Source organism: Streptomyces caniscabiei (assembly GCF_014930365.1).
GTDB classification, from domain to species: domain Bacteria; phylum Actinomycetota; class Actinomycetes; order Streptomycetales; family Streptomycetaceae; genus Streptomyces; species Streptomyces caniscabiei.
Genome location: NZ_JABXWI010000014.1, coordinates 169,259 through 226,929, shown reverse-complemented (window position 1 = coordinate 226,929; position 57,671 = coordinate 169,259). Strand labels below are relative to the sequence as shown.

Below are 57,671 nucleotides of genomic sequence, written 5' to 3'. Positions count from 1 at the left end.
CCCGCGCGAGCGCCGCCTCGTCCGCGAGCAGCGCGCCGTCGATGTCCGGCACGACCCCGGACAGGTCCCGCAGGACCCCGTCGGCGTCGAGCAGCGCGGGCCGCTCCGCGCCCGCCGTACCGACTCGCAGCAGCTTCATGGTCGTCTCTCCCTCGATCGTCCGCCGCGCCCGGCCGATGGGTGCAGCCATCGGAGGACTGGTCGATCGTCCAAGCCCAAGGTCCACTCCGCAAGACCCGGTTCACGGACTGGACCACCGCCCGCCACGCCCGCCGCGGCCCGAACCTCCGCAACCACCCCCAACATCCGCCGTCGCCACCCGAACATCCGCCGCCCGGGCCGACGGCCTACCGCGCGGCAGCCGCCGTGGACGTACCGGCGGCGGTGTCGGCGTCGGCAGCGGCGGCCGGCAGCGGATACAGCAGCGCCCGCTCCACCGCGCTCCACGTCGTGCTGGTCACCACGTACAGCGCGGCCGCCAGAGGCACCACCGCGACGCTGACCAGCGTGAAGAAGGACATGAACGGCATGAACTTGCTGACCGCCCCCATTCCCGCCGCCATCCCGGGCACCTGCTCGTCCGACACGGCCGGCATCCCCGCCGTACCCGCCGCGATCATCCGCTTCGTACGCCAGAAGTTGAACGTCGCGACCCCGGCGACGATCACGAACAACCCCACGTAGACCAGCCCCTGCGGCCCGAACATCCCGCCCTCGCCCAGCGCGTCGGCCCAGCGGTCGCCGAGCGGGGCCGCGAAGAGCCGGTGGGTGAGGAGGGCGTTGGCCTCGCCGCCGATCGTGGTGTTGGAGAACAGGTGATAGAGGAGGAAGAAGGCCGGCAGCTGGCAGAGGCTGGGCAGGCAGCCGGACAGCGGCGACACCTTCTCCTTGGTGTGCAGCTCCATCAACGCCTTCTGGAGCTTCTCGGGGTTCTTCGCGTGCTTCTTCCGCAGCTCCGCGATCTGCGGCTGCAACGCGACCCGCGCCCGCTGCCCGCGCGCCGCCGCCCGCGACAGGGGGTGCACAAGCAGTCGTACGAGCGCCGTGAACAGGACGATCGCGAAGGCCGTCGCGGAGGCGTGGAAGAGCGGCTGGAGCAGTTCGGCGAGATGCGCGACAAGGTCGGCGAAAACGGACATGGGTGTGAGCCCTCCAGGGGTCTCGTCGTGCCGGTGAGCGGTGGTCGGAGTGACCGAATCGGCGCGACGGCCCGCGTGCGGGGCACAGACCTCAGCCAGGACAGTGGGTCAGGTGAGGTGAAGTGGGTGGTGCGGGTGTGCCCTACGCGGTGGCCGTCAGGAGGGCACGTCCGGGCGCGCGGGGGCGCGTACGCCCGCGCGCGTCGGGATCACGTTGGGGCAGGAACGCCGTACGGCGCTCACGGTCCCGCATGGCCGTACGGACCCGCGTACGGGGTACGACGGGCGCGCAGCGCGAGGCGATCAGCGCGCAGGCGGCGAAGGCGGAGCCGGCCGCGGCGGTCGCGGCGAAGGCGACGGCCGCGGAGAGCGTGCCGGCGTCGAGGACGGCGACCTCGAAGAGGAGCAGCAACAGCATCGCGGCGGGGCGCAGGCCGGCCAGGCCACGGATCACGGCTCCCCCTCTCGACGGCGCTGGTGCGTGGCTCCGGACCGACCGTCGGACGACGGCGGCTGCGGAGCCGGTCGCACACATGCTCTCATCTGAGGCGCACCGAGCGCAGCTTCCCCCAGACCACGAGCCGGTACGTGGAGGTGTACGCGGGCGTGCAGGTGGTGAGCGTGAGGTAGTGGCCGCGCTCGCGATACCCGTACGACGGCCGCACCTCGCTGCGCGGGACGGGCCGCAGGACTCCGCCGTCGCCGGGCGCGGTCTGCGGGAGCGTGCTGTCGACGACGTACGTGTGGACGGCGTCGCGTGTCTCGACGCGGATCTCGTCCCCGGCCTTGAGCCGGTCGAGGTGGCGGAAGGGCTCGCCGTGGGTGGTGCGGTGCCCGGCGAGCGCGAGGTTCCCGGGCCGCCCCGGCTGGGCGGTCCCCGGGTAGTGGCCGACGTACCCCTTGTCGAGGACCTCGGCCCGCCCCACCCCTTCGGCGACGGGCGCCCGGAGGTGGATCCGAGGGATGACGAGCACGGCGTACGCCTGAGCGTGCGCCGGGCTCTCGGCGCCCCCGTGCGCCCATGTCCGCTCCAGCGCGGCCACCTCCCGAACCGCCCCTTCCTGGGCCTGCCGGTTGGTCCACCACAGCTGATGGGCGACGAAGAGGAGGAGGACGAGCCCGAGGGTGACGGCGCCCTCGGCGGCGATCCAGAGCGGACGGACGCGGCCCGACACCGACCGGGGGACTTTCATCTCCCCTTCTCACAACCATTGGAAGAAATCGGAGAAAGCGCTGTCACACCTCTCGACAACATCACCTTTCACCCCTGACTCTTCCGATGTCCCCACTCAGCAGTCCGGAAGGCGACGGATCCCCGTCCGTTTCCTTCCCTCCCCTCGGCACCCGCATCCCCCGGAGCTGACATGACCGCATCCCCCGACCCCACGAACGACCGACAGAGACCGACAGCGGAGTCCCCGACACCCGACAGGACCGCGGGGCACTCGCCCTCCTTCGGCCGCAGAGCGCTCCTGGCGGCGGCCGGCGGCGCGGTCGTGGGCACCGCCCTCGGCACCGGCACGGCGAGCGCGGACGCGACCATCGCCATCAACCCGGCCACCAAGTACGGCACCTGGGAGGGCTGGGGCACCTCGCTCGCCTGGTGGGCCAATGTCTTCGGCGCCCGGGACGACTTCGCCGACCTGTGGTTCACCACGAAGACGACGACGTACAACGGCACGGCCCTGCCCGGCCTGGGCATGAACATCGCCCGCTACAACCTCGGCGCGTGCAGTTCGAACTCCATCAACGGCGAGTCGATGGTGAAGTCCCCCAACATCCCCGCCTTCAAGCAGATCGAGGGCTTCTGGCAGGACTACACCAACGAGAACCCGACCTCCTCGGCCTGGAAGTGGACCGCGGACGCCAACCAGCGCGCGGCCCTGACGAAGGCGGTGTCCCGAGGCGCGATCACCGAGCTCTTCGCGAACTCCCCGATGTGGTGGATGTGCTCCAACCACAACCCCTCGGGCGCCTCCGGTGGCGGCAACAACCTCCAGACCTGGAACTACCGCCAGCACGCCTCGCACCTGGCGGCGACGGCCCTGTACGCGAAGAACAACTGGGGCGTGAACTTCGCGACGGTCGACCCCTTCAACGAGCCGGCCTCCACCTGGTGGACGGCGACCGGCACCCAGGAGGGCTGCCACATGGACCCGGCGGTCCAGGCGGCCGTACTGCCGTACATGCGCAGCGAGTTGGACGCGCGCGGCCTGACCTCGGTGCGCATCTCGGCCTCCGACGAGACGAACTACGACACGGCCCGCTCGACCTGGAACTCCTTCAACGCCTCCACGAAATCCCTGGTCAGCCAGGTGAACGTGCACGGCTACCAGGGCGCTGGCGGCCGCCGCGACCTCCTCTACACGGACGTGGTCACCACCGCAGGCAAGAAGCTCTGGAACTCGGAGACGGGTGACAGCGACGGCACGGGCTGGACCCTCGCCCGCAACCTCTGTTACGACTTCCGCTGGCTGCACCCCACGGCCTGGGTCTACTGGCAGGTCATGGACCCGACGGCGGGCTGGGGCATGATCAAGTACGACGCGAACACGCTCCAGCCGGGCGCGATCGAGACGAAGTACTACGTGATGGCGCAGTTCAGCCGCCACATCCGCCCGGGGATGACGATCCTGGACGCGGGCTCCAGCTACACGGCGGCGGCGTACGACGCGGCGGCGAAGCGCCTGGTGATCGTGGCGATCAACACCGCGACCACGGCCCAGACCTTCACCTTCAACCTCTCGGGCTTCACGACGGTGACCGGTGGCACGAACGGTCTGGTCCCCCGCTGGAACACCCACACCTCGGGCGGCACCGACCGCTACCGCGCCTACTCGGACACCCGCCTGAACGGCAAGTCGGTGGCGGTCCCGTTCGCGGCGGGGGCGGTGCAGACGCTGCAGATCGACGGCGTGACGATCTGACCGCGACGGAGGTGGGAGGGGGGTGGAGAGGCGAGCGCGCCCTCGGCCCGCCCCCTCCCACCTCCCCTCCCCCCTCCCACCTCCACCCGCGCCTCACCTCCGCCCCCCTCCGTCCCCCCATCGGCGCTACGGTGTCGTCCATGCGCCCCGACACGCCTGCCGAGAACGTCGACCACCACGCCGAAGCGGCACGCCTGGAGCGGACCGCCGACCTCTACCCGGAGGACGCCGAGCACCTGCTGCTGCAGGCCGCGGCCCACCGGGAACTGGCCGGCGACCGCCCCACCGCGACGACCCTCTACGACCGCCTCCTGTCGTCCTCCACGCCGCTCGACAACCCCCACCTGGTACGAGCCCTCAAGGCCTCCAACCTCTGGGAGTACGGCCACGAGGCCGAGGCCCGCGCGATCATCGACGGAGTCCGCGCGGCCGCCCCGCGCGACCCGGCCCCCTGGGTGATCGTGGCGGAGGCCCTGGAGGCCCACGACGAACTCGAAGCGGCCCAGGACACCTTCACGTCGGCCGTGACCCTCCTCCTGACGGACGTCCCGGAGCCCCCGTACGCCACGCGCCCCCTGCTCTTCGGCCGCCACCGGGTGCGCCGCATGCTGGGCGCGACGCACGACAACTGGGACGCCGTGGCGGACACCCTCCACTCGTCCTCGATCTCCCTGGACGAACTCCACGACCCCAAACGCGTCTGGTCCCTGGGCTCGGACAACCCGGCGGAACTCCAGGCCGAGATCTCCCGCCTGCGCGCGGAACTGGGCGCCTACCGCGAAGCCCTCTCCCGCCCGTTCCCGGTGGCGGTCCTGCACTGGCCGGCCGCCGAACTGTCGGAACTGGTGTCGGCCTACCCCGGCCTGACCGCCGAATACCCGTCCCACGAGGCCCACCTCGCGACCATAGAGTCCTCCCTACGTGAGCTGTCGGCCTCCGGCACCCCGAACCTGGGCATCGTGACGGGCACGGTCCCGTCCTACGAGGCGTTCGCGGCGTCGGAGGGCTCCTCCCCGGCCGACGCGACCCTGCTGCCCCAGTACGCGACGACGCTGGCGGCACGGGGGTTGGCGGTGGCTTGGCCGCCGCAGAGGGGAAGCGCATGCTGGTGCGGCTCGACCAAGCCGTACGAGACGTGCCACGGCGCATGACCGCGAACCCCCGCACGGCCGGAACCGGCCCCCACTCTCCGCAAGCCGCTGAGCCGACCCGGCGTGCTTGCGAGACGGGACCGCGCCCCGAACCCCGCCCCACGATCCGGCCGCCCTCCACCTGAACCCGGCCGGGCCCCCACCCTTCCGGGCCGCTCGCTCGCTTCTCCCCCGCGCTGGAGCGGCCCGGGTCAAGGGTGGCCCGAAGGGCCATCGCCGAAGGCGACGCGAAGCGCCCTTGAGGCGGGCCGCGGAGGCGCGACCCTCCAAAGAAGCGAGTGGCCCTAGGGCGCCCCAGGCGACGCCGGTGCCCACGGACGGTACGACCCAGGTCACCAGGACCCGATGCGGTCGGCCCCGCCCCTGTGATGGAATCGAACCGCAGCCGTGGTCCGACAGCTCGACAGATCGGGCTCTGCGGACTCGGAGTTCGACCGGTCCGAGCCAAGATCGTGAGGCGCAGCCGCCTTGAGCACCATGAAGCCGTTGTCGCCGGCCGTCTCGGCACGCATGAGCAGGCAGGCCAGCAAAGACACCGCCGCCGAGCTCGCGGTCCGTCGCCTGCTCCACGCCGGCGGGCTGCGCTACCGCGTCGAATACCCGGTGCCGGGCATGGCCCGGCGCCGGATCGACGTGGCCTTCACATCGGTCAGGCTGGCCGTCCTGATCGACGGCTGCTTCTGGCACGGCTGCCCCGAACACGCGACGCAGCCGAAGTCGAACGCAGAGTGGTGGCGGCAGAAGCTGGACCGGAACATGGCTCGTGACGCGGAGACCACCGAGCACCTGGTGGCTGCCGGGTGGGAGGTCCTGCGGTTCTGGGAGCATGAGGCTCCCGAAGCCGTGGCCGTGAGCATCGCGGGGGCGGTGCAGCGGCGACGTGCGACTGTCGGGGGGAAACGATCTTGGGGGAACGTTCAGTGAACGGTTTGACGTTCGTCGATGTGTGCTCGGGGGCGGGCGGCTTGGCACTGGGATTGGAACAGGCGGGATTCACACCTCGGCTCCTGCTGGACGTCGAGCGGTACGCCTGCGACACCCTCAAGTCCAACCGGCCTCAGTGGAACGTGCTGGAGGTCGATCTCCTCGAATTCGACCCCGTCGACCACCCGGAGGTGTACGACGTGGACCTGCTGACAGCCGGCCTCCCCAGGGTGAAGTCCAGCGCGACGGTGACGCGCCGATCCTCGGACACCGAGCTCCGCCTCATCGAGGCGACCGCGTATCTGCTCCACGCCGTCCAACCACGTGCGTTGATCATCGAGAACGTCCCCACCCTGGTCGACGAGGAGGCCTTCGCGCCGATACGTGACTTCCTCCACGAGGAGCTGGAGCACCTCGGCTACGAACTGACCTGGTTCATCGTGAACGCCTCCGACTTCGGAGTCCCCCAGGACCGCAGACAAGGCGTCCTGGTGGCCCTCAGACGGCAATGGGCGAGCGCTTTCCGTCCTCCTCAGCCCACCGTCCTGGAGCACATGTCGGTCGGCGAGGCTCTCGTGTCGTCGATGCGCTCCCGCGGCTGGCAAGGCGCCGACCTTTGGGCGGCCCAAGCGACGAGCGTGGCGCCGACCTTGGTGGGCGGGTCCAAGACACATGGAGGACCGGACTTCGGCCCCACCGGCACGAAGGCCAAGTGGGAGCGAATGGGGGTCTACACCAAGTCGTTCGGGAACGAGCCTCCCGGTCCCGGCTTCGAATGGGACCCGTCGCTCGGCGACGACGGACTGGTGCGGATCACTGTGGACCAGACCGCCCTCCTCCAAGGCTTTCCCGAGGACTGGCACTTCGCCGGTGGCAAGACAGCCCGTTACCGCCAGGTGGGCAATGCCGCACCACCGGCCGTGGGCGAGGCACTGGGACGAGCGGTGGCCGAGGCATTGCTGAAGGCACCACTCGCGAACGCCGGCTACACTTCCCACCCATGAGCCACATCGAAGAGGAACACTCCTCACCTGCACGTTTCCGCATTTTGGACCTGTTTGCGGGGCCTGGCGGGCTGGATGTGGCGGCAGATGTTCTGGGGCATCAGATCACCGGCATCGAATGGGACGCAGGAGCATGCGCCACGCGCAGCGCTGCGGGGATGGACACTTTCCAGGGTGATGTCCGGCAGTACCGCGCGGCCTTCTTCCCTCATGCTCAGGTCCTTACCGGTGGACCTCCTTGCCAGACCTTCACAGTCGCCGGACACGGGGCAGGCCGCAGGGCACTGGACCAAGTGGTGGGCTACATCGAGCAGTTGCACAAGGTCGTGCGTCGAGAGAACCCCGACTGGACCGAAATCTTCCGGACCTGGCGGAAGATCACGGAGAAACTCCGGCGGAAAGAGGTCGAGGCCAAGGAAGTCAGGGCGGCGAAGCGTGAGGTCGAGGAGCTCAGGACCACGAAGCGCAAGGCCCTGAGGACCAGACTGGAACAGCTCGGACACTCGACGAACGAGGTCAAGGGGCTTCTGAAGCAACTCAAGACCCCGCAGATCCTCGATTTTTCCGATGCCGAACTCAAGGGCCTGCTCAAGGAGTTCAGCGATCTGAGTGAAGAGCTCACGAAGCTCAGGCTCCGACTCGAGGAGCTGGGCGACGAGCGGACCGGCTTGGTCCTGCAACCTCTGTGGTGGGTGATCGAGCGGAGCAGGCGGCCCGGTCTGGTTCCCTATGAAGCCGTCGTCCTCGAGCAGGTGCCCGCGGTGATGCCGGTGTGGAAGGAGTACGCCAAGGTACTGGCGTCGCTCGGCTACAGGACGGGTAGACAGCTGATGCACACCGAGGAGTTCGGCGTGCCGCAGACTCGACGGCGCGCGGTGCTGATGGCCCGTTTCGATCCGACCGCTGCCCCGAACACGCTCGCCACCGATCTCCTCACCAAAGTGCCCACGACCCACGAGCGCTATCGGCCTGGCAGCCTCTCCGTCCAATCGCCGAAGACCGGCCACGCGGACACTCTCCCCCTGGGCGGCGAGGCCAAGGATCCTTGCGTCTCCATGGAGAAGGCGCTGGAGGCGGCCCGAGTCATCAAGAAGGATCTGCCGCCACGCCCCGCGTACACCGTCGTCTCGAATTACGGGACCGGTGGGGACCCCGAGGCGCGCGGTCGGCGTGACCACGACGCCCCTTCCGCCACGATCACCGGCAAGGTGTCCCGCAACCGCCTGGTTCACAAGGGCACGGACGACGATCTTGGCGAGTACGACCGTTTCACGCCCGGCGAAGCTGGGGTGCTCCAGACGTTTCCCGTCGAGTACCCCTGGCGAGGCAACGACGTGTCGCAGCAGATCGGCAACGCCGTGCCGCCCAGGCTCGCCCTGCACATCCTCCGGCACGTACTCGAACCCGAACTCAGCGACGACGAGATCAAGGCCAGGATGGAGCGGGCAGTCGAGAAGCTCCTGACCTGGAGCAGGCCCGCGGAACCGGTGGAGATCCGCCGGCACCGCGGTCTGAAGGGACACCCTCTCACCGACAGGTGACACGTCGTGGTCAGCCCTGGGGCGCCCGGCCTCTGACCGGGGCCGTCTCGAAGAGATCGGCGAAGTAGCTGGTGAGCCTGGTCACGGAGCTCTCCGGGGCGGGATCCTCGTCCGGTCCTGTCGGGAGTTCGTATCGCCCGACGGGCAACGCCGATCCCGCCTCCGCGATCCACTCCCGCAGATGTGAGGGGTCTCTGGGCTCGTCCGGTGCGAGGACGTCATAGATCAGTGTCGCTCCGGCCGCGTTGATCGCGGTGCTGAGGCCGTTGATCTCCCGCCCCCCGGTGATCTGTCCGTCCTGCAGAAGTCGGACCAGGGCCTGAGCCGTGGGGCGGTGGTCGATCAGCTCCATGCGGAGAACGGTGTGGATGAGGTCCTGGTTTCCGCAGGCTGTCTCGACCGGCTCATAGTCCGGCCCGTTACGGAACAGCTCAGCGGCCCACCAGAGGCGTGAGAAACACTGACGGTCCGCGGGGCCTCGGAAACGCTCCGCGGCGATGCGCCTTTCCGGCCTGCTCGCCGTCGGCTCCGACAGGTGACGCCAGGCGACATAGTCGGGGGCGACCGCCAGGGCGAGGTGGTTCCACAGTCGCTTGTCCGCCGCCTCCCGCCGCGTCAGGCGCAGCGTGGCGTGGAGCCGTGGCGCCAGCCACGCGTCGGCTCGGGTCCGGTCGTCCCGGAACTTGAACATGGCGTCTTCCACCAGACTTTGGATCGGCTCGACCGACCACCTGGCGTCGTCCTCGGAGAGTGGCTCGACGACCTTGGCGAGATCGATGCCGCCGTGCACCTGTTCGCCCCTCAGCAGCTCCTCGGTGAGGAACGGGTCGACGGCCGAGGTGGCGAGCAGCGCCAAGCGCTCCGGAACGTAGCTCGGTGCTGTGATCACGTCTCGCTCTCCCTGTTCATCTGTTCCAGACTGCGGATGGCGTAGGCCAGCGCCTTGGAGGCATCGGCACGGCGCACCGCCGCATAGTGGATGCGCGTCTGGAGCTCCACCCAGCCCGATTCGCCGGTGCGTCGTCGATGCACCTGCCGCAGGGCCTCCTCGACGTGCACGCCGGGGATCACGTCCGGGAGCATCTCCCGCAGCACCTCGCCCTGCCAGTCGGTCGGGAACACCGGACCGCCCCCGGGCTCCACCTCCAGATCACCGATGGCGCCGTGGAACACCGCGGTCCAGACATCGGTGGCCATCTGGGCGACCAGAAGGTCACGCACCTTGCTGTCCACTCCGGAACCGTTGCTGTCCAACAGCCCCATGACTCCCTCGACGTCCGTGTTCACGAACACGGTGGGGACTCTGGTCGAGGTGTCCACTATCCAGGGAGCGTCCGCGTACGCCTGCAACCACTCCCGGGCACTCTTCTTGAACGAGGCTTTCTGGACGTCCAGTAGAAGGCCGCGGACCGGCTCGTCGGAGACTGTGTCGACGATCCAGCTCCGGTCGGTCTCCGCGATCGACCGACCGCGCACCTCGTCCACCGTCCCGACGGCGTACACGGCGAGGGAGGCCCGACCCACGTGATCGTCGCGGAAGACCTCGAGAGAGCCCGACCAGTCACGACCGTCCTCCGCGTCCTGTGTGAGAAGCACCGAGGTACGGACATTGGTCTCGCCGTCCGTCAGAACGGCAAGGACCTTCAGGTCGGACCAGGCTGCGTCCGGCGCGCTCGCCCCGGGCGGCAGCGTCGCGGAGAGGCCGATCGTGGCGCTCACCCAGTCGGTGTGGCCGGCGATGCCGAGCGCGACCGTCTGCTGCTGGGTGGAGTACGCAGTGGTCTCCAATTGGTCGCGGGTGCCGTCGGCGAGCTTGAGGGACACCGAGGTCATTCTGAGGACGACCGGCCGGTTGAGCCGCTTGTACGGGTAGATCTTCACGCGCTCATACCCCCTTACCGGCCCGGAGTTCGAGAACGAGACGCGTGAGCGCGGTCCTGACCGGGTGGCTGGTCACGTCGGTTGATCCTCGGAACTTCGCGCGACGGGTGCCGGGCGCGAAACGCAGGATGCCGTCCTCCACCTCACAGCCCTCTACGGCCTCCAGCTCGGCCCAGTCCAGTTTCGGGCGTCCGCCCGAACGCACGTCGAGTTGGGCGATCGGCGCCATCGGAACGATCTCGTCACCACGCGGGATGCTCACCTCCGCGATGATCCTCCACTCCCCGTCGTCGCCGACCGTCGCCTCGAGCCCGTCCAGAACCGGGACCACCGGCCCGGACGGTGCCTTGGCCTTGGGCTTGGGCTTCACGGTCAACGCCTTGCGCAGAGCCTCCCCGCCTTCGCGGTTGCCGCGCTTCGGCCGCGCGACGATCTCTCTCACCGCACTGTTCACCTCGGTGGTCAGCGCGGTGATCCGCCTGTAAGCGGAGGGCGACCAGCGCAGGGTCAACTCCTCGGTCTGCCCCCAACGGTCGTGCTCGGGTGGTTCCGCCGCACGCAGGAACTCCTCGGCCTCCTTCGCGAAGGGCGCCGCTTCGCCGGCGGCCTCGCCCACGAGCAGCACGGCCTGGAACAGGTTCGTGCCGAGCGGAAGATTGGGCACCCCTGCCGTCTTGACGGTCATGCGGTTACCCCGTAGCGAATGCACCTGGTTCTTCGCTCCGCCTTCGCTCTCGGCGTCGTTGACCGACTCGGTGACCAGCAGCACCGCTTGGTGTATCCCGAGAGTGCCTCTGGCGCCTCCGGACAGAGGTAGCTTCAGCGGCACGTTTCGGGCCGCCACCTGGCCGGCCTCGACGAGCCTGTCCACGGTGGTGCCCTCGTAGTGCGCGCGCAGGGCACGGGTCCGTGCGGGTTGCTCGGCGGACGGATCGACCTGCTGCTCCGGGACAATCACTTCGCCGTTGCGAAGGGCTCGGACGGAGACTTCCAGGAGGGGGAGCCGGTTCCCCCCGGCGGTCATCGCGGCCCAGAAGTCGCGGCCCAGCGCCTCGACCAGGCGGCGGTGCATCCTGCGGATGTCGCGCGTGTCCTCTGCGCTCTCCTCGTCCCCGGCCTCGTCGTCGACCCGGTTCTCCTCCAGGCTGGCCACGTCGTGCGCGCCGACGATGAGGAAGGAGGTACCGGGTTCGTCGCTCTCCCGGGCGAGATGCAGTCGCGCGACGGTCTCCTGGTCCGCCCACCAGGAGCGGGCGACCCTCGCGCCGGGAGAGTCGGGATCGGGGCGCCCGAACCAGGCGGGGCCCGCGTACGACTCACCCTCCACCTTTCGCCAGGGCAGTTCGAGACGCCCGATGACCCGTCGTTCCGTACGCCCTTCATGGGGCTCGGACAGAGTGGAGTTGATGAGTACGAGACCCAGCGCGCTCGTGGCCCACAGGGTCGCCTTGCCCAGGCCGTACGAACCACCCGCACTGTGCCCCGACTTGAGACTCTCCAGTTGCCGCCTGACCACGGCGGCGAACTTGCCGTCCTCGTAGTCGTCCCCGGTGAGCCCCGACGCGTTGTAGTCGTCGACACGCAGCAGGACCAGGCGGCCCTTCTCGTACATGTCGCGCACTCCGGCGTCCACGACCCGGCCGACCTTCTGGTTTCCCGCCCCCTCCGAGACCGCGGAGTAGTGGGGGAAGAGGTCGTTCCAGAGGATCGCCTCACGGAAGGCGTCGAGCGTCTCGCCGGTCAACTCGTGCAGGGTGTAGCGGACCCTGACAGGTCGACCGTTCTCCGTGAGACGTTCGTCGAGGCTGTTCTGACAGGTCTCCCGGGCGAGCACCTGCACGTCGGCGTCGAACGCGAAGGCCGCGGCGTTGCCCAGCTCACGGCCGCCGTCGGGGTACCCGGGACGGTGGTACCAAGTGACCGGCAGACCGGCCTGGGTGTCGGTGGTACGGGTGTGCACGGTGCCGATGTCGGTGCCGAGCGCCTTGGCGATCTCCACCATGACGGTCGGGCGGGGGGTCGACCTCCCGGTGATCCACGCGGAGATGGCGGCCCGCGTGAGCTTGAGTTCCTGGGCCAGTTCGGCCTGCGTCTTCCCCGCGAGCTTGAGCTGACGGGCCAACCAGGGCCCGAACTCTTCGCCTGTGTCCAACCGTGCCACCTGCTCTTCCCCTCGGAGCCGCCTGCGACTCGCAGGCTGACCAGGAGGCTAATTTGACACAGCGAACACTGTCAACCAAAAGTTGATCGATCGAGGACGCGAGGACCACTGAGACCTGTTGGGCCAATTGCCCGACTTTGCCCCGACTTGGCCGGATCCCCTATGCGGAACATGCAATTCCCTTACACCGATGGGCACTTGGGTTGACCCACTGGATCGACTTCCGATAATATTAGGAGCGGCGAAGCTTTCGCCTCGCTCGAAAACTCACGCAATCGGGCGGCTCTGGATACCCATGCCCAAAACCGCCATCAAGGGCAACTCGCGCAGGTGTAGACCAATTCCACACAGGAACCCCTCGCTCCGAACTAACGGCTAGTCAGACGACTGATTCACCTGCTAGGTTGATTTTCAGGCAAAACGTTTAACTGAGCTACTCAAACCCGTATTCCACGAGGGGTCAATGTGCCTTTATGCGCCCCTGCGGCCGATTGCGACAGGGGGACCTGACATGAATGCACAGGACAACTATGACCTCGATTCGGGACGCGGCATGAATTCGCTTCTTCTGGATATGTACATGGGAATCATCACGCCCAAGGAAGTAGCCTATCTTCTGAAGGGGCATCCGCGCGAGGATGAATTCTGGGCCTACTGCCCCCAGCTGAGGTTCGACATCTGACCCCCTCTCACACCACACATCCGGTGGGACCATGGCCCCGCCCACAGGAGAGTCCTCACACTACCGCCTTCACCAGCCCAAACATGCTGCGGAGATGGCGATCGCACACCCGATGAGACCTCTCACCCGTGCATGGGCCGGCTTCGACTCGCGCAGTCGGCCCCTCACGCACACTCTCACTCGAATCCTTGACCTCAGGAGTGCAGGACCAGTGTCGCCTTCGTCCTCTCCGGTAATCGACACCGTTATCGAGCAATCTTCCCGTGTCCTCAAGACGTATGCCGTCGACCCCGGTCTCGTAGCCGAGCACGCCAACGGAGAGCGTCGAATCACTCAGGGCGGATACGGCGATCGCCAGCTTTTCGAACTCGTCCAGAACGCGGCCGACGAAATCGCCGACGAGCCCGGCGGAAGGGTTCACGTCGTGCTCACCGGTACCCACTTGTACTGCGCGAACGAAGGAAATCCGGTCACGCCCGAGGGCGCTGAGACAATTCTTCGAATGAGCATGTCGAAGAAGCGCGGCGGACAGATCGGAAGGTTCGGCGTGGGCGTGAAATCCGTCCTCGTCGTGACCGACACACCTGAATTCTTCAGCACCACCGGGAGTTTCGGGTTCGACCGCGCCTGGTCGTACGAACAGATCAGGGCCGTGCCCGGCGTGATCGCTCGATACGGTGCGGAATTCGACGCCCCCGTACTGCGGATGGCTCGCCCTCTCGACGTGCGGGCCGAGCGCGCCGCCGACCCCGTCCTGCACGAGCTGCTGACCTGGGCGACCACCGTCGTACGCCTGCCCCTGCTGCCGAAGGCGGACCGCCGGCTGGGGCTGGACATGCACGGTGGGAGTGGCAAGGAGCACGGCGAGCCCCGCGACGAGTTCCCGGTGGGCTTCCAGCTCTTCTCACCGCACGTCGCGAAGGTCGTTCTCGAGGACCGCCGTCACGTTCCTGCGGCCCGCCGGGTCCTGACCACGCGGCAGACCGGTGATCTGCACACCGTGACCGAGGAGAGGACAGGCAAGGCCGCCAGCATCCACTGGCGGGTGTTCACCACCACCCACACGCCCGGCCGAGCGGCCCAGGCGGACGCCGGTGAACTCCACGACCGGGTCTCGCTCGACCTCTCCTGGGGCGTCCCCGCCCTGCGGAAGAACCCGGAGACCGGCCTGTACGTCAACTCGCAGACACGTGGTCGCGGCAGGTTCTGGTCCTTCTTCCCGACCAAGTACGAGATGTCGTTGAGCGGCATCCTCAACGGCGCGTGGAAGACCAACGAGGACCGGCAGAACCTGCTCGACTCCTCGCCCTTCAACCAGGAGATGATCAGGGTGTCGGCGGCATTGGTCGTCGACTCGCTCCCCGCTCTGTCGCCCGCTGAGGACCCGGCCGCCTACCTCCCCTTGCTTCCGGGGCGAGTCAAGGAGGCGATCAGCTGGGCCGACGAGTTCCTGACCCGGGAGATCTGGGCCCGTGCCGCCACCCGTCCGTCGCTGCCCGACCAGGACGGTGTGCTGCGCACCCCCGCCGAGCTGCGCGTCCACCCCCGGTTCGACAAGAAGGACCTGAAGAGGTTGGCCGGGTGGCTGCGGATGTGGCACGAGTGCCCCGGTCGCCCCTCGAACTGGCTGCACCCGAGCGTCGAGGCCGACTCCACGCGTTCCGGAAAGGTCGAGCACATCCTCGACGCGGCCAGGCACGAGCGGGCGGATGTCCGCACATGGCTGGAAGCCCTGGTCGGGAGCGGTACCGCCGAGGCCTCGGCAGTGGCGATCCGGATCCTCGCGAACATGATCGAGGTCGGCTCGCCGTACGCGGAGGAGGCCCGCAAGGCGCACATCGTGCTCACCGAGGAGCACGGACTCGTCGCGCCCGTGCGCGGTCGGGTGTTCCGCCGTGCGGACCAGGGTGGGCTGCGTGAGTCCCTCGTGTACGTGGACGGCGCACTGGCCCAGGACCCGTCGCTGGCCCACGCACTCAACGTTCTCGGCATCCGCGAGGCGGACCTCGAAGGGCGCTTCGTCAGCGTCCTCGACCAGGGTTTCGACGGCTATCGGGACGCCGAATGGCTGCGGTTCTGGGAGCTGTTCCGCAAGGCCGGAATCCGACACCTGGCACACAGGGTGCTGGAGCGGGTGGCCGCGCCGGGCTCCACGCTCCGCGTGCGTACCGCCGACGGCAAGTTCCGGCCCATCGAGGACTGCATGCTTCCGGGAAAGGTGGTCGACGCGCGGCGGGACCCCACCGTGGCCGTCGACATGACGTTCCACTCCGACGATGTCGCCTTCTTCGCGCAGGTCGGCCTGCGGGAGCGGCCCAGCACGGGAGTGCGGCCGACAGGTGACGAAGCCTGGTTCGAGGAGTACCGACAGGCGGTCCACGCGGCCTATCTGCGTAAGCTGGACAGCCAGGCGCAGCGTCCCGCCTTGAGCCGGATGAAGCTCGAAGGAGCCGCCATCGGGGGCCCGCTCCATCTGTTCCGCGCGCTCTCCGACGAGTCCCGTGCCGCCTTCCTCAAGGCACTTCCCGACGATGCCGTCGTCGACAACTGGACGCTCCAGATCGGTGCACAGAGCAGCACCCGGCAGGCCGCAATCTCACCGATCCGCTGGATGTTGCGTAAGTACGGCACGGTCCACACCTCCCAGGGCATCAAGCCGCTGATCGAAGCGGTCGGTCCGCAGCTCGCCGCCTATCGCGACGTACTCCCGGTCGCCGACCTGTCTCCCGAGAAGGCCCGCAAACTGCGGCTTCCGGCGACTGTCGACGAGGTTCCGGCAGACCGCTGGAGCGCGCTCCTCGACGAGGTGTCCCGGAGCGAGGACGACGCCTTCGTGGGCGCCACCTACGTGATGCTGACCCGGTTCGGCGCGGACTTCCCCGAGGACGCCCTCACCCGCTGCCGGATCGGGGACGCCTGGGGAACCCGTCCCGACGACGAGATCACGCTCGCGGTCGGGCACACCGAGTACGGCGTGCTACGCGCCGAGCAGGTGCCCGCGTTGCTCGTGCCGACGGTCGAGGACGCAGAGCTGATGGTCGAGAAGTGGGGCATGAACCGCTACTCCGACATGATCAGCCGCGAGACCCGTGAAGTGGTGGAGGGCGACCCGGTGCCACTGGTCGAGCTGTACCCCGGCCTGCGTCGGCACCTCAACAGCTCCAACCGAAACAACCTGGTGCAGCGGTGCACCGAGCTGGAGGAGGTCACCCGCACCCCCAACGGTGCTCAGGCCGCTCCCCTGGACGCCGTCCGTCAGGACAGCACCGTCAAGGTACGCGTCCCGCTGGATCCCGAACCGATGCTCCGCCTGATCGATCGCGAACTCGGGCTGGGTCTGGGAGTGTCCGGCTGCCGGGCCGTGCTCGAACACCAGGACCGGATGGCTCGGGACAGCGCGATGCAGGCGGCCCGGAAGGCCGTGCGCGAAACCGAGGACGTGGTCACCAAGATCGAGCTCCTGATCGGGGCGGAAGCGCTCCGGATCGGGCTCCCCGAGGGGTTGATGGAGGCGGAGCTGCAGGCGACCGATGGCGTACAGCCCTCGGGGCGGCGGATCGCGCAGATGGCTTTCAACGCGCACGGCGACGGTGTCCTCCATCAGCACGCCCGCGACATCCAGGCACGGTTCCCCGACGCTCCCGTCGCGTACACCGGCTCCTCGTCCGCCGTCTCCTTCGTTTCGGACCTGCAGCTTCCTGGGTCCTTCGCGGGCTCTCGCACCCCGTCCCGACCGGCGTTCGAGATCATCGAAGGCCCTCGGGACTTCCCGAGTCTCCACGCGTACCAGGAGGATCTGGTTCGCAACATCACCACCATGCTCGACCGCCTCGCTCCTCAGCGCGGGATGCTGTCGCTGCCGACCGGCGCGGGCAAGACTCGGGTCACCGCCGAGGCCGTAATCCGCTGGGTCAAGCGCGTCGGCGACCTGAGCGGACCACTGCTGTGGATCGCGCAGAGCGACGAACTGTGCGAACAGGCCGTGCAGAGCTGGAAGTTCGTCTGGAGCAAGGTCGGTGCGGAGCGTCCGCTCACCATCAGCCGGCTCTGGGGCAGCAACGAGGTCGGGAACGTCGTCGATCACCCCCACCTGGTGGTCGCCATCGACGCCAAGCTGGAGCGCTGCTTGGGCACCGAACCGTACACATGGCTGCGTCAGGCCTCACTGGTGATCGTGGACGAGGCCCACACCGCCGTCTCCCCTCGGTACACCGCACTCCTGAGGCAGTTGGGGCTCACACAGTACGAGACCGCTCGGCACCTGCTCGGTCTGACGGCCACGCCCTTCCGCAACACCAACGAGGAGGAGACTCGCCGTCTGGTCGGGCGCTTCGGAAACCGTCGGCTCGACGAGGGTGTCTTCCCGTCCGGTGATCCGTACCGAGACCTCCAGGAGTGGGGGATGCTCGCGCAGGTGGAACACCACACCTTGGAAGGCGGCCGGATCGAACTGACCCGTGATGAGAAGGCTCAGGCCGAACGGATGGCAGTGCTGTCCCGTGCCGCCGAGCAGCGGCTCGCCGACGACCACGCGCGCAGCAGGCGCATCGTCGACTCAGTGGCCGATGTCGCCGACGACGGGCCGACGCTGCTCTTCGCCACCTCCGTCGACCATGCCAAGTACTTGTCGGCCATGCTCAACGACCGGGGCATCCGGTCCGCAGCCGTGGACGCGACAACAAGCGACCAGGACCGTCGCACACGCGTCGAGCAGTTCCGCGAGGGACGCATCCGGGTGCTCACCAACTACGGCGTGCTCGCCCAGGGATTCGACGCCCCGGCCACCCGTACCGTGGTGGTGGCCCGCCCCGTCTACAGCACCAACGTCTACCAGCAGATGATCGGTCGCGGCCTGCGTGGTCCGCTCAACGGCGGTAAGCCCACTTGTCGGATCCTCAACGTCAGCGACAACATCGCGAACTTCGACACCCGACTCGCCTTCACCCAGTTCGAGCACCTCTGGAGCAGAAAGTGATCGACGCCTACCTCGACAGCCCACCGCTCACCGACGAGCAGCGGGCCGTGGTCGAGCAGCCCTGGGACGCGCGTGTTCTGGTCACCGCGGGAGCGGGGGCGGGAAAGACACACACCTTGGTGCGCCGGCTCGACGCGCTGTGCGGTCACGAGGACCCCGACGAGGCGTTGGAGGCCGCCGAGATCCTGGTGCTCACCTTCTCCCGAGCCGCTGCCCGCGAGCTGCGAGCACGCATCGTCCGGCACGGGGAGCGGGCCCACAGGGTACGGGCCCAGACCTTCGACGCCTGGGCGTACGGGCTGCTCCTCCAGTCGCAGCCGGACGGCGAGTGGGGTGCGCTCGGCTTCGACGAGCGGATCGACGCGGCGACCCGCGCGATCGAGGACGGTGTGCTGGAGTCCGGCGATTCCGTCCCGCCCTCCCATGTCGTGATCGACGAGGTGCAGGACCTGGTGGGCCGCCGCCGAGAGCTGGTGGAGACGCTGCTCGACCGGTACCAGGACAGCTGCGGCTTCACCGTCGTCGGAGACGCCGCCCAGTCCGTCTACGGCTTCCAGATCGAGGACCCGGTCGAACGCGCGGACGAGACCGGGCGCTTCTTCGACTGGCTGCGCGGCTCCTACCTCGACGAACTCGTGGAACTACACCTCACCCGGAACTTCCGTGCCGTCACCCCCGAGGCACGGGTGGCGTTGCCGCAGGGACCCCGACTCCAACAGGTCACCACAGCGGACGAGGCAGCCACGCTCTACGAGGAACTCCGCGAGTTGCTTCTGGATCCGACGAACGACATGGGCGATCTAACCGATCCGTTCACCCTGGAGGGGCTGCGGACCTTTCCCGACACCTGTGCGATCCTCACCCGCGACAACCGAGAGGCCCTGGTGGTCTCCCGCCTGCTCCACGAGCACGGCGTCGAGCACATGCTGCGGCGCCCCCTGGAGGAGAGGCCGGTGCCGTACTGGGTCGCCGAGCTGTTGCGCCGCACCGAGGCGACCGGCCTCACCGAGGACCGGTTCCGCTCGCTGCTCGCTGAGATCCCCCTGCCGTACGAACCGAACGTGGCCGGCCTGTGGACCGTGCTGCGGCGGGTCGCGCGCTCTGCCGGGCGGGGTGTGCTCGATCTGGAGCGGCTGCGCCGCTCGGTCGCCGACGGCAGGTTCCCCGACGAGGCAGCCGACCCGGAGACCGCGCGCGTCGTCGTCTCCACCGTACACAGGGCCAAGGGACTCGAGTTCGACCGGGTGATCGTCCTGACCCCACCCACCGTCGGCGAGCTGCGCAAGCAGTACAAGGACGACTTGGATCTCCCGGCCGAGGCCCGAGCCCTGTACGTGGCCATGACTCGTGCCCGTGTGGATCTGTACCACGCGCAGTCCCCCGAGCTGCCGATCCTCAAGCGGGCGGGCGGGCGGAAGAACGGTCGCCGCTACGTCGGCGGATGGCGGCCGTACGAGAGATACGGCCTCGTGGTCGAGGCGGGGGACATCTGCCGGGACGTCCCACCCGGCCACGACTCCGACGCCGTGGCCACCCAGGCGTACCTCTTGAAGCGGGTCGCCCCCGGGCATGACGTGGTGCTGCGCAAGCGTCACGATCTGCCGATGGGTGACCACCAGAGCCCGCCGTACGCTCTGGTGCACGAGGGCAAGGAGATCGGTGAGGCGTCGGAGCGGTTCCGGGAGGACCTGTTCCAGGTGCAGAAGGTGAACAGGACGTGGGACCCCTGGTGGCCCGACGAGATCCACGGCGTCCGGGTCGACATCCTGGAGACGGTGACCGGCAGCGCCGCCGCCGGCGCGAACGCGGGTCTCGGTGACCGAGGGACGTGGATCGCCCCCCGAATCACCGGCATCGGGAGGTACCGACGGGCTGACGAGAACGAGGAGCAGCGCGCATGACGCAGGTGGCAGGCCGGCACTCCGAGCACTACCGGGTCCGGGACGAGGAATTGGTGAGGGGGCTCCGCCGCGAGCTGCTCGGGCCGGACACGGACGCCGCCCCGGAGGACCGGGACGAGGTCCTCGCCGAGGACGCGCCGATCGATCGCTACCTGACCGGCGTGCTCTACCCACGATCTGCCGATGCCACAGCGGAGCAGCGGATCCGTGAGGACGAGGCCGAGCACGACGGTCTGGACATCGCACCTCTGCGCACGCGTGACGACATCGAGGAGTCCGGTACCGCGCAGGAGGTGGGCGCGGCGAGCTCCCGCCGCCCCTCGTCGATGGGGCTGACCTTCGCGATCGACCCAGCCATAAGCGACTCGATCGTGGTCTCGGCGCGGGCAGCCGTCTACGAGCCCACCGACCCGCAGGGCAATCGGATCGCGGCCCGGCGTGCCGAGGCCCGCACCACGTCCGATCAACGGGAGCGGTGGCGACGCAGGCCGCTGGCACTTCCGGACACCCAGATCGACGTGACCACACCCGCCCCCGACAAGACGTTCGAGCTCGGTGAGGGGGCACGGCTGCGCGTCAACGTCCGGCGTCCCCACCCGACCACGGGCACGGTCACGATCACCGTCACGCTCGTCAATACGCACCAGGTCGGAGAACGTGAACTTCAGGACGCGTTCTCCCTGTTCCAGTGCGGTCTCACCGTCCGCTCCGTGGACGGCTCTACCGCGTTCGTCGAGCGCCCCGCGCCGACCTTCGCCCATGACGCGGAGGTCGCCACCAGCAGGCTGCTGCACCGCCACGCCCCGACCTTCGCCGTCGGCCACGGCTGTGCCGCCGAGTGGGACTGGACCCCGCCGCCGATCGGCATGACCGACACCCGCAGGGCCGCCGTCGCCGAGGTGCGGAGCGAGTTCGTTCCCGCCGTGGAGGTCCTGCTCACCGACTCCAATCCGGAGATCGACAGTTCGGCACTGTCCATGCTGGGGCTGGCGGAGAAGTCCGACAGCGAGGTGCTGACCGCTCTGGACGATCTCGCCGCGGGATACCGGCAATGGATCGACCGCAAGGCGGCGGAAGCGGAGGCCCTGGCCGGCGAACCCCACGAGCAGCCCGCTTTGGACCAGGTGGAGGCCTGTCGTGAGGCACTCGATCGGATCCGCGAGGGCATCGAGCTGCTGCGGACCGAGCCCGACCTGATGCGGGCGTTCCGGCTCGCCAATCACGCCATGGCCGACCAGCGCGCCCGCAGCGCGTGGGTGAAGAGCGGCCGCGCCGGAACCCTCGACCCGGCCGCCGGTAGGTGGCGCCCCTTCCAGATCGCGTTCGTCCTGCTCTGCCTGGCCGGCATCGACGACCCGGACCACCGCGACCGCGAGGTCTCCGATCTGCTGTGGTTCCCCACCGGTGGTGGCAAGACGGAGGCCTACCTCGGACTCATCGCCGTCACGTCGTTCCTGCGTCGTATCCGTAAGGGCACCGACGGCGGTGGTGTCACCGTTCTCATGCGTTACACGTTGCGGCTGCTCACCCTCCAGCAGTTCGAGCGCGCGTCGATCCTGCTCTGTGCCATGGAGAACATTCGGCGGCGCACGCCCGAGCTGGGACACGAGGAGTTCTCCATCGGCATGTGGGTGGGACGCTCGGCCACCCCCAACACACTGTCCGTGGCCGGGCAGAAGCTGGACGAGCTGCGTAGGAGCCTCGACAAGCGTCTGGCCACCGAGAATCCTGTCCAACTGCACGCCTGCCCCTGGTGCGGGACCCGTCTCGACGCCCGGAACTACGAGGTCGACGAGGACGCCCAGCGGATGCATGTCCGCTGTCCCGGCAGGGACTGTGAGTTCGCCGACGGCCTGCCCGTCCACCTGATCGACGAAGCGGTGTACGACGCGCGACCGACACTCGTGATCGCCACCGTCGACAAGTTCGCGTCGATGCCGTGGCGTCCGGCGACCTCGGCACTCTTCAACCTCGACGACCCGGATGACGGCACTCCACCCCCGGAGCTGATCATTCAGGACGAACTACACCTGATCTCCGGCCCGTTGGGCACCCTGACCGGCCTCTACGAGACTGCCGTGGACGCGCTCGCGAAACGACCCAAGGTGATCGCCTCCACGGCGACCATCCGTCGTGCCGCAGAGCAGAGCCGCCACCTCTTCGCACGCGGCGTCCGGCAGTTCCCGCCCGCCGGCCTGGACGCCCGCGACTCGTGGTTCGCCGTGGAGACCCCGCGCGAGGAGAAGGCGAGCAGACGCTACGTCGGCCTGCTCGCACCCGGCACGAGTCAGTCCACGCTCCTGATCCGCACGTACGCCACCCTGCTGCACCGGGCCAACCAGGCGAAGACCGAGGACGAGGTGCGCGACGCGTACTGGAGCCTCGTCGGCTATTTCAACAGCCTCCGGCTGCTCTCCGCAGCCGAACTCCAGGTCCACGACGACGTGGTGGCCTATCTGGAACTGCTCGCCGGACGCGAGGGGGTGGCGATCCGCTCGATCGCCAACTACTCGGAGCTGACCAGCCGTGTCGACGCCAGCGAGATCCCCACGCGTCTGAAAGGGATCGAGAAGAGGTTCCCCGACGACGACGCGGTGGACGTCCTCCTGGCCACCAACATGATCGCGGTGGGGGTCGACGTAGATCGTCTCGGTCTCATGGCCGTGATGGGCCAGCCGCAGACGACCGCCGAGTACATCCAGGCGACGAGCCGTGTCGGCCGCGCGCACCCCGGTCTGGTCGCGGTCATGCTCAACTCGACCCGGTCCCGTGACCGCTCCCACTACGAGAGTTTCCAGTACTTCCACTCGGCTCTCTACCGTGAGGTCGAATCCACCTCCGTGACACCGTTCTCCGCGCGCGCACGCGATCGGGGCCTGCACGCGGTGATCGTCGCTCTGGCGCGCATTCTGATTCCGGCCGCGCGCCCCAACGAAGGCGCAGGCAAGGTCGAGGCCTACGAGGACGTTCTCCGAGGTCGCATCAGGACGGTGCTCCTGGAGCGTGTGCAGGCGGTCTCGCCGGAGGAGGTCGAGGTCACGGCCCATGCCTTCGACGAGTTCGTGGACTGGTGGTGCGAGGAGGCCGACATCGACGGCGGCCTGCTCTTCGAACCCCGCAGAGGCAGTCGCGCACCCTCGCTTCTGAAGGCGTACGACGACGAGTCCGAGAACGCAGAGGCGTGGGCCACGCTGTGGAGCCTGCGCGACGTGGACGCCGAGTCCGCCCTGTTCATGGAGGGAAGCCGATGACCCCGCCCCCCGCCCGCCGTCGCCGGACCGGCGAGAAGGCCAGCATGCCCGCCCACAACCTCCCGCGACGCGGTACGGTTCGCCGCGCCCAGGCGATCACCACATATGGCATCGGTTCGCTCGTCGCCGTCGACGCCGAGTCCTTCGTCGTGTCCGGCTTGGACGACGCCGACCGGAGCTGGAGCCCCGACGAGTCCCCGCGGATCTACGAACGGCGCCTGGCGCGCCTGCTCGACGTCGACTACTTCCGGCTGCCACCCGCGTCCGACGACAGCAGCAAGGCCGGCCTCAGGGTCCGCCGCTTCCCCTTGATGCATTCGTGCCCCGAGTGCAACGACCTCCAGCGACACCGCGACTTCAACCCGCCGGCTGGTCGAAGCATCTGCGGCACCTGCGAGGTCGACCTCGTCCCCTCCCGTTTCGTCGTCGCGTGCGAGGCCGGGCACCTCGGCGAGTTCCCGTACTGGCAGTGGGTGCACCGCTCCGCGGACCGGGGTGCCTCGACGACCGGGCAGTGCGGGGGGAAGCTCAAGCTGCGTACGTCAGGGCGCACGTCCTCGCTTCGTTCGATCCTCGTCTCCTGCACCTGCGGAAGGGCTCCCGAGGTCTCCATGGAGGGTTCCTTCCGCAGAAACGCCCTCAAGGACCTGGGTCTCAAGTGCTTGGGCCCTCGCCCGTGGCTCGGAACATCCGTGGCCGCCCAGGAGTGCGGGCTCCCTCTGCGCACGCTCCAGCGCGGCTCCTCGGCAGTGTGGCAGCCGGTGTTGAAGTCGGCGCTCTCCATTCCGCCATGGAGCGACGGTCGAGCGGATCCGCTGGCGGAGCACTGGGACGCGCTCCGGCAGTACGACAAGCGCGAGCACGTCGAGATCTATCTCAAGGGCGTCTTCAAGGGCGAGTGCCCCGTACCGTTGGACGAGGTGATGGACCTGCTCGACGCCGAACGCGAGGAGGACTCCGACGGCAGGACGGGTCCCACCTTCGACCACCGCTACCGAGCCCTGCGCAACAAGGAGTACGAACGCCTCCGCTCGGGCAACGACGAGGGTCCGCACTCTCACGAGGAACAATTCGTCTGCGAGGCCCCGTCGGGGGACCGGACCGTGCTCGGCCCGCTCGGTGTCACCGGCCCGATGCTGGTCAAGAGACTCCGCGAGGTGCGTGCCCTCAGGGCGTTCACTCGGCTCGCCGACCCCGACTCCACGACGGAGTCGAAGGAGATGCCGCTCTCCGACTCCCCCATGCGCTGGCTGCCCGCCATGGAGGTGCGCGGTGAGGGGGTCTTCCTCCGCCTGGACGAGGAACGGCTTGGCTCGTGGGAGAAGGCCACGGCGGTGGCCGCACGGATCGAGCGGATGCGCACCGCTCACCAGCGAGTGCTGGAGCAGCGTGCCGGAGACCCCAGCCTCGTCGTTCCCTCACCTGCCACCCCTCGCATGGTGCTGCTGCACACGCTGGCCCACGTCCTCATCAACGAGTGGAGCTTGGACGCGGGCTATCCGGCCGCCTCCCTGCGCGAGCGCCTGTACGCCGCCGACGACATGGCGGGAGTGCTCGTCTACACCGCGACGAGCGACTCGGCGGGCAGTCTCGGCGGGCTCGTCGCCCAAGGCGAGCCGGAGCGTCTCGACCGGGCGATCCGATCGGCCGTCCACCGCGCCGCGTGGTGCTCCTCCGACCCTCTGTGTGTCGAATCCGAAGCATCGGGCACAGGCGGCACGAACCTCGCCGCGTGCCACGCCTGCGTCATGCTCCCCGAGACGAGTTGCGAACAGAACAACATCCTGCTCGACCGAGCGCTGCTCGTCGGAACGCCGGAGGACCCGCGCCTGGGCTTCTTCGCGGACCTGTTGAGTCAGTGAACGCCAGAGTTGTGCAGGTAGACCGACAAAAGGAGAAGGGCTGAGCCTTCCGCCGGGCCCCTGCACGACACTCCGCGTCCGCCCGTCAACTCCGCCTCTTCGCCGGGCGGCTCCCTGCTGGGCACCGGGGCTTCTCAGTTGCTCGGATCTGCGACTCGAATCTGATCTGCGCGTGGTCCAGAACCTGGTCCGGGTCTTTGCCATGTGCCCGGAGCCAGTGCAGGAAGTCGGTGATCACACCGATCACCGACTCTTCGGCCATGGCCACGCTCAGCCTGGTGTCGACGGTCGCAGCGGGTGGCGACGTGGTCGTGGCGTACGCGTCGAGCAGCGTCTCGGCTCTCGACACACCGGGGCCGTCGAAGTCATCGATCGGTGGCACGGGCCTCGTTTCCAACTCACACCAGGTGACCTTCCGGCCGTCGTGGAGCTGAACACCCCAACGGTCGGCGACGGCATCGACGAGGGCCATGCCACGTCCACGCTCCGCATCGGCTTCCGCGGCCATGAGTGTGGGCAGGGCCCGGGTGTCAGGATCATGCACCTCGATGCGCAGGTGCGTGCCGCTCATCGAGACCGCGAGGGTGCCCGGGGTGCCGGGACCGACGTGCGTGATGACGTTCGACACGAGTTCGCTGAGACAGAGTTGGGCCTCGTCGACGACCTCTCGCAGACCCCAGAGTCCCAGATGCAGGCGCAGTAGGCGCCTCAAGGCGGCGACCTCCTCGGGGTCGGCCGTGAAGGTCAGGTCCCACGGTTGCCGAGACACACACGGTTTCTGGATCACTCGGACCTCTTTCGTCGCATGCCGACTCCACCCCGACCGCACACGCTTGACGGAGTGTCACGTTCACTCACAGCGAGTAGCGCACGCAGCAAGAATGCAGTCACCCCATCCCTTGATGCAATGTGCACGGCGGGATTCCCACTTCCGAGTGATTGGCAGGCGGCACCCTTGGCGCAAGACTGAATGCCCGCTACCCGACGGATGGTTGAGAAGGTTCGAGATGGCCGGTTCACCGACGGCACGGCGTCGTCGTCTCTCGATCGAGCTGAAGAAGCTGCGCGAGAAGAGCGGGCTCACGTGCGCCCAGGTCGGGGCGGCGCTGGATTGGAGCGGTTCCAAGGTCAACCGGATGGAGACGGGCAGCGGACGGGTGCAACCGTCGGACGTCGATGCCCTGTGCCGGTTCCACGGGACGAGCGACGAGCTGCGGGAGTTTCTCAAGTCCCTGGCTCGGCAGGCCAAGACGCGCGGCTGGTGGCAGGTGCATGGCGCGGGTGTACCCGAGTGGTTCAACATCTACATCGGGTTGGAGCAGGACGCCTCGGTGCTTCGCCAGTACCAGTGCGAGTTGGTGCCGGGACTTATGCAGACAGAGGGGTACGCCCGCGAACTCCACACGACGGGTGCGCACATGTCCGTCCAGGACATCGACAGAGCTGTGCGCGTTCGCCTGGAGCGCCAGGCCATGCTCGCTCGGCCCGACGCGCCCGATGCCTGGTTCGTCGTGAACGAAGGGGCCGTGCGCAACGTCATCGGGGACAGGGCACTGATGCGGGAACAATTGGAGCGCGTGCTGGAGTCCGCCGAGTTGCCGTCCGTGACATTGCAGGTCCTCCCCTTCGACTCGGGGACCTGCCCGGCGACCGGCTCGTTCACGATGCTCGGCTTTCCCGCCCCGGAAGACCCGGATCTGGTCTACCGGGACGGCATCACCGATGCCGTCTACCTGGAGGGCGAGCATCATGTTCGTGAGTACACGAGGGCGTTCGACGGTCTGCGAGCCGCAGCTCTGAGCCCTCAAAGATCCGCCCAATTGATCAAGTCCGTCTTGAAGGAATGCGCCAGATGAACATCGCAGAGGCCGGCGACGACGACCGCCCGACGTGGTTCACGTCCTCGTACAGCAACGGCGCGGGAGGCGAGTGCGTGCAGTGCGCGATATCCGAAGACCACGCACTCATACGTGACTCCAAGAATCCGACCGGCGGCGTTGTCGCCGTCGGCAGCGGTGCTTGGCATCCCTTCATCCATGCCCTGCAGCACAGGAAGCCGACACGCTCGTAGATGCAGCCCGGGGCGTCCCGAGTGAGACGAGGTCGAGCCGCACTTCGCCGAGTGACTGCGGCTCCAGGCGGTGGTGGATCCAAGCCATCAACCCTGGCCCAGTTCCTGAACAGCCCTGTCTGCGGCGGGATCACCGGAATGCGCGAGCAGGAGTTCCACGACCTGACGCGTCGAAGCTGTCGTTTGTGAAGGGGAGTCGTGGCGCAGCACGAGTACGAGGCGAAGTTCCTGGAGATCGACGTGCAGGCCACTGTCGGCGCGCTGCGGGCGGCCGGGGCGGAACAGGTCTTCCCCAAGACCATGTTCACCCGCCTGATCTTCGAGAACGACGCGGTGCAGGGGGAGCAGTGGCTGCGACTGCGGGACGAAGGCGGCAGGACCACGCTCACGTTGAAACAGGTCACCGACGCCACACACATCAACGGAACCACCGAGATCGAGATCGAGGTCGACGATCTGGCCAAGACCGCGGAGCTGCTCTCTGCGCTCGGTCTGCGGCAGGTCCGCTACCAGCAGAACTACCGCGAGGAATGGCAACTGGACGGCGTCACCTACGACTTCGACACCTGGCCGGACCTGGACACCTTCCTGGAGATCGAGGGTCCTTCCGAGGCGGCGGTACTGGACGCCGTAGCGGCTCTGGGGCTGGACTACGACCACGCCCGCTTCGGCAGCGTCGACCTGATCTACAAGAGCGAACTGGGGCGGGACATCCTCGCCGAGCCGACCCTCCTCTTCAGGTGATGTCCAGCCCCTGTCCCGAGTAGACACAGGAGTAGGCAGACGCGATCGCCAGGACCCGGGTGTCAGTGCTGTGCATCATGCTCTGCCGCATGGATGAGAACACCTTCTGGCAGTTCATCGACGAGTGCCGGCCTGAGGGGCCCGACCCTGATGCCGAGGGGCTCGCGGAGGCCTTGGTGGGGCGGCTCGTGGGCGAGCCGGTTTCGGTGGTGGTGGGGTTCGCGGAGCAGTTGGCGTGGGCTCTCTATCGGCTGGACCGGAAGGAGTTCGGGGACGATCTCTCCGGTGACGGCTTTCTCTACACGCGGGCGGCTGTCGTGGCCGAGGGGCGTGATCGGTACGAGGCTGTGCTGCGGGATCCGGCACGCTTCGTCCCCTACGCAACGCAACTCGTCTGGGCGGAGCCACTGCTCTACGTGCCGGATCTGGCGTACGAGCGGATCACCGGCCGGGAGTGGGACCGGGAGACCCGGTACTCCTACGAGACCGGGTCGAACGCGGAAGGGTGGGGTCGGGAGGGGCAAGAGTGGTCGGGCTGACGGGCTGACCGGTCCTCGTCCGGGTCAGCGTCGGTCCGTGGCTCTCGGGTGCCCGGTGCCGGCGAAGGTGATCCAGCAGGTGTCGTTCCCTGTGTCCAGGAGGTACCAGACGCGGCCTCCGCCGGTCACCTCGATCTGCCACTGCTCGCAGGTCTGTCCTCGGTGGGTGCCGTGTGCCAGGGTGCCCTTGAGCCGATGGTGCCGGGGTGTCTCGATGGTCGGCCTCGGGGTGGTGCGCATGGTGACCCAGGCGCGGTAGGTGTTCTCTCGGGCCTGTTGGGCGAGGCTCTCCCAGCCCTTGGCCGAAGCCGCGTCCGCGAAGCGGACTTCCCAGTGGCCGTGTGGTGCGGGTGGTGCGGCGCGGTCTCCGCGGCCCCCGGTCATGCGATGTGCCGGGGGTCGGGTACCGGGCCGTAGTCCTCAGAGTGGTGGCGAGTCAGCGCTGCCAGGAGTTCCGGGTCGGAGTGGACCTCCGCGGTGTGCTGCCAGGCGATGAGGAGCTGGGCGACGGAGGCGCTGTTGCCGACCGAGTCGGCGGCCCGCATGGTGTCGACCAGCTCGACGGCGAAGGCGTGGAGATCGGGCTCGGGCAGGAAACGGACCCAGGGGAACGCCTCCGGCAGTATGTCGAGGAGCAGTTCCATGCTGCCGGGCTCCCGGCGAGCCATCGCGGCCAGCATCCGAGTGGCTGCGGACACCACCGTCTGGTCCTGCTCGGCCCGCGCCGCGGTGGTGAGGACCAGATCCTCTCCGTCCCGGCGGTGCAGGAGCAGTCTCGGTGATTCCTGTAGCCGGGCGAGTGTCTGCTTGTTCTTGTTCACCAGCTCGGAGAAGTTCACGGCCGCGCTCTCGGTACCCATAACTTTGAAAGTACTTCGAAGTTCGCTCGATCGCCATCACTCGGAGGAGTGGTGGGGGTTGGGTGCCAGCCGGAAAGCAAGGTCTCGTCAGTCGCCTCGCAGCAAGCGGGTTTCCGAGGTCGTCGGGAGTGGCTTGGTCCACCAGTGGTCGTAGCGGCGGTATGGGGTGGGGTCCGAGCGGGTGGTGAGGAAGGTCCGTAGGGTCGTGGCCTCCTGTGCGAGGGCTTTCCAGGTTGTGGTGGGGAGCGGGTGGAACGCCGTGGCTTCGATGGAGTCGGCCAGGGGGCGCCAGATGCCGGCCACCTTGCCGTTCACCAGGAGGGTCGGGAGGACGTCTCCGTTCATGCGGGTCACGTACTTGCGGTACTCGGGTGGGAGGAGGCGGCTCCGGTCCGCGTAGGCCAGGAGCGTGCTGTCCCACATGGCCATCAGGCGGGGTGGGGCGGGGGTGTCCTCCGGGGGGCGTGGGGCGCCCGGGATGTCGTACAGGGTCTGGCCGGTGTCCGTGGTCCGCAGGGTTTCGAGTTCCTCCGACATGGTGGCCAGTGCCGTTCTGATGCGGCGCTGTTGGACCAGCGCGAACTGGGCCATGTCCGCGATCGTCGCCGGGCCGAAGCCCTGGAGGTAGCGGCGGATGAGGGTGCGTAGGCCCTCGGCGGCCGCTTCCGGGTCGGTGAGGGACGGGCGGGGTCGGGCCGCCACGTAGGACTGGCGGGTGTCGAAGGACCAGGGGCCGCCCGTGGGGGCGTGCCACAGGGGCGCGTAGTGGCGGAGCATGCGGTGGGCGCCGGTGTCCAGGGTGACGGTCCCAGGGACAGCCGTGTCCGGCGTGGCGAGGTCCGGCATGGCCGTGTCGCCCAGGTGGGCCTCCAGCCAGATGCGGAGTTCAGCGGCCGTGCGGACCGTGCCGTCGGCGTGGTCGAGGAGGGGCGGGAGGAAGGTGTCGGCGTCGGCGGCCGTCAGGCCGGACGCGCGGTAGCGGGGGTCGCCGAGGCGGGAGCCTCGCAGGGTGGGTTCCATCGCCTCGCGGAACGGGGTGTAGTCGTCCGCGTGGACCGTGTGGACGGTGATCCGCATCAGCGTCGCTCGGACGAGACGGTGGGAGATGAGCGCCGCGTCGAGCGTGGTGGGGTCGAAGGGGGACAGGCGGTTCCACAGCGCGATGTACGGGGAGGCCGGGTGCTGGGCCTGGAGGGCCACGATGCGTCGTACCGCCTCCTCCACCTCCAACTGCTCGCGTGAGAGGAGCAGTTGACGGGCGAGTGTTGCCCGGTTGAGGGCTTGGGCGGTGAGATCTCTGGTCCCCATGGGGTGATTGTCTCCCGGTCCCTTCGGTTACGTTTCGCGCTGCTTCAACTGCCGTCCGCTGCCGTCCAGATGGAGCGAGTTGAGGAATCGCGACATCTTCGTGTGCAGGTGGCTCGGCTGGTCCAGGTGTACGTCGTGGCCCGCTTCCTCTATGACGGTCAGGTCTGTTCGGGTGCCCGGAGAGCGGGTGGTCGGCATCGCGGCGGCGTCGGCGGCCGCCATCGTGCCGTGCGCGCCGCGTACGACGAGGGTGGGGCAGGTGGTGGCGGCCCACTCCGCGTGGTACGTCGTATCGGCCAGCTCCGCGACCGCGGCGAGCATCGCGGCGCGGTCCGCCCTGGGGTACCAGCCGTCGGGGCGGCGTTCGAGGTTGCGGGACCAGCTCGGGTGACCGAAGAAGTCGGCTGCCCGGGACGGCGAGTCGAACGGGGTGGGCCAGCTGTCCAGCCAGGCGGCTATGTGGGCGGGCAGCGTGGGGTCGGGGGTTCCCGGGCCCGCCTCGATCAGGATCAGGGAGTCGAGGAGTTCCGGGTGCGCGGCCGCGGTGAGGAAGGCCGTGTGGCCGCCGAGGGACTGGCCCACCAGGGTCAGAGGGGGGTGGGGAGGGAGAGGAGGAAGGGGAGGAAGGTGAGGAGGGTGCGCGGAGTGCGGGGGCTGGGGCGGGAAGGCCGGGGGGGGTCCGGTCGGGGCGGGGCGCTGGGCGCTGGGTCCGGTGCGCCCCGCACAGTTCTCGGATCACCGTCACCGCGTCCCGGACGCACGCCGCCCGGCTCATGTCCGTCGGGCGCCGCGTGCTCGCGCCGTGGCCCCGGGCGTCGTACGTCACCACGCGGTGGCCGTCCGCCAGGAGCCGGGGGACCAGGTCGTCCCACTCCCCCTGGTGGCCGGCGAGTCCGTGCAGCAGCAGGAGGGTGCGGCCGTGCGGGTGCGCGTGGGCCGGGGCGTGTACGCCGTGGGCCAGGCGGACGCCGTCCGGGGTGGTGAGGTGAGCGACGGTGGCGGTCATCGCACGATCGTGACGGCCGAGGGGCGGCGGTGTCAGCGGGACCGCTCCGGTTACCCACGGTCTCGGTCGTGAAACGCGTGCGTGGTGTGTACATCCGCTGAAGGCGGGCTGGAGGCGGGCGTGTCGGGCGCCACTCGGGGTAGCGGACCAGCAACGCATGATCACGAGAGGGGGCCCGGGTCGGCGTCGGCGTCGCCGCGGGTCCGGCTGTGAGCGTGCGAAGGGGACCCGTACTGGATGGATGAGACGCATGCTCGATGTCTTTGGGATTGACGCCCGCACCGAATCCGTTTACCGGGGGATGCTGGCTCATCCCGAATCCGGCGTCACGGGGCTGAGCCACGCATTAGGTCTCTCCCGGGAAGAAATACGGGCCGCTCTCGACAGACTCAGCGAAATGGCGCTCATACGCCCGTCCGCCGAGGACCCGCAGCGTATGCACGCCCTCAATCCCCAACTGGGGATGGAGATGCTGATCGCCCGGCAGCAGGCCGAACTCGCCGTTCAGCAGCAGCGGGTGGAGGAGGGCCGGGCGGCGGCCGCCCGTATTCTCTCGGAGTTCGCGCTCGACGATTCCGCGACCGTGAAGGGGGACGCGGAACACGTCGAGGGACTCGACAATATCCGGGACCATCTGGCCGCGATGAACAACGAGGTCGAGGACGAGTTCCTGACCTTCGCGCCCGGCGGCGCGCAGACCGAGGAGAACATGCGCAACTCTCGGCCGTTGAACCGGCGGCTGCTGGACCGGGGGGTGCGGATGCGGACCGTCTATCTCGACAGCATCCGCAACGACTCCGCGTCCGTGGCGCACGCGGAGTGGCTCACCTCCTACGGGGCGCAGGTACGGACGGCGCCCTCGCTGCCCAACCGCATGATCATCTGGGATCGGCGGGTCGCGCTGATCGCCGCGAACAGTGACGACACGGGGGCCGGGGTCACGATCCACCGGGCGCAGGGCACGGTCGCCGCGCTGGCGGCGCTGTTCGAGAACGTGTGGCGGACGGCCGAGCCGTTCGGGGTGGAGGGGCAGCAGCGGGAGCCGGACGGGTTGAGCGCCCAGCAGTTGGAGGCGCTGCGGCTGTTGGCGCTGGGCCACACGGACGAGATGGTCGCCAAGCGGCTCGGGGTCTCGGCGCGCACGGCCCGCCGTATCGCCACCGCGCTGATGGAGCACTTCGACTCCCGCAGCCGCTTCCAGGCCGGGGTGCGGGCGGCACAGCTGGGGTTCATTCAGGGGTGAGCCGGGCGTGGCCGGTCCCGGCCATGGCCCGAAGCGTCCAGCGACCGTCGGCAGGGCATATGCGGCGAGCGCCCCAAGCTAGGGGGATGTATCTCATTCACCTTGCCCTGGAGCCGTCCGGCCGTGTGCCCTGCGGCGCTTCCCTGCCGGCGGACACCAGGTCGGCGATCGCGGCGTGCGCCGGTGACTCCGACGCGCTCGAACATGTCACCGTGCACCGGGACGATCCCGCGCGCCCCGTGGTGGGGTTCTTCCTGCGCGCGGCCTGTCTCGAAGAGGCGGAGGCCCGGGCGGAACGGCTCTGGCGACGGACCGCCGCGCGTCGGCCCGACCTGCGGGCCTGGCAGGTGCGGTGTTCCGAGTCGCCCCTGTTCGTGCCGGACGCGGGCTGGCCCTGGTGGCCCAGGACTGAATAGGACACGGCCAGTTTGGGCCATCGGATTCCACTTCCCAGCGCCTCTCCGAGCCGCAAAACTCTTGCTTGTCGGAAGCACCCCATCGCCCTCACAGGAATGGGCACGGAGTTCATGGGAGTCACGGGATTCATGGAATTCACGGCAAGCAATGCGCAAGGCAGCGTGCTCATCGCATTCGCGACATCCAGGGGACCTGTTCGCAAGACTCAGGACGACTCCGGCTGGCAGTGAACCGCATCAGCGGGGGCCGGAAAACCCAGGAAGGGAATTTCGTGAGTGCACAGCGCGTCCAGATCCAGGGACAATCCTTCGATGAGCTGGCCGAGGAATTCGGTACGCCGTTGTTCGTCTACGACGCGGACGTACTGGAGGGCACCTTCCGCGAACTGCGCGGTCTGCTGCCCGAGTCCGTCGACATCTTCTTCTCGCTCAAGGCCAACCCGAACATCAGCGTGTGCGCCTTCCTCGGTGCGCGGGGCGCAGGCGCCGAGGTCTCCTCGTACGCCGAACTCGTCACCGCCCTCCGGGCCGGGGTCGCGCCGCAGGACGTCATCTTCCTCGGGCCGGGGAAGGACCTGCGTGAGCTGACGGCCTGTGTGGAGGCCGGGATTCACGCGGTGGTGTGTGAATCGATGGAAGAGCTACGGCAGTTGGACCGGCTGGCGGCCGAGCACGGGCGCAGGGTTCCTGTCGTGCTGCGGGTGAACCCCGCCTTCAGCGCCAAGGGGTCCGGGCTGGCCATGGGCGGCAAACCCCGGCAGTTCGGCATCGACGAAGAGGAACTGCGCGGCGCGAAGAGCGAGTTGGCGGAGCTGCGGAACATCCGGGTGCGGGGCGTCCACGCGTACATGGGGACGCGGTTCCTGCACCACGAGGACGTCGTCCGCAACACGAGCGAGGTGCTGTCCGCCGCCGAGGACCTGGCGGGGCGGCTCGGTTTCCCGCTGGAGACCGTGGACTTCGGCGGTGGTCTGGGAGTCGCCTACTTCGACAACGAGGACGACCTCGACCTGCCCGCCCTGGGCGCGGGCATGCGCGCCGCGATCGCGCCCTTCGCCGCGCGCAACCCGAAGTGCCGGCTGATCATCGAACTGGGCCGCTTCCTGACGGCGACGGCCGGCACGTATGTCGTACGCGCCCGGTACGTGAAGGAGTCCAGGGGCGAGACCTTCGTCGTCGCGGACGGCGGTACGAATCACCACATGGCGGCGGTCGGCGTCGGGAGCTTCGTCAAGCGCAACTTCCCCGTCGTCCACCTGGGGCCGCCGCGCCCGGCGACAGGGTCAGCCGACACGTCCGTACGGCGCTACACCCTCACAGGTCCGCTCTGCACGCCCAACGACGTGGTCGCCAAGAAGGTGGAACTGCCCGAGGTGCGGCCGGGGGACCTGCTCGGGGTGGAGCGTTCGGGGGCGTACGGGCCGACCGCGTCGCCGGGGCTCTTCCTCAGCCACGGCTATCCGGCCGAGGTCCTCGTCCACCGCGGCCGGGCCCATCTGGTCCGGGAACGGGACACCACCGACGACCTGCTCGCCAAACAGCGGCTCGTCGACTTCGAAGACGTCGGAGTCTTCGATGGCTTCGAAGGCCGCGAAGTCCGCGAAGTCCGCCAGAACGACGACGACTTCGTCGACTGCGACGGGATGCCTTGAGCCTCCGGATCGGCGTCGACGTGCTCGACCGCGATGAACTTCGCGCGTTGCTCGGGCGGCCCTGGTTCCTGCGGTTCGCCTACGCCCCCGAGGAGACGGCACTCGCCGACGCGATGGGGGCCGAGCGGCGGCTGGAGTTCCTGACGGGGCGGTTCGCGGCCAAGGAGGCGGTGCTCAAGGTGTTGGGCACCGGGATGCTCCAGGGCGTCGCGCCGTACGAGATCTGGGTGGACCGGGACACCGACGGGGCTCCCGCGGTCCGGTTCCGGGGGCGGGCGGCGCGGTTGGGGCCGCCGGAGATCGCCCTGTCCATAACCCACAAACAGAACGTCGTCGCGGCGGTCGCGATCGCCCTGACCGGCGACGCCCGTGGATGCGACCACGGCCCCATCGAAAGTGCCATCGACAGAGAGGAGTTCGCCATCATGTCGTCCGCGGCGGACAGCGACGAGGACCACCACCGCAGCCCGGAGCGGCACGCGGAACAGCACGCGGAACAGCCCACCACGGCCTTCCTGCGCGTACGGATCGGTCAGGAGGACGCCCATTACGGCGGCGGGCTGGTCGACGGCGCCCGGATCCTGCGGCTCTTCGGGGATCTGGTCACCGAGATCACCGTACGGACGGACAGCGACGAGGGGCTGCTCTCCGAGTACTCCGACGTCCGCTTCACCGCGCCCGTGCAACCCGGCGACTACATCGAGGCGAGCGGTCGGCTCGTCCGCAGCACCCGGCTGCGCCGGATCGTGGAGCTACGGGCCCACAAGGTGATCGCCGCGCGGCCCGGCGTCGGTACCGGGGCGGGGTCCGCGTCCGGGTCCCGGGCAGGGGCCGGTGACAGCACCGCCGAGGTGCTCGACGAACCCCAGCTCGTCTGCGCGGCCACGGCCACGACGGTGGTGCCCATGAGGAAGGCCGCGAGGAGGCGCGAGACGGAGGTGGCCAGGGACACGAACACCCACCTGGCCAGGAACAGCGTCGCGGCCACGAACACCGTCGCTGCCACGAACACCCCCAAGGCCTCGACCGGCGCCGGCACGACGAGGGAGCAGTGATGTCCGCAGAGTCCCCGCAGCAGCTCACGGTCCCGCCGGCCGATCCCACAAGGCCCACGACGGCCACAACGGCCATGACCTTCACGACGCCCACGACGGCCACGACGCCGACACCCACGAGGGCCGCAACACCTCCGGCACCCCTCACCGACCAGAGCGCACAAACCCCCCTGCACACCCCCGACTTCACCCCCCACCTCCTCCACCACCTCCTCGACCTCGCCGCCGAACGGGCCCCCCGGGCCCCCGCCCTGAGCACGACCGGCGGTGGTGTCCTCTCCTACGGCGAACTGGCGGAAGCCAGTGCGCGGCTGGCCCGGCGGCTGCGGCGGGACGGGCTGGGCCGGGGTGACCGCCTGGTCGTGAAGGCGGCCGACGGGCTCGGCGTGGCGATGCTGGTGTACGCCGCGTCCCGGATCGGGGCGGTGTTCAGCGTGCTGCACGAGCAGGTGCGCGGCGGCCCGCTGGAGCACGTGCTCGGCGACTGCGAGCCCCGCGCCCTCGTCTCCGACGACCCGGAGGCCCTCCGCACCGCGGACGGGGCCGGCGTGGCAGCCGTACGGATCGAGGATCTCGTACGGACGGCACTGGCACCGGGGCTGGAACCGGCGCCGGAGTCGGCACCGGCACCGCCACTGCCGCCGGCACCAGTACCGCGCTCGCCCGGCACCGACACCACCGGCCCGCAGCACACGCCTGCCGGCACCCCCACTCCCTCTCCCTTTCCCACCACCGACCCCGTCAGCCTCATCTACACCTCAGGTACCACGGCTCTGCCCAAAGCCGTGGTGAGCACCCACCAGCAGGTGCTGTTCGCGGCCTCCGCCATCCAGGCCTGCCTCGGCTACCGCGCCGACGACGTCGTGTACTGCCCGCTGCCCCTCTCCTTCGACTACGGCCTCTATCAGCTCTACCTCTGCGCGCTGAGCGGCGCCCGGCTGCATCTCGGCACCGTCGCGGAGTCGGGGCCGCCGCTGCTGCGGAACCTGGAGGAGTGCGGGGCCACCGTGCTTCCCGGCGTGCCGTCCGTGGCCGACCGGCTGGCGTGGCTGTTGCGGCGTGGCTCCGGCGGGGCGGCGGGCGGGCGGCTGCCGAGGCTGCGGCTGCTCACCAACACCGGCGCGGCGCTGTCGGACTCCACGATGGCCGCGTTGCGCGGCGCGCTGCCGGGGCTGCGGATCCAGGTGATGTACGGCCTCACCGAGTGCAAGCGCACCGCGATCATGCCGCCCGACGGCGACCTCACCCGGCCCGGCTCGTGCGGTCTGCCGCTGCCCGGCACCGAGGTGTTCGTCGTCGGGGACGGCGGCGAACGGCTGCCGGCCGGGGAGATCGGGCAGTTCGTGGTGCGCGGACCGCATGTGATGGCCGGCTACTGGCGGCGCCCCGACCTGACCGCCGAGCGCTTCCCGCGCGCCGAGGGGCTCTTCCCCGAACTGCGCACCGGTGACTACGGCAGGCAGGACGAGGACGGCTACCTGTACTTCGCCGGGCGCCGGGACGACCTCTACAAGGAGCGCGGCTTCCGGCTCAGCGCGACCGAGGTGGAGGCGGCGGCGTCCCGTGTCGAGGGCGTCGTGTCGGCCGCCGTCCTGCCGCCCGACGGGCAGCGGTCCGCGGTGCTCGCCGTGGTCACGGACCTCAAGGCGGAGGAGGTGCGCGAGCGCATGCGCGACCTGATCGAACCCTTCAAGATCCCCCGCCGCTGTGTCCGCCTCGACGCGCTCCCCGTCAACGGCAACGGAAAGGTCGACCGCAAGGCCCTGGCCACCCTGGTCGCCTCCCCCGGCTCCCTCACCCCCGCACCGGCTCACTGAGCTCTCTCCCCCACCCACCTCACCCCACCCCGAAGCCCGAACCCAAAACCCGAACCCGAAGCCCGAACCCAAAACCCGAACCGGAAACCGAACCCGAACCGGAAACCCGCAACCGAACCGGCAACCCGAAACCCGAAGGACAGGCCCATGAACCGTCAGAACGTCGTCACCGCGCTCGAGAACGCCCTCACCCACGTCCTCGAACGTCCCGTCACCGGTCTCCACGGCGACATCCGCCTCTTCGACGACCTGCACCTGGACTCGACCACGATGCTGGAGATGCTGATGGCCCTGGAGGACTCCATAGGCCTGGTCGTCGACCCGGAGGAGCTCGACGCGGACGACTTCGTCTCCGTGGACACCTTCACCGACTTCGTCCTCGCCTCGGGCGCCACGGCGGACACCCCCGAGCGGGCCGCCGTATGACCATCGCCCCGCCCGACCTGAGCGTCTTCGAGACCCTGGAGTCGGAGGTCCGGAGCTACTGCCGGGGCTGGCCCACCGTCTTCGACCGGGCCAGGGGCAGCCGGCTGTACGACGAGGACGGCCACGCGTACCTGGACTTCTTCGCGGGCGCCGGTTCCCTCAACTACGGGCACAACAACCCCGTTCTGAAACGGGCGTTGCTCGACCACCTGGAGCGGGACGGGGTCACCCAGGGCCTCGACATGGCGACCACGGCCAAGCGGACGTTCCTGGAGACGTTCCAGCACCTCGTCCTCAGGCCGCGTGATCTGCCGTACAAGGTGATGTTCCCGGGGCCGACCGGCACCAACGCGGTGGAGGCCGCGCTGAAGCTGGCGCGGAAGGTGACGGGCCGGGAGACGGTCGTCTCCTTCACCAACGCCTTCCACGGCATGTCCCTCGGCTCGCTCGCCGTCACCGGCAACGCCTTCAAGCGGGCGGGAGCCGGAGTGCCCCTGGCGCACGCCGTACGACTGCCGTACGACGGTTACGTCGACGACCGTAGCGACGGCGCGCCCGAACTGCTGTGGTTCGAGCGGCTGTTGGAGGACCGGGGCTCGGGCGTGGACACGCCCGCCGCGGTGATCGTCGAGACGGTGCAGGGCGAGGGTGGCGTCAACGTCGCCCGCCCCGAGTGGCTGCGTGCGCTGGCCGTGCTGTGCGAACGGCACGACATGCTGCTCATCGTCGACGACATCCAGATGGGCTGCGGGCGGACCGGCGCCTTCTTCTCGTTCGAGGAGGCGGGCATCACGCCCGACATCGTCACCCTCTCCAAGTCGATCAGCGGGTACGGCCTGCCGATGTCGCTGACGCTGTGCAAACCGGAGTGGGACGTCTGGGAGCCCGGCGAGCACAACGGCACCTTCCGCGGCAACAACCCCGCGTTCGTCACCGCGTCCGCCGCGCTCGCCGCGTACTGGTCCGACGACCAGACCGAGAAGCAGACCCTCGCCCGTGGCGAGCAGGTCGAGCAGGCGCTGCTCGCCCTGGTCGACGAGCACCGGGACGCCGTCCACCGGGGGCGCGGCCTGGTCCGGGGCGTCGAGTTCACCGACCGGGGCCGGGCCTCGGCCGTCTGCCGACGGGCCTTCGAGCTCGGTCTGCTCCTGGAGACCTCGGGTCCCGAGGACGAGGTGGTCAAGCTGCTGCCGCCGCTGACCGTGACCCCCGAGGAACTGGACGAAGGGCTGAGCGTCCTGGCCCGAGCCGTCCGCGAGACCGCCTGACCCACCGACCCACCGACCCACCGACCCACTGACCCACTGACCCACTGACCCACTGACCCACTGAAAGGATCGAACTCACCGTGATCGTCCGATCGTTCAAGGACATCGAGAACACCGACCGTCATGTGCGGGCGAAGTCGGGCACCTGGGAGAGCAAGCGCATCGTGCTCGCCAAGGAGCAGGTCGGCTTCTCCCTGCACGAGACCACCGTCTACGCCGGCACCGAGACGACCATGTGGTACGCCCACCACATCGAGGCCGTGCTGTGCGTGGCGGGCGAGTCCGAGCTCACCGACGAGGAGACCGGCGAGAAGCACTGGATCACGCCGGGCACGATGTACCTCCTCGACGGCCACGAGCGGCACACGCTCCGCCCGAGGACGGACTCCCGTTACGTCTGCGTCTTCAACCCGCCGGTGACCGGCGCCGAGGACCACGACGCGACCGGCGCGTACCCGCTGCTGCCCGAGACACCGGTGCCGGCCGGGACGCCCGTGCCGACCGAGGCACCCGGCCCGACCCCCGAGGGGGTGGGCCGGCCGTGACCAGCCCCACCACCACCGAGAACCGGGCGCGGCCCGTGACCCCCTCCCCCGAACCGACCCGCCGGGCCGTCTTCCGCGAGCCCCGCCCCGAAGACGGCTTCGCGGTCTGGGAGTTGGTCAAGGGCACCCCCGGCCTGGACACCAACAGCCCCTACTCCTACGTCCTGTGGTTCCGGGACTTCGCCGACTGCTCGCTGCTCGCCACCGTGAACGGTGAGATCGTCGGCTTCCTCACCGGCTACCGGCGCCCGGACGAGCCCGACACGTACTTCGTCTGGCAGACGGCCGTCAGCCCCCGGCACGGCATCCCGTTCCTCGGCGTACGGCTCTTCGAGGCGGCGGCGGAGCGGCAGCGCGAGCGTGGTGCCCGCCATGTCGAGGCCACCGTGTCCGCGGACAACAAGGCCATCCAGATGGTCCTCAAGCAGTACGCCCGCAAGCGGTCGGCCGAGGTCACCGAACGCGTGCTGTTCCCGGCCGCGTGGCTCGGCGACGGCCACCACGACGAGGTCCTGCACCGCATCGGCCCCCTCGCCGGCCCTCTCACGGACCCGGTCACGGGCACCCTCACCACCGGCACGACCACCCACCCCGAGAAGGAGAAGAAGGCATGACCACCGCCACCACCCCCTCGACCTCCACCCGCCCCGACCACTACCCGACCCGGGTCACCGGTGAGGCCGTCGCCCAGCCGCGCGTCGACCCGACCGTGTGGGGCACCCGGGAGGGGCCGCTGAACCGGCGGGAGCTGGAGCGCTACGAGGCCGACGGCTTCCATGTCTTCGACGCCCTGCTCAGCGAGCAGGAGGTCCAGCTCTACCGCGCGGAGCTCCAGCGGCTGAGCGAGGACCCGGCGATCCTGGCGGGCGACCGCGTGGTGCTGGAGCCGGACTCCGACCGTCTGCGTTCCGTGTTCGAGGTGGAGAAGGTCAGCGAGGTCTTCGCCGACCTGCTCACCTCGCCCCGGCTGATGGACGTGGCCCGGCAGGTGCTGGACTCGGAGGTGTACATCCACCAGAGCCGCGTCAACTACAAGCCCGGCTTCGGCGGCGCCCAGTTCGACTGGCACTCGGACTTCGAGACCTGGCACGCCGAGGACGGGATGCCCCGGCCGCGCGCGTTCAGCGTGTCCATCGCGCTGAGCGAGAACTACGAGTTCAACGGGCCCCTCATGGTCATGCCGGGGACGCACCGGACGTTCATCCCCTCGGTCGGCGAGACGCCCCTCGACTTCCACAAGGAGTCGCTGCGGGTGCACAAGATCACCGTGGGCTCGCCCGGTCCCGAGCACCTGACGCGGATGGCCCAGGAGCACGGCATCCGGCAGATCGCCGGGCCCGCCGGGTCCGCGGTGATGTTCGACTCCAACCTGATGCACGGCTCGAACGGCAACATCACCCCGTTCGCGCGCTCCAACATCTTCATCGTCTACAACAGCGTGGAGAACACCCTGGAGGAGCCGTACGCCGCGCCCGTGCCCCGCCCGCAGCACCTGGGCAACCGGGAGTTCCCGCGCGGCATGTGAGCGACGGTACGACCATGGGGCGGCCCCTTCGCTAAGGGGCCGCCCCGCTCGGCGTCCGGTAGCTCACGCACCGCGGTCACGCACCCAGGTCACGCAGCTCACGCACCGCGGAACGTCGTCCGGTACGCGCTCGGGGACGTGCCCAGCGTCTCCTGGAAGTGCCGGCGTAGGTTGGCCGCCGTGCCGAGGCCGGTGCGGGCCGCGATCTGGTCGACCGGGAGGTCGGACTCCTCCAGCAACTCCCGCGCCCGCTCGACGCGTTGCCGGGTGAGCCAGTTCATCGGCGTCATGCCCACCTCGTCGCGGAACCGCCGGTTGAAGTTGCGCACGCTCATCGCCTCCCGGGCCGCCAACTGCCCCAGGGTGACCGGCTCGTGGAGGTGCCGCAGCGCCCATTCACGGGCGGCGGAGGTGGCGGGCGCCGCGAGGGCGGGCACGGGGCGCCGTACGTACTGGACCTGGCCGCCCTCGCGGTGCGGGGGCACGACCGTGCGGCGGGCCACGTCACCCGCGACGGCCGTGCCGTGGTCGCGGCGGATCATGTGCAGGCACAGGTCGATGCCGGAGGCGCAGCCGGCGGAGGTCAGGACGTCACCGCCGTCGGTGTAGAGGACGTCGGGGTCCAGCTCGACCCGGGGGAACAGCCGGGCGAACAGGTCGGTGTACCGCCAGTGCGTGGTGGCCGTGTGCCCGTCGAGCAGTCCGGCGGACGCGAGGACGAAGGCGCCGGTGCAGATGGAGGCCATCCGCGTGCCGGGGCGGATACGGGCGAGGGCTTCGGTGAGCGGGGCGGTGAGGTCGGGGGTGTCCTGGACGTAGTCGTCGTGGGAGGAGAGGACGATGACGGTGTCCGCCTCGGCCAGCGCCTCCGGGCCGTGGGGCACGTCGACCGTGAAGTCGCCGTCCGTGCGGGTGACTCCGGCGCGCAGCCCGCAGGTGACGACCTCGTACAGCGGCTCCCCCTCCGCCGTCGCGCCCTCTCTGGCCTGGCCGAACAGCTGGTGCACGATGCCCAGTTCGATGGGCAGGAGCATCTGACGGGCCAGTACGGCGACGCGGTGGCGTCCGGGATGGGCGAAGACAGACATGGCCATATTCTTGCGCACCAGGTCCATCTGGCCACTCGTGGGGGCGGCCCCGGCCCAGCAGGCTGGACCCATGGCTGAGCTGACGACCCGGACCACAGACCCCGAGCACGCCACCGAAAACGCGCCTGAACTCACCCCCGAACCCACCCCTGAACCCACTCCTGGACCCACTCCTGGACACGAGCGGACCGGGGCCCACGAGGGCGGGAGGGCCGGCCCCCCGGGCCCACGTCTCCACCGCGCCTGGTCCGTGGCCCTCGCCGCCGGGGCCGCCATCGTCACCGCCGGGGCCTTCACCACCGTTCCCGGGCTGCTCGTGACCCCGCTGCACGAGAGCTACGCCTGGGACCGGGGCCAGATCGCCCTCGCCGCCTCGGTGAACATGGTGCTCTTCGGTCTCACGGCCCCCTTCGCCGCCGCGCTGATGGACCGGGTCGGCATCCGGCGCGTGGTCGTCGGCGCCCTGCTGCTCGTGACGGCGGGCGCGCTGCTCACCAGCGTGATGGCCCAGCCCTGGCAACTGACCGCCTACTGGGGCGTGTTGATCGGGCTCGGCAGCGGATGCCTCACCATGACGTTCGCCGCGAGCGTCACCGGCAACTGGTTCGAGCGGCGGCGCGGACTGGTCACCGGAGTGCTCAGTTCCTCCAGCCACCTGGGCCAGCTCCTCTTCCTGCCGCTGCTGGCCTGGGGCGTCGACCGGCACGGCTGGCGCCCGCCGGTGGTGACGATGGCATTCGTCGCCCTCGCGGTGACCGCCCTCGTCCTCCTGCTGCTGCGCGACCACCCTGCGGACGTGGGCGCGAAGCCTTACGGGGCGCGGGAGTTCGTACCGAAGCCGCCGCCGGCGTCGGGGGCGGCGCGGCGGGCGCTGACGGTGCTGTTCGACGCCGCGCGGACCGGGCCGTTCTGGGTCCTGGCCGGGATGTTCGTCATCTGCGGCGCCTCCACCAACGGGATCATGTGGAGCAACTGGGCGCCGGCCGCCCACGACCACGGCATGCGCGCCACCGCCGCCGCGTCGCTGCTCTCGCTGATCGGCGTGTTCTCCGCGCTGGGCGCGGTCTTCTCCGGCTGGCTCACCGACCGCTTCGACCCGAGCCGGCTGCTCTCCGCGTACTTCGCGGTCCGCGCGCTCACCCTGCTGGCGCTGCCGATGGTGTTCTCGTCCACCGTCACCCCCACGATGATCGTCTTCGTCGTGGTCTACGGCCTCGTCGACGTCGCCACCGTCCCACCGGTCATCGCCCTCAGCGACCGCGTCTACGGCGAGAACGGCCCGATCGTCTTCGGCTGGGTCAACTCCGCCCACCAACTCGGCGCGGGCGCCTCCGCGTTCCTCGGCGCCACCGCCCGCGATCTCTTCGGCGCGTACGACGTCGTCTGGACCAGCCTCAGCGCGGTGTGCCTGGCCGCGTCCCTGCTGGCCGTGGTCGTACGGGGGCCTCGGGGCGCCCGGCGGGTGAGGGCGCAGTAGCCTCGGGCGCGACGGACCTGGCGCAGGACACGGGAGGCATCGATGGCGAGGGTTCCCACGGCGGCGGTGGCCGCGAGCGGGCTCATCGGCGGGTACGGGGTGGCTCGCTGGACGAAGAAGCGGCCGCTGGGCGGGGCGGTGCTCGCCGTGGCGGGTGCGGCGGCGGCCCAGCAGTGGCAGAAGGCGGCCGGGGGCAGGGCCGCGGGCGCGCTGACCGCCGGGTATGTGGCCGCGTTCGCGGGGTCGCATCCGCTGGCGAAGAAGGTGGGGGCCTGGCCGGCGGTGTTCGGGGTCGCCGGGGTGGTGGCGCTGGCGTCCTGGGTGGTGGCCGACCGGAAGGGGTAGCCGCGCCGGGAGGGTGGCCGCCCCCGGGAGGGGTAAGGGGTCCGGCCGGTCGGGGGCCGCGGGTCGGCCGTGGTTGCTCGCGCACTTCCCCGCGCCCCTCGCGGGGCGCGGCCCCCGCTCAGCGCACCCCTCCCCGGAACGCCCGCCGGTACGCCTGCGGGCTCGTGCCCACCACTCTCTTGAAGCGGTCCCGGAAGGCCGTCGGGGAGCCGAAGCCGGCCTGGGCGGCGATGCGGTCGACCGTGTGGTCGGTGGACTCCAGCAGGTACTGGGACCGCCGCACCCTCGCCCGGCTCAGCCACTGCAACGGCGTCGTGCCCGTCTGTTCGCGGAAGCGGCGGTTGAGCGTACGGGTGCTGGTGCCCGCGTGCAGGGCGATGTCGTCCAGGGTCAGATCCCGCTCCACGTTCTCCTCCATCCAGCGCAGCAGGGGCTCCATCGTGACGCCGGCGGGCGCCGGGGGCTGGTCCTGCACGATGAACTGCGCCTGGCCGCCCTCCCGTTCGAGGGGCATCACACACATCCGCGCGGTGAAGGCGGCGACCGCCGAGCCGTGGTCGCGTCGGATCATGTGCAGGCACATGTCCATGGCCGCGGCGGCGCCCGCCGACGTCAGGAACTGCCCGTTGTCGACGTAGAGGACGTTCGGGTCGACGGTGATTCCCGGGTGGCGGGCCGCCAGATCGGGGGCCGCGATCCAGTGCGTGGTGGCGCGCAGCCCGTCCAGCAGACCCGTCGCGGCGAAGAGGAACGCGCCCACGCAGATCGACGCGATCCGCGTCCCGCTCGCCGCCGCGGCGTGCAGCGCCTCCGTCACCCCCGGCGGCAACGGCAGGGTCGGGTCGGCCGTCCCCGGCAGGATGATCGTGTCCGCCTCGGCCAGCGCCTCCAGCCCGTACGGCGCCCGCACGCTGAACGGCCCCGCCTTCACCACCCCGTCCCCCGCCGCCGAGCAGACCCGCACCCGGTACGCCTCCCGCCCGTCCGGCAGCCGCGCCCAGCCGAAGGTGTCGACGGGGGCCGCCATGTCGAAGGGGATCACGTCGTCGAGCGCCAGTACGGCCACGGTGTGCATGGCGGGAGCGTAGGCCTCCACCGGGTTCCAGCCAACAGGACCCGGGTACCCCCTGCCCCACCGTGACAGTGCTGGCGAGAATCCGTTGGTGCCTGGCAATCCTGCCACTCCTGTGTGACCCTTCCCCGGCCTACCGTCCCCTCGTGACCAAGTTCCTCCTCTCCCTCCACGTCCTCGCCGCGATCGTCGCCGTCGGGCCCGTCACCGTAGCGGCCAGCATGTTCCCGCCGAGCGCCCGCAAGGCGCTGGCCGAACCCGACAGCGAGCAGGCCGTGTCGGCCGTACGGCTGCTGCACCGGATCTGCCGGGTCTACGGCGGTGTGGGCATCGCCGTGCCCGTGCTGGGATTCGCCACGGCGCTGAGCATGGGGGTGCTGAAGGACGCGTGGCTGATCGTGTCGATGCTGCTGACCGCCCTCGCGGCCATGGTCCTGCTGGCACTGGTGCTGCCACGGCAGGAGGAGATCCTGGAAGGGATCGGCGGCACCGCCGTCGACGCCGGGACCACCGCCCGACTCGCCATGTTCACGGGCCTGTTCAACCTGCTGTGGGCGACGGTGACGATCCTCATGATCGTGCGGCCGGGCTCGACGACCGGAGCCTGAGACCACCCCGGGCCGCACACCGGCCCCTCCCCCGGCTTCACACCGGCCCACCGGCGGGTGCATGATCCGGCCATGCATCCACAGCAGTCACCCTCCCAGGCCTACCTCGCCTCCGTGGCCGCCCGTCTCGCCGCCGACGAATGCCGTACGTGGTGGGAGGAGTGGGCCGGGGTGCCCGTGCTCGTCGGGCGCCGGGCCGACTTCCGGTGGAGCTGGATGGGGACCAAGCTGCACCTGTTCACGGTCGCTGCGGCGGTCCAGGAGATAACCATCCCCACCATCGAGACCTTCACCGACCAGGTGCTGACGTACGCGAAGAAGACCAAGGGCGGCCTGCCGGTCGGCATCCAGAACGGTGTCGCCGCGTTCCCGGTGCTGGTCAGCGACCGGGTGGACCCGGCGGCCGTCCGCTGGGCCGAGGCCCAGCAGCGCAACAAGTGGGCCTGCATGGCCCGTCCCGTGGTGGTCGACAGCACGCAGCAGTACGTGGGCACCTACCGGGGCACCCCGGCCATCGGCCTCGTCTACTCGTCGTACTTCGAGAACAAGGCCCACCGGTACTTCTACGGCTGACCGGCGGCCGACCGACCCACCGAGCGGTCCGCCGAACGGTCCTGGGGCCGGCTGTGGATCAGCCACCGCTCGTCCACCGGGTCCGTCCGGAACCGGCGTGCGACCGAGGACACCACCAACACCCACGCGCCCAGCACCAGCGTGAAGAAGGCCCAGGACAGAGGCCAGACAGCCGCGTCCGGCGGCTCGGTGTGGGCGTGGAAGGCCACGTACATCAGCGCGGACGGTGGCACGGCGACCAGGAGCAACGGCCAGGCCAGGGCGTCGCGGTGGCCGAAGTAGGCCGCCAGGACCAGCAGGACGAGGGCGAGGACGACGACCCCCGTGACGGTGACGGGGGTCGCCTTCGTGAAAGATCCCTCCAGTTCGGGCCGGTCACGCAGGTCCCAGGGGAGACAGAGGCGGTACGCGGCCGCGGCGAGCGCGGCGCCGAGCAGGCGGGTCAGCCAGCGTTCCGGCCAGGGCCGCGTGCGCAGGGGGCGGAGCAGCTTCTCGGTCATGCGTACGAGGTTTCCCGCACGCCCGCCGAGCCGACAGAGTACGGATACTCAGACCGCCCCCCGCATACCCAGAAGACCCCGACCGAAGCCGCGCCCCAAAGGGGCGCGGGGAACTGCGCGACCAGCCCCCACAGCGCCGCAGCCGACGCACAACCCAACCCGCCCCCTAGGCGGAGCCACGCGCCGACAACGGCTCCGCGATGTCCTCCAACGACCTCCGCTCCGCCCGCACCGCGAGGAACGCCGCCACCAGCCCAGCCGCGCACATCAGCCCCGCGCCGATCTGGAAGGCGAGGACCGTGTCGGAGACGACGCCGGACTCCGTCAGCTCGGCGAAGATCAGCGGCCCGCTGATACCGCCGGCCGCCGTGCCGATGGCGTAGAAGAAGGCGATGGCCATGGCCCGGGTCTCCATCGGGAAGACCTCGGAGACGGTGAGATAGGCGCTGCTCGCCCCGGCCGAGGCGAAGAACAGCACCACGCACCAGCACGCCGTCAGGGTCACCTGGTCGAGCGAACCCCGGCCGAAGAGCCAGGCCGTGCCGAAGAGCAGCACACCGGACAGCAGATAGGTCCCCGAGATCATGATCCGGCGGCCGACCGTGTCGAACAGCTTGCCGAGCAGCAGCGGGCCCATGAGGTTCCCGGCCGCGATGACGGCGAAGTAGTAGCCGGTGTCGGAGGTCGGGACGTCGTAGAACGTGGTGAGGATCGCGCCGAAGCCGAAGGTGATCGCGTTGTAGAGGAACGCCTGTCCGATGAAGAGGGAGAAGCCGAGGACGGCGCGGCGGCGGTAGCGGGAGAAGACCGTACGGGCGATCAGACCGAAGCCGACGCTGCCCCGCTGATGGATGGTCATCTCCCGGTCGGCCGCGGGCAGCGGGCGCCCCTTCTCCTGCTCGACCTGCTCCTCCACCTCCGCGACCAGCCGTTCGGCCTCCTGCTCGCGGCCGTGGATCAGCAGCCAGCGGGGGCTCTCGGGGACGTTCCGGCGCACCAGCAGGATCACCAGGCCCAGCACCACACCGAGGGCGAAGGTCAGCCGCCAGCCGACGTTCGCCGGGAACAGGTCGGTGTTCAGGGCGACGATCGACAGCAGCGAGCCGCCGATCGCGCCGAGCCAGAAGCTGCCGTTGATGACGATGTCGACGCGGCCCCGGTACTTGGAGGGGATCAGCTCGTCGATCGCGGAGTTGATGGCCGCGTACTCGCCGCCGATGCCGAAGCCGGTGAGGAAGCGGAAGAGGAAGAACCACCAGGTGGAGAAGGAGACGGCGGTCAGCGCGGTCGCCGCCAGATAGAGCACCAGCGTCACCATGAACAGCTTCTTGCGGCCGAACCGGTCGGTCATGTGCCCGAAGAAAAGGGCGCCCGCACAGGCGCCGGCGACATACAGGGCGGCCGCTATGCCCGTGACCTGCGCGGACGAGATCGGCAGCCCGCTTCCCTCCTCGGAGAGCCGGCCCGCGATGTTGCCGACGACGGTCACTTCCAGACCGTCGAGGATCCATACGGTGCCGAGGCCGATCACGATCGTCCAGTGCCAGCGCGACCAGGGCAGACGGTCCAGGCGCGCCGGTACGGCGGTGGTGATCACACCCGGTGACTTCGGGGCTGTGACGGACATGGGCTGGGGCTCCCTCCACTTCGAGCGAACCCGACCCGAGTGCCCTCCCGAGCAGCGATCACGCCCGACCGCCGCCACCGCAGCCGAACAGCAGCCGAACGGCCCCGAATTGCCCACACCCCTACGACCGCCACGCGCCCCGAACGGCCAACGCGCCCTACGCCCCCAGCGCCCGCGACACCGTGTAGATCACCAGCCCGGCGAGCGAACCGACCACCGTGCCGTTGATGCGGATGAACTGCAGGTCACGGCCGATGTTGGCCTCGATCTTCTTCGTCGTGTGCTCGGCGTCCCAGCCGGCGACGGTCTCGGTGATGAGGGAGGTGATCTCGGCGCGGTAGGTGGTGACGACGTGCACGGCCGCGCCCTCGACCCACCTGTCCACCTTGGCCTGCGCGTTCGGCTCGGTGGCCATCCGGGTCCCCAGCGACAGCAGGGACGCGCGGACCCGCAGCCGCAGCTCGCTGCGCTCGTCCTCGGCGGCGGACACGATCATCGACCGTACGGCCGTCCAGGCGGAGGCGATCAGGTCCTGGACCTCGCCCCGGCCCAGCACCTCGCCCTTCAGCCGCTCCACCCGCGCCCGGGTCTCCGTGTCGGACTGGAGGTCGGTGGCGAAGTCGGTGAGGAAGCGGTCGAGGGCGCCGCGCGCCGGGTGCGTGGGCGAGTCGCGCATCTCGGTGGCGAAGCGGAGCAGTTCCTTGTAGACCCGCTCGCCGACCTTGCGGTCCACGAACCGGGGGGTCCAGCCGGGGGCGCCGCCCTCGACGGCGTCCATGACCTGGGTGTCGTGCAGGACCAGCCAGTCGTGGGCGCGGGTGCAGATCAGGTCGACGACCCGCCGGTGACCGCCGTCGGTGACGACCCGCTCCAGCATCTTGCCGATACCGGGCGCGATCTCCTGGGCGTTCGCCCGCCGGGTGATCGCCTCCCCGACCACGGCCTGGACGTCGGAGTCGCGCAGCACGGTCAGCGCGCCCCTGAGCGCGGTCGCCAGCTCGGCCGTCACCCGGTCGGCGTTCTGCGGCTCGGCGAGCCACGAGCCGAGCCGGCTGCCGATGCCGACGGCCCGCAGCCGCTGCCGTACGACATCCTGGGAGAGGAAGTTCTCGCCGACGAACTCACCGAGCGACACGCCCAGTTGGTCCTTCTTGGTGGGGATGATCGCGGTGTGCGGGATGGGCAGCCCGAGCGGATGCCGGAACAGCGCGGTCACCGCGAACCAGTCGGCCAGCGCGCCGACCATGCCCGCCTCGGCCGCCGCCGCGACATAGCCCGCCCAGGCACCCGCACCTTCGTGCGAGGCCCACTTGGCCAGCACGTAGACCAGCGCCACGAAGAGCAGCAGCCCGGCCGCGATGAGCTTCATCTGCCGGACGCCGCGCTGCTTCTCCTCGTCGGCGGCGCTGAAGGTGGTCATGGTGCGGTGCGAGGCACGCGCCCCGGCGTTCACCGCCGCCTCGGGCTGCGCTTCTTCCACTTTCGTACGGTCCGTACGGTCCATTCACTCCACCCGTTCCCTGTCCCCCGTACACATTGTCCGCTTCCTCATCTCTTCACCGCTCGGTGACGTGACCCACTCCATGACGTACTCCCGGAACGGAACAGGAGTTCCCCGCGTCTGTCCGGGCGGGGGAACCGATGGGGGTTCTCGTAAGCGACCCCCACCCCATGACGCATCATGGGGTGATCACATCGGAGCCTCGGGGCTCCACAGCCCGAGGAGTAGCACACCGCATGACCAGGCAGCACGGTTATGCACTTCTGGCGGCCATGGCCGCCCTGATCGTGGCCGTCTCGGCCGCGATATACGTCGGCGTCGGCATCGACGACGGCACCCCGCGGCAGGAGACCTTCGCCCGCGCGCCCCACAACAGCGCCGCCCCCGCCTCCACCGGCGTGTGGGTCGGCGCCTGGGCCGCCTCGCCGAGCGGGTCGGAGCCGGGTACCGAGCGGGACGGCCTCGCCGGCCGCTCGGTGCGCAACGTGGTGCACACGACCGCCGCCGGAACGAGTGCCCGCGTCACCCTGTCCAACCTCTACGGCCAGCAGCCGCTGACCATCAGTCACGCCTCGCTCGCCGTCGCCGCGTCGAGCGACACCCCGGCCGCGGCGGCCGAGACCATGCGCCGCCTCACCTTCGCCGGCAACCCGACGGTCGTCATCGCCGCCGGCCGACAGGTGGTCAGCGACACCGTACGGGTGCCGATCCCGCACGACAGCGACGTACTGATCACCACCTACTCCCCGACCCCCTCCGGCCCGGCGACCTACCACGCGCACGCGCGGCAGATCTCCTACACCGCCGAGGGCGACCAGGTCGCGGACGTCACCGGTGGGCCGTACACCACACAGTCACTGCACTGGCGGTACGTCACCGCGCTGGACGTGCTGAGCAACGAGTCGGCGGGCACGGTCGTGGTCCTCGGTGACTCGCTCACCGACGGCGTCACCTCCACCGTCGGCGAGAACCGGCGCTGGACGGACGTCCTCGCCGGACGGCTCCGCGCGGCCGTCGGCTCCTCCGACACCCCCCGCTACAGCGTCGTCAACGAGGGCATCAGCGGCAACCGCGTCCTGACCGACGGCAACGGACGGCCCGCCGAGAACCCCAGCGGCCTCAACCGCTTCCAGCGCGACGTGCTCGGCCGTACGGGCGTCAGGGCCGTCGTCATCGACCTCGGCGTCAACGACATCCTCAAGAACCCCGGTCGGACCGACCCCGAGGCCGTCACCACCGGTCTCCGCCGACTCGTCGACCAGGCCCACGCCCGCGGCCTGCGCGTCGTCGGCGCCACGCTGATGCCGTTCCACGGCCACCGCGGCTACTCCGACCAGCGCGAGTCCGTCCGCCAGGCCATCAACGCCACCATCCGCTCGGGCACCGTCTTCGACACCTACGTCGACTTCGACAAGGCCCTGCGCGACCCCTACGACCCCCGCAGCCTCCGCCCCGACTACGACTCGGGCGACCACCTGCACCCCAGCGACAAGGGCTACGCCCGTATGGCGGAGGTCTTCGACCTGGAGAAGCTGAAGGGGTCGGCACCGGCAGAACTGTGACCTTCCCGCGCCCCGCCAGGGGCGCGGGGAACTGCGCGAGCAACCACGACGGACCCGCACCCGGCAGACGGCCTACCGCTCCCCACCCCTACGCCGCTCCCGCTCACGGTCCCGGTCCCGGTCCCGGTCACGCCGCATCCCATGCACCTGTTCACGATGGGCCGCATGCAACTCACGCCGGGTTTCACGGCGCTCCAGCCGCTCCTGCCGCCGGGCCTCCTTCAGCCGCTGCCGCTCCGCCTTCGGCACCTTGCGCTCGACCCCGACCCCGCCCCAGAACGCGAACCCGGTGATGATCACCCGAGGCGCACCGGGGTCCCCCGGCACGCCCTCCTCGCTGTGGTCGAATCCGCCCATCACCCCGACGCCCCGGACCACGACCTCGACCCCGGGCGGCACGACCACATTGATCCCGCCCATGATGGCCACGCAGTTGATGGTGACCTCACGCTCCGCGAAGTACGCGTCCCGCAGGTCCAGTTCGCCGCCGCCCCAGAACGCGAAGCAGTCGAACCGCTCGGGCACGGTCCACCGCCCCTTGCGCTCGAACCCGGACATGATCGCCACACCCCAGGTGGACGACCCGTCGCCCCCGACGATCCGCTCCGGCCAACTCGCGTTCTCCGCAGGCCCCTTGACCAACGACACGGGCGGCTGCGGCACCACGGCCGGCGGCGCCACGGCCCCCGCGCCGGGCAGGTCCCGGGTAATCGGCGCCAACTCACCTTACGTCCGCGCCTTGTACGTCGCGTCCAGCCGCTCCTCGAACTCCTCCATGTCGAGCCGCCCCTCCGCGAGGGCGTCCCGCAGTTGCTCGGAGACTCGTTCACGATCGGCGTCGGAGGCACGAAGGTCCGCGGCGGCCGGAAGATCCGGCAGGTCGTCCGTCATACGAAGCAGCGTACGAGGAACCCCCCACGGGGGGCTACGACACGACCGCCCCCGGCTCCCCCGCCTCTCCCCCCACGCGTCCCCCCACCCGCTCCGCCTGCTGCGCGTACATCTGGGCGATCACGGCCTCGATGTCCGGCTCCCGCACGGACAGGTCCACCAGCGGATACGCGGACGCGATCCGGGCCACCAGTGGCGCCGCCGACTCCGACGCCGGGAACGCCAGCCACTGCCGGGGCCCCTCCACCCGTACGACCCGGGCGGGCGCGGCCTCGATCGGCGGCAGCTCCCGCTCCAGGTCCACGACGAGCGTCCGCTCGCTCTCGCCCACCTCGTGCAGCCCCGTCAGCGGCCCGTCGTACATCAGGCGCCCGTGGTCGATGACCATCACCCGGCGGCACAACTGCTCGATGTCCTGAAGGTCGTGCGTGGTGAGCAGCACGGTCGTGCCCTGCTCGGTGTTGAGGTCCTTGAGGAACTCACGGACCTTGGCCTTGCTGATGACGTCGAGCCCGATCGTCGGCTCGTCCAGGTACAGCACCTCGGGGTCGTGCAGCAGGGCCGCCGCGATGTCCCCGCGCATCCGCTGCCCGAGCGACAGCTGCCGTACGGGCACGTCCAACAGCTCGCCCAGTTCGAGGAGTTCGACGCACCGGTCGAGATTCTCGCGGTAACGGGCGTCGGGGATGCGGTACATGCGGTGCATCAGCGCGTACGAGTCGATGAGGGGGAGGTCCCACCACAGGGTCGTCCGCTGCCCGAACACCACCCCGATCCGCCGGGCCAGCCGCGTCCGTTCCCGGGAGGGGTCGATGCCGGCCACCCGCAGCCGGCCCCCGCTCGGGGTCAGGATCCCCGTCAGCATCTTGATGGTGGTGGACTTCCCGGCCCCGTTCGGCCCGATGTAGCCGACCATCTCGCCGCGCGCCACCGTGAACGAGAGGGAGTCGACCGCCCGCACCTCACGCCGCTCCCGGCGCAGGAACCCGGCCTTCCTGCGGACATCGAAGACCTTCTCGACACGGTCGAGTTCGATGAACGCGCCGTCGGTCACGAATGCTTTGTCCGTCACGAATGCTTTGTCTGCCACGAATCCGTTGTCAGCCACGCTCAGCTCCCTGTACTCCGATACGAACGCAGCCCCGCCCGCCAGGCCACCCCCGCCAGGGCGCAGCAGACCACCCCGACCAGCGGGGGCGCGAAGGCCAGCCAGTCCGGCAGGTCGAGGGGGTAGGGGCGGCCCAGGACGTACAGTCCGGGCACCCAGTTGACGAAGGCCAGCGGCAGGACGAAGGTCACCCCACGCACCAGGTCCTTGGCGAAGAGGGCCGGCGGGTACTGCAGGAGGGTCACACCGCCGTACGTGAAGGCGTTCTGCACCTCGGAGGCGTCCTGCGCGACGAACTGGAAGGCCGCGCCCCCGACGAACACCGCGCCGAAGATCAGCCCGCCGCTGCCCACCATCAGCGGGATCATCAGCACCTTGGCCGGGGTCCACGCGATGTCGAGCGTGGCGAGGGCGTAGCCGAGGACGAACAGCCCCTGGGTGATCCGGCCGAGGCGGCGCAGCGCGAACTTGTCGGCGGCGACCTGGGCGAGCACCGGCACCGGGCGTACGAGGAGGGTGTCGAGCGTGCCGTCGCGTACCCTCCGCCCCAGCCGGTCCATCGAGCCGATCATCAGGTCGGCGAGTCCGAAGGCGACGGCGGAGGTGCCGTAGAGCAGGGCGATCTCGGGCAGGGAGAACCCGCCCAACTCGTCGACCTGGGAGAACATCAGCAGGATCGCGACGAAGTCGAAGGAGGTCGCCGCGAAGTTCCCGAAGGTCGTCATGGCGAAGGAGGCGCGGTAGGCCATCGTGGAGCGGATCCACATGGCGGCGATCATGCGGTAGGCGCGCAGCCCGTCCCGGACGCGGCTGTATGTCCCGTACTCCGCGAACGGGTTCTCGCGCTCGGCGCCCGTGGCGGCGCGCTCGTCCACGTCAGCCACCCTGGACCACCACCTTCCGGGTGGCCGCCGACTGGATCAGCCGTCCGACCCCGAGCAGGGCCGCGGCCCAGGCGAGCTGGAAGGCGTACGTCCCCCACGGGTCGGCCTCGCCCAGCAGGACGTCCGCCGGGGCCTGGAGCAGCGCGGACCAGGGCAGGACGCGGGCGAGGTCGCCGAGCGCGCCGGGGAAGACGTTCAGCGGGAGGAGCATCCCGGAGAAGAAGACTCCGGTGAGCCAGGTGATCTGCATCGCTCCGGCGCCGTCGAGGAGCCAGAAGGCCCACAGCGCCACGATGTAACGGATCGCGAAGCTGACGAGGGCGCCGAGGGCGACGGCGACGAGGCAGGCGAGCCAGGGCAGCGGGCCGGAGGGCAGCGTCAGGTCGAAGAAGAGCGCGCCGCACACCATGGGCACGACACCGCGTCCCAGCAGCTGGAACAGGGCGCGGCCCATGTCGGCGGCGAGCCACCACAGCTGGAGGTCGACGGGCCGGTACAGGTCGACCGCGATGTCGCCCGTCCGGATCCGCTCGATCAACTCCTCCTCGAAGCCGACGCTTCCCAGCACCATGACCGCGAACATGGCCTGGCCGACCCAGACATAGGTGAGGGCCTGCCCTTGGTCGTAGCCGCCGAGGTGGGGCTTCTCGTGCCAGAGGGCCAGGTAGGTGTATGCGAGGATGAAGCCGAAGACGGTGTTGGTGAACACCCCCGCGGCGGTGGCCACCCGATATGTCGCGTACCGCCTGAAACCACCGGCGGCGACGGCGGCGTACAACCGCCCTGTGCCCACGAGGAAACCCCCATCCGCTGCGAAGAGTTAGGCGAAAGGCCGAGGCCTGGACCGATTCGGGCCGAAGCGAAGGAGCCTAGTCCGCGGCCGGAGTGGCCTGCCACACGTTTTTGGGGCGGACCGCGAGGCGGACGGGGCGCGTGCCGTGATCCGGGAACGGATCGCACGGTACGAGAGTCTTCACTCAGGGGCACAGAACCGGCCCGGAGTGGGCGCAAAGCGTACGAGTCCGTACGGAAATGAACGTACGACGCGGAAACAGGAGCACGGCAGCACGATGAGCGACGAGCCGCAGCCGAAGCGGAACGGCCCGGGCTGGGCACCGAGAGACCCGGAGCGACGCACTCCGGGCACACCTCCGGGGTCCGGCGCCGACGCCGCCAGGAAAACGCCCACCGGCGACCCCGGGCCCGACCCGACTCCGGGCAGCCGACCTGACGCGCCCACCGACGGACAGCCCGACACGGCTTCGGGCGGACAGTCCGGCGAGACCTCCGGCACACGGCCCGGCGCGGCATCCGGCGGAAAGTCCGGCACGGCTTCGGGCGGACGGCCCGGCACGTCTTTGAGTGGACGCCCCGGCGAGACCTCCGGCGCACGGCCCGGTGGACAGTCCGGCACGGCTTCCGGCGGACGGCCCGGCGAGACCTCCGGCGGCCGCCCCAGCCCGGCATCCGGCGGACAGCCCGGCGCGCCTTCGGGCGGACGCCCCGGCACCTCGTCAGGCGGACGCCCCGGCGAGACCTCCGGCGCACGTCCTGACGCGACTTCCGGCGGAAAGCCCGCCCCCTCGTCCGACGCGCCGCAGGGCGGTCGGCCCGGTGGGGTGTCCGGGGGCCGCTCGGCGGCGGCGCCCGGTGCCCGGTCCGGGGACTCGTCGGACGGCGGGCCCGGAGCAGCCTCCGCCAGCCGGTCCGGAGCAGGTTCGGACGGCCGGCCCCCGGCAGCGCCCGGCAATCGGCCCGGTGGGTCGGCCGGGGGCCAGGTCGGCTCCACTCCGCCCGGATCGGCATCCGGTGCGAGGTCCGGTGTCGCCGGTGGGCGCGCGGCGCAGGGCGAGTCCGTGTCGCCCTCCGGCGGCAAGCCCGCCGGCACCCGGGACGGTCAGGCCGGCGGAGTCCGCGGCGACCAGCCTGGCAGCGGGCGTGGCGGTGACTCCACCGGCGCTCCTGACGCCGGACGCGACGGCAAGGCGACCGGCGTACCGGACGCCCGGGCCGCGAGGGCCGCCCGCGCGGCCCGCGCCGCCAAGGCCGCCGGAATCACCGGGTCCGCCGGTGCGGCCGCGGCCGCCGGTGCCGGTGCCGGTGCCGCCGGATCCTCCGGTGCTCCCGGTGCCGCAGGGTCCTCCAGCACTGCCGGTGCTCCCGGTGCCGCCGGTGGCAAGCAAGCCGGGTCCCGGGGCTCCAGCCCCGCCCCGGCCTCCGGCGGCGCCAAGGCCACCGGCCCCCGCAACCCCCGTACACCCGGCGCGGCAGCGGGCGGCGGCGCCGACGACACCCCCACCACCACCCTGGGGATCACCCCGGCCGCCCGGAAGCCGGCGGCCCCCGCGTCCGCGCGGCCCGTCGCCGACACGCCCACGCAGGCGCTCGGCGTCGTCCCCGCCGACAAGGCCGCCCCCAGGACGGGCACCACGACCGCCGCCGCGACGGCCTCCGCCGCCGCGCCCGCCGCCGTGCCCGACATCACCCCCGCCCCCGCGGGCGGCGGCAAGGGCAAGAAGCCCAAGCGGCCCAAGCGCACCGGCTTCAGGCGGCTGATCCCC

50 protein-coding genes and 2 pseudogenes (2 of these 52 running past the window's edge) are annotated in these 57,671 nt (G+C 70.0%); 30 read left to right on the top strand and 22 right to left on the bottom strand.

The annotated features are described in order from the left end of the window. From HW837_RS34630 to HW837_RS34615, 4 genes are all read right to left on the bottom strand, one after another. Positions 1–139, bottom strand: the 5' end (the start) of a protein-coding gene (locus HW837_RS34630) for a fumarylacetoacetate hydrolase family protein (protein WP_093791577.1). The gene continues 719 nt to the left of window position 1, outside the view; 139 of the gene's 858 nt are visible here — the first part of the coding sequence; the start codon lies at positions 137–139; its stop codon lies beyond the left edge, outside the window. A 208-nt stretch (positions 140–347) separates the two neighbouring features. Continuing rightward, the gene (locus tag HW837_RS34625) at positions 348–1,139 is read right to left on the bottom strand and encodes a YidC/Oxa1 family membrane protein insertase (protein WP_045560606.1); all 792 of its coding nucleotides are present in this window, start codon (positions 1,137–1,139) and stop codon (positions 348–350) included. Between the two features lie 142 nt (positions 1,140–1,281). Then, positions 1,282–1,557, bottom strand: a complete 276-nt coding sequence (locus HW837_RS34620) for a DUF6412 domain-containing protein (protein WP_086785219.1) — start codon at positions 1,555–1,557, stop codon at positions 1,282–1,284. Between the two features lie 121 nt (positions 1,558–1,678). Next, complete coding sequence (locus tag HW837_RS34615; RefSeq protein WP_093791573.1) at positions 1,679–2,332, bottom strand: class E sortase; 654 nt, start codon at positions 2,330–2,332, stop codon at positions 1,679–1,681. Between the two features lie 171 nt (positions 2,333–2,503). Between HW837_RS34615 and HW837_RS34610 the strand changes: the two genes are divergently transcribed. The 5 genes from HW837_RS34610 (at position 2,504) to HW837_RS34590 (ending at position 8,686) form a co-directional block, all read left to right on the top strand. Continuing rightward, entirely contained in the window at positions 2,504–4,066 is a 1,563-nt protein-coding gene (locus HW837_RS34610) for a glycoside hydrolase (protein ID WP_045560609.1), read from the top strand. A gap of 140 nt (positions 4,067–4,206) precedes the next feature. Further along, complete coding sequence (locus HW837_RS34605) at positions 4,207–5,217, top strand: SEC-C domain-containing protein (RefSeq protein ID WP_045560610.1); 1,011 nt, start codon at positions 4,207–4,209, stop codon at positions 5,215–5,217. A gap of 510 nt (positions 5,218–5,727) precedes the next feature. Continuing rightward, positions 5,728–6,141 (top strand): very short patch repair endonuclease, encoded by a 414-nt coding sequence (locus HW837_RS34600; RefSeq protein ID WP_045560611.1) that lies wholly within the window; start codon positions 5,728–5,730, stop codon positions 6,139–6,141. Beyond that, a complete protein-coding gene (locus HW837_RS34595; protein ID WP_045560612.1) occupies positions 6,138–7,145 on the top strand; it encodes a DNA cytosine methyltransferase in 1,008 nt (335 codons plus the stop codon). Before HW837_RS34600 ends, HW837_RS34595 begins: the two co-directional genes overlap by 4 nt. After that, positions 7,142–8,686 (top strand): DNA cytosine methyltransferase, encoded by a 1,545-nt coding sequence (locus tag HW837_RS34590; protein WP_078853738.1) that lies wholly within the window; start codon positions 7,142–7,144, stop codon positions 8,684–8,686. The genes HW837_RS34595 and HW837_RS34590 overlap by 4 nt, the downstream gene beginning before the upstream one ends. Positions 8,687–8,696: 10 nt before the next feature. On the opposite strand, the gene HW837_RS34585 is transcribed toward HW837_RS34590, so the two are convergent. Genes HW837_RS34585 through HW837_RS34575 form a run of 3 tightly spaced genes read right to left on the bottom strand, consistent with a single transcriptional unit; the run spans position 8,697 to position 12,719 of the window. Then, positions 8,697–9,575, bottom strand: coding sequence for a DUF6339 family protein (locus tag HW837_RS34585; protein WP_045560614.1), 879 nt, complete (start codon positions 9,573–9,575; stop codon positions 8,697–8,699). Continuing rightward, positions 9,572–10,567: a hypothetical protein gene (locus HW837_RS34580; RefSeq protein WP_045560615.1), complete on the bottom strand. Its 996-nt coding sequence runs from the start codon at positions 10,565–10,567 to the stop codon at positions 9,572–9,574. The genes HW837_RS34585 and HW837_RS34580 overlap by 4 nt, the downstream gene beginning before the upstream one ends. Before the next feature lie 4 nt (positions 10,568–10,571). Then, on the bottom strand, positions 10,572–12,719 hold the full coding sequence (locus tag HW837_RS34575) for a helix-turn-helix domain-containing protein (protein ID WP_045560616.1): 2,148 nt from the start codon (positions 12,717–12,719) through the stop codon (positions 10,572–10,574). A 520-nt stretch (positions 12,720–13,239) separates the two neighbouring features. On the opposite strand from HW837_RS34575, the gene HW837_RS34570 reads away from it, so the two are divergent. From HW837_RS34570 to drmB, 5 genes are all read left to right on the top strand, one after another. Next, positions 13,240–13,410: a hypothetical protein gene (locus tag HW837_RS34570; RefSeq protein WP_159040939.1), complete on the top strand. Its 171-nt coding sequence runs from the start codon at positions 13,240–13,242 to the stop codon at positions 13,408–13,410. 211 nt (positions 13,411–13,621) lie between these two features. Then, the gene (locus HW837_RS34565) at positions 13,622–18,385 is read left to right on the top strand and encodes a DEAD/DEAH box helicase (RefSeq protein WP_045560617.1); all 4,764 of its coding nucleotides are present in this window, start codon (positions 13,622–13,624) and stop codon (positions 18,383–18,385) included. Beyond that, positions 18,382–20,286, top strand: coding sequence for a UvrD-helicase domain-containing protein (locus HW837_RS34560; RefSeq protein WP_193381124.1), 1,905 nt, complete (start codon positions 18,382–18,384; stop codon positions 20,284–20,286). The genes HW837_RS34565 and HW837_RS34560 overlap by 4 nt, the downstream gene beginning before the upstream one ends. Beyond that, positions 20,283–23,537: a helicase-related protein gene (locus HW837_RS34555; RefSeq protein ID WP_045560618.1), complete on the top strand. Its 3,255-nt coding sequence runs from the start codon at positions 20,283–20,285 to the stop codon at positions 23,535–23,537. Before HW837_RS34560 ends, HW837_RS34555 begins: the two co-directional genes overlap by 4 nt. Then, on the top strand, positions 23,534–25,399 hold the full coding sequence (gene drmB / locus HW837_RS34550; RefSeq protein ID WP_193381125.1) for a DUF1998 domain-containing protein: 1,866 nt from the start codon (positions 23,534–23,536) through the stop codon (positions 25,397–25,399). Before HW837_RS34555 ends, drmB begins: the two co-directional genes overlap by 4 nt. Positions 25,400–25,484: 85 nt before the next feature. Here the strand turns inward: drmB and HW837_RS34545 are convergent, their stop codons facing one another. Then, positions 25,485–26,186, bottom strand: coding sequence for an ATP-binding protein (locus HW837_RS34545; RefSeq protein WP_045560620.1), 702 nt, complete (start codon positions 26,184–26,186; stop codon positions 25,485–25,487). A 220-nt stretch (positions 26,187–26,406) separates the two neighbouring features. Between HW837_RS34545 and HW837_RS34540 the strand changes: the two genes are divergently transcribed. From HW837_RS34540 to HW837_RS34525, 4 genes are all read left to right on the top strand, one after another. Continuing rightward, on the top strand, positions 26,407–27,255 hold the full coding sequence (locus HW837_RS34540; protein ID WP_045560621.1) for a helix-turn-helix domain-containing protein: 849 nt from the start codon (positions 26,407–26,409) through the stop codon (positions 27,253–27,255). Continuing rightward, positions 27,252–27,470 (top strand): DUF397 domain-containing protein, encoded by a 219-nt coding sequence (locus HW837_RS34535; protein ID WP_045560622.1) that lies wholly within the window; start codon positions 27,252–27,254, stop codon positions 27,468–27,470. Before HW837_RS34540 ends, HW837_RS34535 begins: the two co-directional genes overlap by 4 nt. A 198-nt stretch (positions 27,471–27,668) precedes the next feature. Beyond that, complete coding sequence (locus tag HW837_RS34530) at positions 27,669–28,214, top strand: class IV adenylate cyclase (protein WP_193381126.1); 546 nt, start codon at positions 27,669–27,671, stop codon at positions 28,212–28,214. Positions 28,215–28,303: 89 nt separating this feature from the next. Then, positions 28,304–28,753, top strand: a complete 450-nt coding sequence (locus HW837_RS34525) for a DUF4240 domain-containing protein (RefSeq protein WP_093791541.1) — start codon at positions 28,304–28,306, stop codon at positions 28,751–28,753. 24 nt (positions 28,754–28,777) lie between these two features. On the opposite strand, the gene HW837_RS34520 is transcribed toward HW837_RS34525, so the two are convergent. From HW837_RS34520 to HW837_RS49705, 5 genes and pseudogenes are all read right to left on the bottom strand, one after another. After that, on the bottom strand, positions 28,778–29,137 hold the full coding sequence (locus HW837_RS34520) for a hypothetical protein (protein ID WP_060888157.1): 360 nt from the start codon (positions 29,135–29,137) through the stop codon (positions 28,778–28,780). Continuing rightward, a complete protein-coding gene (locus tag HW837_RS34515; RefSeq protein ID WP_093791539.1) occupies positions 29,134–29,613 on the bottom strand; it encodes a hypothetical protein in 480 nt (159 codons plus the stop codon). Before HW837_RS34515 ends, HW837_RS34520 begins: the two co-directional genes overlap by 4 nt. Positions 29,614–29,700: 87 nt before the next feature. Then, positions 29,701–30,921 carry a winged helix DNA-binding domain-containing protein gene (locus HW837_RS34510; protein WP_193381127.1) on the bottom strand — a complete coding sequence of 407 codons (1,221 nt, stop codon included), beginning with the start codon at positions 30,919–30,921 and terminating at the stop codon, positions 29,701–29,703. Between the two features lie 27 nt (positions 30,922–30,948). Next, entirely contained in the window at positions 30,949–31,503 is a 555-nt protein-coding gene (locus HW837_RS49710; RefSeq protein WP_313895631.1) for an alpha/beta fold hydrolase, read from the bottom strand. A gap of 190 nt (positions 31,504–31,693) precedes the next feature. Further along, positions 31,694–31,927 (bottom strand): annotated as a pseudogene (locus HW837_RS49705) (alpha/beta fold hydrolase); the annotation flags it as partial. 397 nt (positions 31,928–32,324) lie between these two features. On the opposite strand from HW837_RS49705, the gene HW837_RS34495 reads away from it, so the two are divergent. From HW837_RS34495 to thpD, 10 genes are all read left to right on the top strand, one after another. Further along, positions 32,325–33,170: a helix-turn-helix domain-containing protein gene (locus tag HW837_RS34495; protein ID WP_313895632.1), complete on the top strand. Its 846-nt coding sequence runs from the start codon at positions 32,325–32,327 to the stop codon at positions 33,168–33,170. A gap of 86 nt (positions 33,171–33,256) precedes the next feature. Then, the gene (locus HW837_RS34490; RefSeq protein ID WP_045560629.1) at positions 33,257–33,586 is read left to right on the top strand and encodes a hypothetical protein; all 330 of its coding nucleotides are present in this window, start codon (positions 33,257–33,259) and stop codon (positions 33,584–33,586) included. Between the two features lie 272 nt (positions 33,587–33,858). After that, positions 33,859–35,238: a type III PLP-dependent enzyme gene (locus HW837_RS34485; RefSeq protein ID WP_193381128.1), complete on the top strand. Its 1,380-nt coding sequence runs from the start codon at positions 33,859–33,861 to the stop codon at positions 35,236–35,238. Then, positions 35,235–36,293, top strand: a complete 1,059-nt coding sequence (locus HW837_RS34480; RefSeq protein WP_193381129.1) for a holo-ACP synthase — start codon at positions 35,235–35,237, stop codon at positions 36,291–36,293. The genes HW837_RS34485 and HW837_RS34480 overlap by 4 nt, the downstream gene beginning before the upstream one ends. Next, entirely contained in the window at positions 36,293–38,110 is a 1,818-nt protein-coding gene (locus HW837_RS34475; RefSeq protein ID WP_237270492.1) for a class I adenylate-forming enzyme family protein, read from the top strand. Before HW837_RS34480 ends, HW837_RS34475 begins: the two co-directional genes overlap by 1 nt. 147 nt (positions 38,111–38,257) lie before the next feature. Then, complete coding sequence (locus tag HW837_RS34470) at positions 38,258–38,536, top strand: phosphopantetheine-binding protein (RefSeq protein ID WP_045560630.1); 279 nt, start codon at positions 38,258–38,260, stop codon at positions 38,534–38,536. Continuing rightward, positions 38,533–39,804, top strand: a complete 1,272-nt coding sequence (ectB, locus tag HW837_RS34465) for a diaminobutyrate--2-oxoglutarate transaminase (RefSeq protein WP_045560631.1) — start codon at positions 38,533–38,535, stop codon at positions 39,802–39,804. The genes HW837_RS34470 and ectB overlap by 4 nt, the downstream gene beginning before the upstream one ends. An 80-nt stretch (positions 39,805–39,884) precedes the next feature. Further along, on the top strand, positions 39,885–40,349 hold the full coding sequence (locus HW837_RS34460) for an ectoine synthase (protein ID WP_045560632.1): 465 nt from the start codon (positions 39,885–39,887) through the stop codon (positions 40,347–40,349). Continuing rightward, positions 40,346–40,963 (top strand): diaminobutyrate acetyltransferase, encoded by a 618-nt coding sequence (gene ectA, locus HW837_RS34455; RefSeq protein ID WP_078853740.1) that lies wholly within the window; start codon positions 40,346–40,348, stop codon positions 40,961–40,963. Before HW837_RS34460 ends, ectA begins: the two co-directional genes overlap by 4 nt. Next, positions 40,960–41,874, top strand: coding sequence for an ectoine hydroxylase (gene thpD, locus HW837_RS34450; protein ID WP_193381130.1), 915 nt, complete (start codon positions 40,960–40,962; stop codon positions 41,872–41,874). The genes ectA and thpD overlap by 4 nt, the downstream gene beginning before the upstream one ends. A gap of 98 nt (positions 41,875–41,972) precedes the next feature. Here thpD and HW837_RS34445 read toward each other — a convergent pair whose 3' ends face one another. Next, positions 41,973–42,968 carry a GlxA family transcriptional regulator gene (locus HW837_RS34445; protein WP_234442693.1) on the bottom strand — a complete coding sequence of 332 codons (996 nt, stop codon included), beginning with the start codon at positions 42,966–42,968 and terminating at the stop codon, positions 41,973–41,975. 64 nt (positions 42,969–43,032) lie between these two features. On the opposite strand from HW837_RS34445, the gene HW837_RS34440 reads away from it, so the two are divergent. Next, positions 43,033–44,439: an MFS transporter gene (locus tag HW837_RS34440; RefSeq protein ID WP_193381131.1), complete on the top strand. Its 1,407-nt coding sequence runs from the start codon at positions 43,033–43,035 to the stop codon at positions 44,437–44,439. A gap of 42 nt (positions 44,440–44,481) precedes the next feature. Next, complete coding sequence (locus HW837_RS34435) at positions 44,482–44,784, top strand: hypothetical protein (RefSeq protein ID WP_060887798.1); 303 nt, start codon at positions 44,482–44,484, stop codon at positions 44,782–44,784. Between the two features lie 118 nt (positions 44,785–44,902). On the opposite strand, the gene HW837_RS34430 is transcribed toward HW837_RS34435, so the two are convergent. Next, positions 44,903–45,859 carry a GlxA family transcriptional regulator gene (locus HW837_RS34430; RefSeq protein WP_193381132.1) on the bottom strand — a complete coding sequence of 319 codons (957 nt, stop codon included), beginning with the start codon at positions 45,857–45,859 and terminating at the stop codon, positions 44,903–44,905. Between the two features lie 143 nt (positions 45,860–46,002). On the opposite strand from HW837_RS34430, the gene HW837_RS34425 reads away from it, so the two are divergent. Then, positions 46,003–46,464, top strand: a complete 462-nt coding sequence (locus HW837_RS34425) for a hypothetical protein (RefSeq protein WP_045560637.1) — start codon at positions 46,003–46,005, stop codon at positions 46,462–46,464. A gap of 72 nt (positions 46,465–46,536) precedes the next feature. Then, positions 46,537–47,037: a hypothetical protein gene (locus tag HW837_RS34420; protein WP_045560638.1), complete on the top strand. Its 501-nt coding sequence runs from the start codon at positions 46,537–46,539 to the stop codon at positions 47,035–47,037. On the opposite strand, the gene HW837_RS34415 is transcribed toward HW837_RS34420, so the two are convergent. The 3 genes from HW837_RS34415 to HW837_RS34405 form a co-directional block, all read right to left on the bottom strand. Further along, positions 47,028–47,537 carry a hypothetical protein gene (locus HW837_RS34415; protein ID WP_193381133.1) on the bottom strand — a complete coding sequence of 170 codons (510 nt, stop codon included), beginning with the start codon at positions 47,535–47,537 and terminating at the stop codon, positions 47,028–47,030. The genes HW837_RS34420 and HW837_RS34415 overlap by 10 nt on opposite strands. 166 nt (positions 47,538–47,703) lie before the next feature. Then, positions 47,704–49,164, bottom strand: a complete 1,461-nt coding sequence (locus tag HW837_RS34410; RefSeq protein ID WP_045560640.1) for an MFS transporter — start codon at positions 49,162–49,164, stop codon at positions 47,704–47,706. A gap of 157 nt (positions 49,165–49,321) precedes the next feature. Then, entirely contained in the window at positions 49,322–50,668 is a 1,347-nt protein-coding gene (locus tag HW837_RS34405; protein ID WP_193381134.1) for a DUF445 domain-containing protein, read from the bottom strand. Positions 50,669–50,901: 233 nt separating this feature from the next. Here HW837_RS34405 and HW837_RS34400 point away from each other — a divergent pair, with 233 nt between their 5' ends. After that, positions 50,902–52,227 carry an SGNH/GDSL hydrolase family protein gene (locus HW837_RS34400; RefSeq protein WP_193381135.1) on the top strand — a complete coding sequence of 442 codons (1,326 nt, stop codon included), beginning with the start codon at positions 50,902–50,904 and terminating at the stop codon, positions 52,225–52,227. A gap of 72 nt (positions 52,228–52,299) precedes the next feature. On the opposite strand, the pseudogene HW837_RS34395 reads toward HW837_RS34400, so the two are convergent. The 4 genes and pseudogenes from HW837_RS34395 to HW837_RS34380 form a co-directional block, all read right to left on the bottom strand. Next, positions 52,300–53,118: pseudogene (locus HW837_RS34395) on the bottom strand (DUF1707 SHOCT-like domain-containing protein). A 34-nt stretch (positions 53,119–53,152) separates the two neighbouring features. Then, entirely contained in the window at positions 53,153–54,172 is a 1,020-nt protein-coding gene (locus HW837_RS34390; RefSeq protein ID WP_060884544.1) for an ABC transporter ATP-binding protein, read from the bottom strand. A 56-nt stretch (positions 54,173–54,228) separates the two neighbouring features. Further along, positions 54,229–55,110: an ABC transporter permease gene (locus HW837_RS34385; RefSeq protein ID WP_045560645.1), complete on the bottom strand. Its 882-nt coding sequence runs from the start codon at positions 55,108–55,110 to the stop codon at positions 54,229–54,231. Continuing rightward, positions 55,103–55,903, bottom strand: a complete 801-nt coding sequence (locus tag HW837_RS34380) for an ABC transporter permease (RefSeq protein ID WP_093791513.1) — start codon at positions 55,901–55,903, stop codon at positions 55,103–55,105. Before HW837_RS34380 ends, HW837_RS34385 begins: the two co-directional genes overlap by 8 nt. 1,678 nt (positions 55,904–57,581) lie before the next feature. On the opposite strand from HW837_RS34380, the gene HW837_RS34375 reads away from it, so the two are divergent. After that, on the top strand, positions 57,582–57,671 hold the 5' end (the start) of the coding sequence (locus HW837_RS34375; RefSeq protein ID WP_237314250.1) for a transglycosylase domain-containing protein. The gene runs 2,265 nt beyond the window's last position; the window shows 90 of its 2,355 coding nt (coding positions 1–90); it begins with the start codon at positions 57,582–57,584; the stop codon falls past the right edge of the window.

Excerpts from the sequence above, each read along its gene's own strand:
- HW837_RS34625 (WP_045560606.1), bottom strand. The coding sequence starts at position 1,139 with ATGTCCGTTTTCGCCGACCTTGTCGCGCATCTCGCCGAACTGCTCCAG.
- drmB (WP_193381125.1), top strand. The coding sequence starts at position 23,534 with ATGACCCCGCCCCCCGCCCGCCGTCGCCGGACCGGCGAGAAGGCCAGC.
- HW837_RS34445 (WP_234442693.1), bottom strand. The coding sequence starts at position 42,968 with ATGGCCATGTCTGTCTTCGCCCATCCCGGACGCCACCGCGTCGCCGTA.
- HW837_RS34415 (WP_193381133.1), bottom strand. The coding sequence starts at position 47,537 with ATGACCGAGAAGCTGCTCCGCCCCCTGCGCACGCGGCCCTGGCCGGAA.
- HW837_RS34490 (WP_045560629.1), top strand. The coding sequence starts at position 33,257 with ATGTATCTCATTCACCTTGCCCTGGAGCCGTCCGGCCGTGTGCCCTGC.
- HW837_RS34610 (WP_045560609.1), top strand. The coding sequence starts at position 2,504 with ATGACCGCATCCCCCGACCCCACGAACGACCGACAGAGACCGACAGCG.
- HW837_RS34605 (WP_045560610.1), top strand. The coding sequence starts at position 4,207 with ATGCGCCCCGACACGCCTGCCGAGAACGTCGACCACCACGCCGAAGCG.
- HW837_RS34540 (WP_045560621.1), top strand. The coding sequence starts at position 26,407 with ATGGCCGGTTCACCGACGGCACGGCGTCGTCGTCTCTCGATCGAGCTG.
- HW837_RS34620 (WP_086785219.1), bottom strand. The coding sequence starts at position 1,557 with ATGCTGTTGCTGCTCCTCTTCGAGGTCGCCGTCCTCGACGCCGGCACG.
- HW837_RS34405 (WP_193381134.1), bottom strand. The coding sequence starts at position 50,668 with ATGGACCGTACGGACCGTACGAAAGTGGAAGAAGCGCAGCCCGAGGCG.
- HW837_RS34515 (WP_093791539.1), bottom strand. The coding sequence starts at position 29,613 with ATGGGTACCGAGAGCGCGGCCGTGAACTTCTCCGAGCTGGTGAACAAG.
- HW837_RS34495 (WP_313895632.1), top strand. The coding sequence starts at position 32,325 with ATGGCGCTCATACGCCCGTCCGCCGAGGACCCGCAGCGTATGCACGCC.
- HW837_RS34430 (WP_193381132.1), bottom strand. The coding sequence starts at position 45,859 with ATGCACACCGTGGCCGTACTGGCGCTCGACGACGTGATCCCCTTCGAC.
- HW837_RS34420 (WP_045560638.1), top strand. The coding sequence starts at position 46,537 with ATGCATCCACAGCAGTCACCCTCCCAGGCCTACCTCGCCTCCGTGGCC.
- thpD (WP_193381130.1), top strand. The coding sequence starts at position 40,960 with ATGACCACCGCCACCACCCCCTCGACCTCCACCCGCCCCGACCACTAC.
- HW837_RS34555 (WP_045560618.1), top strand. The coding sequence starts at position 20,283 with ATGACGCAGGTGGCAGGCCGGCACTCCGAGCACTACCGGGTCCGGGAC.
- HW837_RS34570 (WP_159040939.1), top strand. The coding sequence starts at position 13,240 with ATGAATGCACAGGACAACTATGACCTCGATTCGGGACGCGGCATGAAT.
- HW837_RS34440 (WP_193381131.1), top strand. The coding sequence starts at position 43,033 with ATGGCTGAGCTGACGACCCGGACCACAGACCCCGAGCACGCCACCGAA.
- HW837_RS34615 (WP_093791573.1), bottom strand. The coding sequence starts at position 2,332 with ATGAAAGTCCCCCGGTCGGTGTCGGGCCGCGTCCGTCCGCTCTGGATC.
- HW837_RS34475 (WP_237270492.1), top strand. The coding sequence starts at position 36,293 with ATGTCCGCAGAGTCCCCGCAGCAGCTCACGGTCCCGCCGGCCGATCCC.
- HW837_RS34535 (WP_045560622.1), top strand. The coding sequence starts at position 27,252 with ATGAACATCGCAGAGGCCGGCGACGACGACCGCCCGACGTGGTTCACG.
- HW837_RS34400 (WP_193381135.1), top strand. The coding sequence starts at position 50,902 with ATGACCAGGCAGCACGGTTATGCACTTCTGGCGGCCATGGCCGCCCTG.
- HW837_RS34590 (WP_078853738.1), top strand. The coding sequence starts at position 7,142 with ATGAGCCACATCGAAGAGGAACACTCCTCACCTGCACGTTTCCGCATT.
- ectB (WP_045560631.1), top strand. The coding sequence starts at position 38,533 with ATGACCATCGCCCCGCCCGACCTGAGCGTCTTCGAGACCCTGGAGTCG.
- HW837_RS34525 (WP_093791541.1), top strand. The coding sequence starts at position 28,304 with ATGGATGAGAACACCTTCTGGCAGTTCATCGACGAGTGCCGGCCTGAG.
- HW837_RS34410 (WP_045560640.1), bottom strand. The coding sequence starts at position 49,164 with ATGTCCGTCACAGCCCCGAAGTCACCGGGTGTGATCACCACCGCCGTA.
- HW837_RS34510 (WP_193381127.1), bottom strand. The coding sequence starts at position 30,921 with ATGGGGACCAGAGATCTCACCGCCCAAGCCCTCAACCGGGCAACACTC.
- HW837_RS34600 (WP_045560611.1), top strand. The coding sequence starts at position 5,728 with ATGAGCAGGCAGGCCAGCAAAGACACCGCCGCCGAGCTCGCGGTCCGT.
- HW837_RS34470 (WP_045560630.1), top strand. The coding sequence starts at position 38,258 with ATGAACCGTCAGAACGTCGTCACCGCGCTCGAGAACGCCCTCACCCAC.
- HW837_RS34435 (WP_060887798.1), top strand. The coding sequence starts at position 44,482 with ATGGCGAGGGTTCCCACGGCGGCGGTGGCCGCGAGCGGGCTCATCGGC.
- HW837_RS34520 (WP_060888157.1), bottom strand. The coding sequence starts at position 29,137 with ATGACCGGGGGCCGCGGAGACCGCGCCGCACCACCCGCACCACACGGC.